Raw genomic sequence first — 57,671 nt, 5'->3', positions numbered from 1 at the left:
TCAGGTGTCCGCCGTCCGCCACGTACTCGCGCAGCCGCGTGATCGTCTCGTCGGACGCGCAGTACAACGCGGGCGTCACGATCACCGCATATGCGGCCAGTCGTTCGGCCGGCGCATCGGCCGGCAGGATATCGCATTCGACGTTGAGCTCGAACAGTGCGTCGTAGATGCGCCGCACCACGTCGTTGTAGTCCGCGCCGCCGCCCCAGCGTGTGCCGCTGCCGATACGGAATCCCTCGAGCGCGCTCAGCGCCTCGTTCGACACCATGAGTGCGACGCGATTGTGCTTGCGCAAGTGCAGCAAACGTTCGCCGATCTCAGGCCGTGCGATCTCGCGCCCGAACACGCCCGCCTCCTCGTAGGTCGGGTTCGGCTCGAGATCGTGGCTCAGCAATCCCTTCCAATACGTCTCGAACGAGTTGTGGATCGAATGCCAGTGCCAGTATTCGACCATGTCCGCGCCGGATGCAAGGTGTGAATACGCTTGCAGCCGCATCTGCCCGGGGAACGGCAGCCAGCCGTGGTTGCCCTGCGCCTCGGTTTCGAGCACGAGGTAGTTCGCGCCGTTCTTGAGCGAGCGGGTGAGGTCGCCGCCGAACGCGATCTCCTTGCCGGTCAGGTCGTCCTGCGTGGGGTGGTAGATGTCGCAGCCGGCGATGTCGAGCGTGCGGGCCGCCGTGAAGTGGTCGACGGCCAGCTGGATGCCGTAGGAGCCGCCTTTCCAGCCGAAGTCGAAGTTCTGCGTGACGAACTGGTCGTCGCGCGCGTATTCGCGCACGATCGACGCCTGCCAGTCGAGGAACTCGGTGACCTGCGCACGGCGGAAACGGTCGAATTCGCCGCGCAGCGACTGGTTGATCGTGTTGGTCACATCGGGGAAGTCCTCCCACGCGTTGATGCGGTTCGACCAGTAGTCAAGCCCGAAGTGCGCGTTGAGTTCGTCGAGGTCGTCGTGGAACTTGCCGCGAAGGTACTTGACGAACAGCGACTGCATGTCCTGGCTGACGCAGTCGTAGTACTTGGTTTCGTTGTCGACCTGATAGCCGATGACGGCCGGATGGTCGGCGACGTGCGCGATGAGCTTGCGGATGACGCGCTCGGCATAGTAGCGGTAGGAGCCGTTGACGATGTCCATGATCTGACGCGGGCCGTATTTGCCGGGACCGTTCGGGGTGACGGCGAGCACGTCGGGGTGCATGCGCACGAGCCAGGTCGGCACGGCGTAGGTGGGCGTGCCGATGATGACGTTGATGCCGTGGCGGCGCGCGCTATCTAACGCTCGGTCGACATGAGAGAAGTCGAAGACGCCCGGCTGCGGCTCGCAGGTGCTCCACGTCGATTCCGCGATGCGGATGACGTTGACGCCGATATGGTTCATCATCGCCATATCGGTGTCGATACGATCGAGGTCCTTCGGCATGTATTCGTCGTAATAGGCCGCTCCGAACAGGAAACGATCCACGGTCTGCTTGCCCACGTCTGCTCCTTTGCGCTGCGTTCGGCCGGCGTTCCTCCGCGCGTACCGAACGATGATGTCTTGTGTATTGGCAGTACATCAATTATGATATCTAATAGTTATTAGATAACTTCTAGTATACTGATAACGCAACCATACGCAACCGAAACACGCACGAATGCACTCAGCGATAACGATCCCAGAGCGGTGAAGGGAAGATCATGCGCTCGAACACCAGCCATTCGTCGTACAGGTCGATCGGCGGGCGACGCATGAACCGCAGCTGCACGCCGTCCATCGCCTCGATGCACTGGCGCACGACCGGGCGCATCGACTCGTGCCATTGACCCATCTGCGGCGGAATGCGCCACGAGTATTCGCTGTAGTACTCCCATGTCGAATCCGGTCGGCGTTCGAAATAGTCGTGCAGCGGATGACCGGGGCTGAACGCCTCGGTTTCGAGCACCATGTACAGGCGCATGAGCTCGACGCGCTGCGCGTTGTGGCGCACGAGATAACGCAGGTATGAAGGGAACAGCAGGTTGTCCGGGTCGCTGCCGGGCAGACCGGTTTTCATGAAGTCGTCGATCGTGCCGGTGGCGTCGTACGCGTCGGTGACGAGCATCGACAGCAACCCCTCCTTGGTGCCGACGTAATGCAGCAGACCGGGCTGGCTCATGCCCACCGCGTCCGCGATCTCGCGCAGCGACGTGCCGTAATACCCCTTCTCGCCGATCAGCCGCACCGCCGCATCGACGATCTCGCGCCGCCGCTCCCCCGGCGTCTTACGCACGCGCTTGGCCCCGCCCTGTTTCGTCACTGCCATACGCGACAGTCTAACGACCGGTAGATACTGGCCGCGCATACGACAAAGGCCGCCCGGCACTTGCGTGCCGAACGGCCCTGTCAATCACCGACGATCAATCAGTGACGGTTGTCGAGACGGTGGTACATCTCGGAAAGCTCCAGTTCCTTCTCGAACTGGCGGGCGTCGGTCTTGTCGTCGATGACGGCGAGCTCGACGCCGGCGATGCGGGCGAAGTCCTCCCACGCCTCACGACCGACGGAGGTGGTCATGCAGGTGTGGTGCGAACCGCCGGCGGTGATCCAGCACTGGACGGCGGTCTTCAGGCTCGGCTGCGGCTTCCAGACGGCGCGGGCGCACGGCAGCTCCTTGAGGGAGCCCTGCGGCTCGACGACGTCGACGACGTCCATGAGCAGGCGGAAGCGCTCGCGCACGTCGGACATGGAGACGACGACCGCGTCCTTCTTCGGCTTGCCGGAGAAGACCAGACGCACCGGGTCGGCCTTGCCGCCGATGCCGAGCGGGTGGATCTCCAGCTTCGGCTTGGCGATGGTGCCGATGGCCGGGGAAACCTCGAGCATGTGGGAGCCCATGTCGAGCTCGTCGCCCTCGGTGAAGTTGTAGGAGTAGTCCTCCATGAGGGAGGCGCCGCCCTCGAGGCCGTAGCCCATCACGGCGCCGATGCGCACGAGCACGGAGGTCTTCCAGTCGCCTTCGGCGGAGAAGCCCCAGCCATACTCGGACGGGAAGCGCTGCGGGCCGACGCCCGGCAGCTGCGGCAGGGCGCCGAGGTCCTCGAAGTTGTCGACGCCGGCGGTGCAGCCGTTCTCGCGCATCATGTTGACCATCGCGGCCTCTTCCTTGGCGGCGATGAACAGGGAGTCGTACTTGGCGTCGAGCAGGGCCGGGTCGATGTCGTACTTGGCCTTGTAGTCCTCGATAATGCCCTTGACCTGATCGTCCTTGACGGCCTCGTATGCGGCAACGAGCTCGTTGACGGCCCAGGTGTTGATGGAGGCGCCGAACACGCGCTCGGCCTCGGTCTTGTCGCCTTCGGTGACGGCGACGTTGCGCATGTTGTCGCCCCAGCGCATGACCTTCATGTTGTTGGAGGCGTCCCAGCCGGCGCAGGCGCGGGCCCAAGTGCCGACCTTCTCGGCGACCTCCGGGTCGGTGTAGTGGCCGACGACGATCTTGCGCTTGATGCCGAGGCGGGAGACGATGTAGCCGAACTCACGGTCGCCGTGGGCGGCCTGGTTCAGGTTCATGAAGTCCATGTCGATGGTCTCCCACGGGATCTCCTTGTGGTGCTGGGTGGCCAGCTGCAGCAGCGGCTTGGTCAGCACTTCGAGACCGCGAATCCACATCTTGGCCGGGGAGAAGGTGTGGCACCAGGTGATGACGCCGATGACGTTCGGGTTGGCGGACGCCTCGACCATGAACTGCTTGACGCCGTCGGAGGACTTCAGGGTCGGCTTCAAAACGATCTTGGCCGGGATCTTGCCGGTCTTGTTCAGGTAGTCGACCATTTCGTTGGCGTGGATGGCGACCTGGCGGAGCGCTTCCTCACCGTAGAGGTCCTGCGAACCGACGCCGAACCAGATTTCCTTGCCCTCGAAGGGGTTTTCGAATGCCATATCAGGCTCCTTTTGTACTTCTTTGTGGAACAGTTTGATATTTTTGGGCTCCCCTTATCGGGGAAGTTGTCGAGCGAAGCGAGGCTGAGGGATAGTCCACACCTGTCATCGCGTGGTTGGGTGTACGCTCCCTCAGTCAGCTTCGCTGACAGCTCCCTCAGCCGAGGGAGCCGGGGACGGCTTCGCCGTCACACGTCAGTGCTGGCCGTAGACGTTCTGGTAGCGGTCGTTCAGCTTGTCGATGTCGGCCTGCGGGATCTCGATGATGTCGCCGAGCTGCTTGGCGGCCCACATGGTGTGCGCGACTTCCTCGGTCATGGCGGCGGCCTTGACGGCGGCTTCCGCGTCCTTGCCGATGGTGAACGGACCGTGGTTCTGCATGAGGACGGCCGGGGACTTCGGGTACTTCTTGAGCGTCTCGACGACGCCTTCGCCGATGGCCTCGGATCCGATGAGGCGGAACGGGCCGACCGGCACCGGGCCGCCGAACTCGTCGCCCATCATGGTCAGGCCGCACGGGATGTTCTGGCCGGTGGCCGCCCAAGCGGTGGCGTAGGTGGAGTGGGTGTGCACGACGCCGTAGACGTTCGGCATGTGGCGGTAGATGTACGCGTGGGACGCGGTGTCGGAGGACGGGGCCTCGGTGCCGTCGACGACGTTGCCGTCGAGGTCGCACACGACCATGGAGCCCGGGGTCAGGTACTCGTAGCGCACGCCGGACGGCTTGATGACCATGAGGTCGGCGGTGTGCAGACGCTGGGAGACGTTGCCGGCGGTCCACACGACGAGGTTCCACTTGATGAGCTGCTCGTGCAGGGTGGCGACGACCTCGCGCACCCGCTTGACTTCGGCGCGGACTTCCGGACCGTAATCAGCCAGAGTTGCCATTTGGTTGTTCCTTTCGTTGCAAATGATTGACGTGTATGAAGTTTTGTGAGGCTGGCGGAGCCTCGGCTCCCTCGGCTGAGGGAGCTGTCAGCGAAGCTGACTGAGGGAGCGTCGCGGTCGCAGACCGCCGTCAACAAAGCATCGCGCGAAGCGCGGCGATACTCAGTCTTCCAGCGGGATCGCGGCGACCGCAGCGTGCTCGATCGGCAGGCCCTTGGTGAAGCGGCCGAAGAAGTCCTCGAAGCCGACGACGTCGCGCGCGTCCGGCACCTCGGTGACGGAGGACGCATCCTTGAACACGCGGCCGTCGAGGTAGTCCGCGAGGTTGGTGCGATCCTCGTTCGCATGCCACAGGTAGTCGGCGAGCACGGCCATGCCCCATGCGCCACCTTCCGACGCGGTGGCCATGACCTTGATCGGCGTGTTGAACGCGGCGGCGAGGATCTTCTGCGCGACCTTCGGGGTGGCGAAGATGCCGCCGTGGCCGACGAGCGAGTCGATCTGCACATGCTCGTCCTTAGTCATCACGTCCATGCCGATCTTGACCGGGCTGAACGCGCTGAACAGCTGGGCGCGCATGAAGTTCGCGAGGTTCATGTGGGCCTCGGGGCTACGGGCGAACAACGGGCGGCCCTCCTCGAGGCCAGCGAGGAACTCGCCGGAGCGGAACGGATAGTTGATGAGGCCGCCGCAGTTGCGGTCGGCGTCGTCGGAGATCGCGGTGCGGAACAGCGTGCCGTACAGCGTGCCCGCGTCGACCGGCGTGCCGAGCGCCTCGGCGAACTGGCCGAACAGGCCGACCCACGCGTTGAGGTCGGAGGTGAAGTTGTTGGCGTGGCTCATGCCCGCGAGGTCGCCGGCCGGGGTGGTGACGAGGTCGACTTCCGGGTGCAGGCGCTCGAGCTTGTGCTCGAGGACGACCATCGCGAAGATCGAGGTGCCGGCGGAGACGTTGCCGGTGCGCACGCGCACGGAGTTGGTGGCGACCATGCCGGTGCCCGCGTCGCCTTCCGGCGGGGCCAGCGTGATGCCGGGCTTGAGGGTGCCGCTCGGGTCGAGCAGCAGGGCGCCGGCCTCGGTGAGCTTGCCGGCCGGGGTGCCCGCGACGAGCGGGGTCGGCAGCAGGTTCTCGAGCTTCCACGGCTGCGCGGCGACTTCGGGCAGCGCGTCGAACTGCTCGATGAACGAGGTCTCGTAGGTGTGGGTGGTCGGGTCGATCGGGAACATGCCGGAGGCGTCGCCGACGCCGAGCACCTTTTCGCCGGTGAGCTTCCAGTGCACATAGCCGGCCAGCGTGGTGAAGTACGCGACCTTGGAGACGTGCTCCTCCTTGTTGAGGACGGCCTGATATAGGTGCGCGATGGACCAGCGTTCGGGGATGTTGTACTGGAACAGCTCGGAGAGCTTCTCGTGCGCCTCGTGCGTGTTGGTGTTCTGCCAGGTGCGGAACGGCACGAGCAGCTCGCCGTCCTTGTCGAAGGCGAGGTAGCCGTGCATCATGGCGGAGAAGCCGATGTGGCCGATCTTGGTGAGCTTTTCGCCGTAGGCGGTGTGCACGTCGTTGGCCATCGTGGCGTAGGCGGTCTGCACGCCCTTCCAGATCTCCTCGAGCGAGTAGCTCCACAGGCCGTTCTCCAGGTGGCTGGCCCAGCTGTAGTCGCCGGACGCGATGGTGGCGTACGTGTCGTCGATCAGCACGGCCTTGATGCGGGTGGAGCCGAATTCGATGCCGAGCGAGGTCTTGCCCGCGCGGATTTTCTCGGCGATGGTCGCGACCTGATCGCTGTCGTTGGTTGCCATACTTTCGATCTCCTTGTGCCTAGCGCCGGAATCCGCCTCTTCGGGGAATTGTTAGCGCTCACTGTTAACGTTCACGATTTTATCGTGACTCACGACAAAGCACAACCCCGCCGTGTCGTGATGTGTTGACTGATCTGAGCTTGATAGCCGACTATCGGACGGTCTTATACCGCAATCATCCAGAAGATTTCTCGACTCGGCTTCGCCTCGCTCGAAATGACGGAATCATCGGACGGCCTCAGCCGAACCGACGGCATAGCCACACCGACTCAATCCCGTCTATCGCCGCGCGGCCGGCCCGAGCGACGACCGGTTGATCACCTTCGCCGGCACCAGTCCCACGCCGTGCGACGACGACGCGAACGCGACCTCGTCGCCCGCGCCCAGCAGATGCAGCACCTCACGCATCGCCATCGAGCCGAGCTGTTCGAAGTCGGGACGCACGGTCGTCAGAGGCGGATACATGTTGTCCATCGCCGGCATGTCGTCGAATCCGACCAGACTCACGTCCTGCGGGATGCGCACGTCGTGCTCGTGCAGCGCACGCGCCACGCCGACCGCCTGGCTGTCGTTCGCGCACACGACCACCGACGGCAGCACGCCGCCCGACTGGCCGATCTGGTCGAGCACATGGTTCATCCGCGCGTATGCCTCGGACGAATCCCACGTCTCGCAGCGCACGGTGACCGAACTGATCGACTTCGCGCGGGTCAGCTTCACCCACGCGTCCAGTCGCGTCGCCGCGTCGCGCCATTCGCCGGGACCTGCGAAATACAGCGCGCGACGGTGTCCGTACTCCCCCAGCAGCCGCACGACCTCCTCCATCGCGCCCCACTGGTCGAGTCCCATCATCGACACCTTGCCGTGGTCGCGCGAACGGATCAGCCGCTGCCCTTCGCTGATGCTGAGCGAGCCGTGCGTCGAGGTGAGGAACACTCGCGGCTGGTTGACCTGCGTGCGGCATGCCGCCTCGAACATCACGTCGGTCGGGGTCAGGAAGATGAACGCGTCCACGTTCTGCTCGTTGAACGTGCCGCACAGCTCCTCGAACTCTCGCTGCGTGCACAGGGCCTCGTGCACCATCATCACCGACATGAACAGGCCGTGCTGCCGCGCGACGTTCTCGATCGAGGAGATGGCCGAAATCGGGCCGAAGAAGCGCATGCCGCCGGCGATCAGGCCGATCGTGCGCGAGCGGCGGGACGCGAGGGCGCGCGCGGAGTTGCTGGGATGATAGTCGAGCTGCTTGATCGCGGCCTGGACCTTGGCGCGAGTCGCGTCGGAGACGTCGGGCGAGTTGTTGATCACGCGTGAGACGGTCTGATGGCTCACCCCCGCCAGTTTGGCGACCTCGAACATTGACGGACGCTTGCTGCCCCGGCTGCTTCCCATACGTCAAAACCTCCCCGCATGTCACGCTGCTGTGCTGGATTTCAGCATACCGCGTTGCCGGACGCAACACGGTGAGAACGCTCACAATGTACACGCGACGCGTGAGATTCGCCGTCCGGTATCACCTTGCGAGACGCTGCATCGCGCCCGCTTCATCCCCACCTGTCATTTCGACCGAGCGCAGCGAGCGGAGAAATCCTCCCGACCGATCACGCGAGGTTCCAGCTGACGCGATGCAGATCGGACGGCCCATACTCCGCGATGGCGGCGCGGTGCGCGGCGGAACCGTACCCCTTGTTGTGATCCCACGCGTACGGCGCGTACTGCGGATCGCCGTGCGCGAGGTCGACCATGAGCCGGTCACGCGTGACTTTGGCGATGACCGCGGCGGTCGCGACGGTGGCGCAGTGACGGTCGCCCTTGACCTTGGTCGTGATCGTCGCGGGAACCGACACGGCGGGCGCATCGAACGTGCCGAGCGCCTTGGTGATGTAGTCGTATGGGCCGTCGAGGATGCCGGCGACCGTGACCGGCGGCTCGCCACTAGGCCGACTTGCGATGCCGAGCGTCTGTTCGAGATCGTCGATGGCCCGCAGCGCGGCGACGCCGAGCGCGTAGCCGATGCCCCACTCGTCGATCTCGCGGTTGCTGGCCTGCCCGATCGCGTACGCCGCGCACCACGACTTGAGCGAGTCGACGATCGTCTCGCGGCGGTGTTCGGTGAGCATTTTGGAATCGGCGACGCCATCCGGCACATCCAGCGTCGGCAGATCCTTCGCCCAGATCGCGGCCGCACCGACCATGACCGGACCTGCGAGCGCACCGCGGCCGACCTCGTCGAATCCGATGATCAGATCGGCTCCCTGCCTGGCCAGTTCGCGTTCCAAGTCAAGCGTCGGCACTTCGGTGATCGCCATCCTCATTCCTTTCCGTTCGTGTCGGCATCAGTCACATTATTCGCACCGCTCGCACCGTCCGCCGCAGCAGCAGCCGCGTCGGCTACGCCAGCGAAGACATCGTGGTGCGCGTCGAGCGTGCTGATGCGGGTGATCGGCCAGTAGCGGGCGAAGGCGACGCCGACGATGTCATTGATTGGCACGAGGCCGTGTTCGCCGTCGTCCTGATGGTAGCGGGAATCGGCGGAGTTGGCGCGGTTGTCTCCCATGACGAACGCGTGGCCGGCGGTGACTTCGACGCGGAACGGGAACGCGCTCGGATCGACGCCGGCGCGCAGGTACGCGCTTTCGTCGATCGGCGTGCCGTTGACGGTGATCGGCTGGCCTTTGCCGGCACATTCGACCACGTCGCCGGGCAGGCCGATGAGTCGTTTGATGAGATAGTCGCCGCCGAGTCCGCGGCTCTCCTCGTTCGGCAGCCAGTTCGCGGGGTCTTTGAACACGACGATGTCGCCGCGTTCGAGTTGGGAGTACCACGGCGCGGTTTTGACGGTGACCACTTTGTCGCCGGGCGCGATGGTGTTCAGCATCGAGCCGGAGGGGATGACGTAGCAGCCGATGAGGAAGATGCGTACGAACAGCACGACGACGATGGGGATGCCGCACCAGACGATGATGTCGCGCCAGAACGCGTTGCGGGCGGTTCGATCGGCGGCATTCGCGGCGTTTGCGGCACCGTTGCCACCGTTGCGTCGGCCGGGATCGGGCATAGGCGCGGGGTCGATGCCGTGGTCGGCCACCATCAGCGTGTGTTGGTCGTTCGACTGCATGCGGCGCTCCTCCTTGCCGGGTCGTTCGTCATCGTTCATGGCGTGTCTCGTGGGCTTATTGTAGGCGATGAATACGCGACAGCCCGGCACCGACGAACGGTACCGGGCTGCAGATGCTGTCTTATGCGATCAGACTCACTTGGCGGAGTTGTCGCGGCGCTCGACGATACGAGCGGCCTTGCCGCGCAGGGAGCGCAGGTAGTACAGCTTGGCGCGACGCACGCGACCACGACGAACCAGCTTGATGGAGTCGATGGACGGGGAGTGCACCGGGAAGCGGCGCTCCACACCGGTGCCGAAGCTGATCTTGCGGACGATGAAGGTCTCGTGCACACCAGCACCGTGACGGGCGATCACCACGCCGGTGAAGGTCTGGATACGGGAGTTGTTGCCTTCCTTGATCTTCACGTTCACGTCGACGGTGTCGCCGGGACGGAAGGCCGGGATCTCCTCGGCCGGCTTGAGGTGCTTGGCGTCGAAAGCGTCAATAGCGTTAGCCATGTTCATTCCTTAGTCGCTGCCGCATATCAGCCACAGTCAGGGTCTGCCTCGCATGTTGCGCGGTTGCGGGCGCGTGTTGCGCGCTCACCCGCCAGCGATCGGCGACCGAATCGTTTCTCCCTCGGGTTTGCCCTCGGGAAGCCTGTCAATCCGCCGGAAGACTGGCTCTTGCGCTTGGCGCGAGGCCGTCCGGCTGGACCCTCGGAGAGACCGGTTTATGCGGCGACCCGCCTCTCGACACAGCAACGCATAATCTTAAGCGATCACCACGACAGCAGCCGTGCCGCGAGCGTCCGGACGCCGCCGCCTTTCCGCATGCCGGTACCTCTGACGTGATATTCCCGCTAGCATCCGCAGACACTATCCAAAACATCACGCCAGTAATCTATTTCGCGTGGTATTTCCGCTAGCAGCCACCGGATAATAACCAAAACATCACGCAAACCCACCTGTTTGCGTGACAAAACTGCTATTAGTCACCCGATAGTAGCTCGAATATCACGCCAGCAGCTATATCTGCGTGATGTTCCCGCCAGCATCCCAGAGATACCATCCACAACATCACGCAAACTGGGGATGAGCCTTCAGATTGAAATTAGCGGCGCATGAGATGGGCGACGGCGGCGCGGATGGCGGGTTCGGCGACGGCCGGGTCGTCGATGGCGGCGACGGATTGCTCGATCGGGCACAGGCCGGTTTTGGCGCGGTTGAGGATGCGCGGCACGAGCGCGCCGTAGCTGGCGTCGATGCCGTTGGCTTGTAGCGCCGTCAGACCGGTCTCGCTCATGGTCTGTGCGTAGACGGCACGCGCACCGAGCCGCGCGTACAGCAGCGCCGCGCCTTTGCCGACCACGCGGTCGGCGGCGGCGAATCCGTCCAATCGCTGCCCAGCCGCCAGCCATTGCAGCAGTGGGCGCACGCCGCGACCGGTGCCGGTCAGTGTCGTCGTCCGTCCATCCTCGCCGGTGCGGCAGGCCGCGCAACCGAGCGAATCATCGGCCAACAGCATGGCCTTCGCGCGGCTGAGATCGTCGTCATCATCATGCACCGCAATCGAATCGACATCGGTCATACGAATCAATCATCCTTTCCTGCCGCACATCTGCACACGGCATAACCGTCAAGTCAGCACAGCACAACCGCGGCAATCGAACGGGTCGGCTCCCTTACCGAGAAGCCGACCCGTTCAGTCAAACAGTCAATCGCAGCACTCAGCGCGGCCACTCAGTCGCGGTGACGGTCCACTGCGGTCATGATCACGGGCACGAGCACCCATTGCAGCACGAGTCCCGGCAGTCCGGTCACCACCGCGGCGACCACGGACGCGACGGTCATCGTCGTATTGCCGAGCAGCGAGACGGCCACGACGATCGCGAGCGCGTCGACGATTCGCCCCGCGACCTGCGCGCCGACCAACTTGACGAGCCAGCCGAGCGGCGACGGCACGGCGGCCGGTAGCCGCATACCGCGCAGGAGTCCTGCGAACAGGCCGTATGCGGCGAGTTCGATCACCATGAACGGGACCATCGGGGCCATCGGCATGCCGGTGAGCAGGAAGCTCACGATCGGCGCTAGAACACCGGTCGCCAGTCCCGCGAACGGGCCGGCCAACAGGCCGACCAGCAGGACCGGCAGGTGCATCGGCAGCAGGGTCTGGCCGACCATCGTGCCGAGGCCGAGCGCCGCGCCGGCGACATGGAACACCTGCGGCAGGGCGACGGCAGTCACGACGGCGACGATCGCGGCGGCGGTCTGGAATCTCACCGACGGCAACGCGGCCGTAAACGAACGGTTATGGACCGATGCGGATTGGGTGGTTTCGGTTGGTTGCATCACAAAATCTCCTTAATCTCAAGTCATACATGTGTCATTCCGAGATGACCATAACTTGTCATTTCGAGCGAAGTCGAGAAATCTTATGAAGTGCCCGACTCCTGTAAGATTTCTCCACTCGCTACGCTCGGTCGAAATGACAAATATCAGCGGGCGTCGAGATCGATGAGCTGGTATTCGCGGCTGCCAAGTCCCATCTCGACCGCGTGTTCGATGGTGTGGATGCCGTGGCGTGATTCGATGCGTTCGATCATTGCGGAATTGTCCTCGCCGGACGTGTAGATCCGGTCGACGCACGCCTGATCGACGGCCACCGGGTCAAGCGACGCGAAGATGCCGATGTCGTGCATGCACGGCGCCGATGCGTTGCCGTCGCAGTCGCAGTCGACCGAGAGGTTGTTCATCACGTCGATGAACAGCATGTTGCCCTTGAGCGCGTTGAACACGGCGGTCGCGGCCTCGGCCATCGCCTCGAGGAAGGCGTCCTGGTCGCCGCTGAACGGGTTGGCGAGGATCTTGTCGCCGCCCGAATGCAGCCGACGCTTGCCGTTCGACGACGCCATGCCGATCGAGATGTTCTTGAGCGCGCCGCCGAAGCCGCCCATCGCATGCCCCTTGAAATGCGAGAGCACGGCATAGTAGTCGTAGTTCGGGAAGTGCGAGCCGACGATGTCGCCGGTGATGCGCTTGCCGCCTTCGACCGGGATCGTGATCTCGCCGTCCTCGTCCTGGATGTCGCACGGCGCGATGTCGGTGAAGCCGTGCTCGCGAATCGTCTTCCAGTGGTGTTCGCTGGTGTCGCGCGTGCCCGGGTACGCGGTGTTGCATTCGACGATCGTGCCGTCGAGTTCGTGTACGAGATCGGCGATGAGCGCCGGCTGCAGGTAGTGCTTGTTGCCGCCTTCGCCGGAGCTGAGCTTGACCGCGACCTTGCCCTGCGGGCGGGCGCCGAGCGCCTCGTAGGCCCGCATCAGTCCGGCCGGGCTGATGTCACGCGTGAAATAGACCTTGGCCGCCATCGGATAATCGGTCTGGTAGGTCGTTACCATGCTGCCTCCTTGCTTCATTGATTACTCCCACGTCCCAAGGATACTCAGCCCGCGTTACCTGCGTCCGTTCGGATGCCCGAGTTGTTTTTTCTCGTATTCGCTTTTGTTTGTTGCCCCCACTTCGTGATTCCTCTCGGTGGTTCTGTCCGACGATTCCTCTCAGCGATTCCGTCCCGCGATTCCACTCGATGGTGTCTCAGCGCAACTATTTTCGGAAATCAGCGGCTTCGTCCGAGAATAGTTGCGCCGCCAAGTGCTCAGCGCAACAAATTCAGGAAATCATCCCTATGTTCCGGGAATAGTTGCGCTGAGACACAGTCAGCGCAACTCTTCCCGGAACAACGAAAAGGCTCTTCCCCATGACGAATGGGGAAGAGCCTCAACTCGCTATCTCAACGCTCGTTCAGAGCGGCGAATCAGAACTCGTGACGAACGGTCCAGTGGACTGTTCGTAGCCGGACGCAACGTGTCCGCGCTGGACACTGCGTTCTGATTCCCCAGGAATCAGAACTCACGGTTCGCGCGGTAGAACTTGATGAGCGCCTGGGTGGACGCGTCCTGCGCGGCCAGGGCCTCGTCGTCCTTGGAGATCGCCGGGGTGATCTGCTTGGCAAGCTGCTTGCCGAGCTCGACGCCCCACTGATCGTAGGAGTCCAGGCCCCACACGGTGCCCTCGACGAAGGTGATGTGCTCGTACAGGGCGATGAGCTCGCCGAGCGAGAACGGGGTCAGCGCGACGCCGAAGATCGAGGTGGTCGGGCGGTTGCCGGTGAACACGCGGGCCGGGACGATCTCCTCCGGGGTGCCTTCGGCACGGACCTCGTCGGCGGTCTTGCCGAACGCGAGGGCCTTGGTCTGCGCGAGGTAGTTGCCGAGGAACAGCTCGTGCACGTCCTGGTCGCCGTCCTTGGTCGGGTTCGGGGTGTTGACGAACGCGATGAAGTCGGCCGGGATGAGCTGGGTGCCCTGGTGGATCAGCTGGTAGAAGGCGTGCTGGCCGTTGGTGCCCGGCTCGCCCCAGAAGATCTCGCCGGTCTCAGTGGTGACCGGGGTGCCGTCCCAACGCACGGACTTGCCGTTGGACTCCATGGTCAGCTGCTGCAGGTAGGCCGGGAAACGGTGCAGGTACTGGTCGTACGGCAGCACGGCGTGCGAGGCGGCCTTGAAGAAGTTGCGGTACCAGACGTTGAGCATGCCGAGCAGCACGACGACGTTCTTCTCGAACGGGGTGTTGGCGAAGTACTCGTCGATCTCGTGGAAGCCGTGCAGGAACTCCTCGAAGCGGGCCGGGCCGAAGACGACGGCGAGGGAGGTGCCGACGGCGGAGTCGACGGAGTAGCGGCCGCCGACCCAGTTCCAGAAGCCGAACGCGTTGTTCGGGTCGATGCCGAACTCGGCGACCTTCTCCAGGTTGGTGGAGACGGCGACGAAGTGCTTCTTGATGGCCTCGGCGCGCTGGGCGGCGTCGCCTTCGGCGATGGCGCCGTTGGCGACGAGCTGCTCGAGCAGCCAGGTGCGGGCCTCACGGGCGTTGGTCAGGGTCTCCAGCGTGGTGAAGGTCTTGGAGACGATGATGAACAGGGTGGTCTCCGGGTCGAGGCCCTTGGTCTTCTCGGCCAGATCGTTCGGGTCGATGTTGGAGATGTAGCGGGCGGAGATGCCGGCGTCGGCGTACGGCTTGAGCGCCTCGTACACCATGACGGGACCCAGGTCGGAACCGCCGATGCCGATGTTGACGACGGTCTCGATCTTGCGGCCGGTCACGCCGGTCCACTTGCCGGAACGCACGTCGTCGGCGAACTTGTAGATGCGGTCGAGCACCTCACGCACGTCCTTGACGGTGTCCTGACCGTCGACGATGTACTTGCCCTCGTCCTCGACCGGGCGACGCAGCGCGGTGTGCAGCACGGCGCGGTCCTCGGTGTTGTTGATGTGGACGCCGGAGTACATGGCCTTGATGCGGTCGCCCAGCTTGACCTCGTCGGCGAGGAAGGTGAACAGACGCAGGGTCTCCGGCTTGATCAGGTTCTTGGACAGGTCGAAGTGCAGGTCGCCGGCGTCGAAGCTCAGCTCCTTGACGCGGTCGGCGTCTTCCGCGAACCACTTCTTGAGGCTGATGCCCTCGGCCTGCAGCTCGTCGTAGTGCTTCTGCAGCGCGACCCACGCCGGGGTCTTCGTGGCGTCGATAGGAGGATTGATGGCCATAGGTATTGGTCCTTTCATCATCACTTAGCGAAGCGACGCGGCGCCGCCGTCGGCCGTCGGCCGGGCCGGAACCGTATCGTTTACTTCATAGAACAAGATACTCACAAAAGCAGACATAACTACACAAATTAACGTCACGACAACGTACCGGTGAACATCGGGAAACCGTAGGCGAACATTGCGAAGCAAACGTTAGCAATATCTTGACAACATCCTGACGATATCGTATCTACGACTGCGACGTCGTCGCCACGGCACACGACGACACGACTCGACATGGCTGCGGCCAGACGATCACATCAGCAGATACTCGCAATCCACCAACGATCCTACGAAAATCCACCACAATCCATCACACGATCGATCAACCAGCCCGACGGCAACGCCCCTCACCGTCACCATCGCACCGCGCGCAGCTCCGCGACACGCCGGACGACGCAACCGATGCAGCCCTGATTTGCCATCGACCGCATCATCCGGTACACTAACCTACTTGTGCGCGGAAAGCGAATGCGATCCGGGCAACAAGCCACTTTAGCTCAGTCGGTAGAGCGGCTCACTCGTAATGAGCAGGTCGACAGTTCGATTCTGTCAAGTGGCTCCACCACCCCGAACCCCAACCGGTTCGGGGTTTTTGCTAGCATGGACGAGTTCCGATCGGGCGCAGTTCACGAAGCTGGCCCGGTGACGCGCGTGTGGCGGAATTGGTAGACGCGCAGGATTTAGGTTCCTGTGTCTTTGACGTGTGGGTTCGAGTCCCATCTCGCGCACCCCTTGCCATTCGACAGCGATCGGCAGAGGCAGCGCGGAACGGCTCGGGAGAAGAGAGGCCGAACCGTGTCAGCGATCCTCAAGCCCATCGCCTTCCTGCTGATCATCTTCGCCGCGTACGCCGTCAAACGCGCCGGTCTGTTCAAGCCGCGCGACTACCGCGTCATGCAGGTCGTCGTGTTCAACTTCACGTTGCCCGCGTCGGTCATCGTCTCGTTCGCCACGAATCCGCACCATATCAGCATGCTGCTGGTCTCCGCGTTCGGTTTCCTGTGCGCGATGCTGCCGCTGCCGCTCGTCTACCTCGCCACGCGCCGCAAGCCGGTCGCCGACCGCGCGTTCCTCATGCTCAACGCGTCCGGCTTCAACGTGGGCAACTTCTGCTTCCCCGTCCTGCAGGCGTTCATGGGACCGTCCGCGCTCATCACGGCGGCCATGTTCGACGTCGGCAATTCGATCATGGTGACGGCCGGCACGAACGTGATGACCACGTCGCTGCTGCATATCGACATGGACCGGCCGCTGACAGAACAGGACGCGGGCGACGCGCCGACCGTGCCGTACGTGCGGCCGACCGACCGCGACGCGCGGCGCATGGCCCGGCGTGCGAAGCTGCGCAAGATCGTCATGGGATTCGTCACGTCGATTCCGTTCGACATCTACATGCTCATGATCGTCATCATGCTGTTCGACGTGAAGATTCCGGGCGTGGTGCCGACGTTGCTGCAGCCGGTGGCCGACGCGAACTCGTTCTGCTCGGTGTTCATGGTGGGCATGCTCATGGACCTGCCGCACACGGCCAAGGACGTGAAGGACGTGGCGCGCGTACTCGGATGGCGACTGCCGATGGGACTGCTGTTCGCGTGCGCCGCATGGTTCCTGCTGCCGTTCGACGCCGAGGTGCGCAAGGCCGCGGTGATGCTCACGCTCGCGCCGACCGCCGTGTTCTCGACGCTGTTCACCGACAAGGTGCTCGGCAACGCGAAGCTCGCCGGGTTCACGCTCGCCACGTCGGCGATCATCGCGATCTGCCTGATGACCGGGGCGAACTTCCTGCTGCCGGCGTGACATCGCGCACGACAGCACACGACAGCACACCTCATCCGATATGGAAATGGCCGGAATCAGATTCGATTCCGGCCATTTCGGCATCATCATCGCGTCTTTGCGCGCGCCTACCGCCGCAACAGCTGGTGCGCGAGATGCTCGAGCCGGTAGCGCAGCGGGCGCACCGGCGCCTCGAAGCGGCCGAGCAGCTCCTCGACGTATCCGTTGAAGCCCTGCTTGAATTCGAGCACGCCGCGGCCCTCGTCGTTCGGGTCGTCGAACACGCCGTCGATGCCGTAGAAGTTGTACCGGGTCACGCCACGCTCGATGCACAGGTGCAGCATGGCGTAATGCTGGATGAGCGCGGACGCGTAAAACGGCTTGTATTCCTCGACGCTGCCCGAGAACAGGTAGATGGTTTCACGAGGATGTTCCACGAACAGCGAGGCTGCGGCCGGCAGCACGTCGCCGTCCTTCGCGAATTCGGCGGCCTCGGCCAGACGCTTGTCGGCGGCGGCCAGATTGCGGCTCTCCTCCCCCAGCTGACGTTCCGTCTTCGTGGTCGGATGCGCCTCGTATTTGGCCTGCAGATCGTCCACCTTGCGCTGCAGCGCGGCACGCTTGTTGCGCATGTCCGCAAGGTATTCGGCGATGTGGATCTCCGCGACCATGAAGTGCGCGGCCTTGCCGTAGGCGGCCTTGAACCGGTGGAAATACTCCTCGCCGCGGTATTCGAAGCTGCGGCGTTCGGCGGTCTGCTGTTCGATCGAGGCGAACACGCCGAGCTCGTCGTCGGCCAGCTCGCGCACGTGCACGCCCATCGACGCGGCGCGCTTGACGCTCCACTGCGTGCGCTTGTCGTACGACTTGAGCAACGCCTTCTCGTCGTCCAGACCGGTCAGATCCTTGAGATACCGCCAGCGCGGTACCGGCGTGTATTCACGCGTGAAGCCGTCGTGCGTAAAGCCGAGTTCCTTGAGCAGCGCGACTGCGTCATCGGCCGGCACCGCGTCCGACAGCGGTTCGCCGTCCGTGTCGCGCAGCAGATACGGCATCTCGGGCGTGATCTCGAGCGACGACGCGCCCTTCGCCTTGGCGTGCGCCTTGAGTTGCGTGATGAAGAACGTGGTCAGTTCGCGGTCGTGCAGATCGCACAGCGGACCGTCGTGGATGACGCCGAATGTGGACAGGCGCGACCGGCGCGTCTCGTACAGCGCCGCGGCGACGATGCGATCGTTCTCACGCACGGCCAGATATTCGACCCCGACGCCCTGTGCGGCACGCATACGGCCGGCCGCCGAGGTCTGCTGGAAGTTGCCCTGCGGATGGGACGCGGAGAACTCGTCGAATTCGTCCGGAGTAAGCGTGGCGAGTGCGAAGGATCGCATGACCACATCCTTTCTTGGTATCGCTTGGTACAACGGCCGCATGGCATGCGCGATGATCGGCATGTTCGATCATATCGCCGTCCGGCTTCCGGCAAGGCCGATTCGTGACATTGCCGCCGATCCGCCCCGCAAACAGGCCTCTCGGCGGGGCGAATCACGGAAATGTTCGCCGCATCGCCCCGCTAGGAGCACCTCAGCGGGGCGCTTCCCGTATAACACGGCTGATTGGCCCCGCACAGCGCGTTCTTAGCGGGGCCGATCGGCGGCGGTTTCCGCGTTCCGCCCCGCGTGGCGGCTGTTGCCGTGGCAGCCGCTGCTGCTGTGGGGCGGCCGGTTCAAGCCGGTTCAGTGCAGCAGACGTTCGATGGCCGGCACGAGCGCGCGCAGAGCCTTGCCGCGGTGCGAGATCGCGTTCTTTTCTGCCGAAGTCAGTTCGGCGCTGGTCAGACGGCCGTCCGCGCCGTCGGCCACGGCGCGTTCGGGCTGGTCGTCCGGCTCGAACAGCGGATCGTAGCCGAATCCGTTGGTGCCGCGCGGCTCGTGGATGATGCGGCCGGTCATGTCGCCGAGTTCGACGACCTGTTCGGCGATCGGATAGCGGTTGGCGAGCGCGGCTTCGGACTGCGGCGAGTCGGATGCGATGATGACCGGGACTTCGTCGGTGTCGCGTTCCGTGGTGTCCGGCACGACGAGCGCGGCGGCGCAGCGGAACCGTGCGGTGCGCTTGGCGTCCGGGATGTCAGCGATCTGGGCGAGCAGCAGCGCGTTGTTCGCCGCGTCGTCACCGTGGCGGCCAGCCCAGCGGGCTGACAGGATGCCTGGCGCGTTGCCCATCACGTCGACGATGAGTCCAGAGTCGTCGGCGATGGCCGGGCAGCCGGTGCGTTCGGCCACGTCACGCGCCTTGAGCAGCGCGTTCTCCTCGAACGTGACGCCGGTTTCGACCGGGTCGGGCAGGTGCAGGCTGCCGGCGGAGACGAGTTCGATCCGGGCCGCGTCCGGACCGAGCCCGGCCTCGAGGATGCGGCGGATTTCGACGAGTTTGCCTTCGTTGTGCGTGGCGACGATGAGTTTCATGATGTCTCCATTTCTTGGATTCCTTTGCCTAGGGCTTACACGAGGAGTGCAACGATCAACGCGCATATCCTTCGACGCTCCCCCAGTCAGCTACGCTGACAGTCCCCTCAACCGAGGGGGCCAAGGAATAGGGGTCAGTCCTGCGCGAGGGCGGCCTGTTGGGCGGCCTGCAGCTCGCGGTTGCCCTTTTCCGCCAGGTCGAGCAGCGTGTTCAGCTCGGCGCGGTTGAACGGGCGGTGTTCGGCGGTGCCCTGGATCTCGATGAACGTGCCGGAGCCGGTCATCGCGACGTTCATGTCGGTCATCGCGCGGCTGTCCTCCGGGTACGGCAGGTCGAGCATCGGTGTGCCGTCGATCACACCGACCGACACGGCCGACACCACGTCTTTCAGCACACGGTCCGCGGACTTGATGTGCTTGTTCTGCTCGGCCCAATGCATCGCGTCGACGAGTGCCACGTACGCGCCGGTGATCGACGCGGTGCGCGTGCCGCCGTCGGCCTGCAGCACGTCGCAGTCGATCTGCACCATGTTCTCGCCGAGCGCCTTCATGTCGACCACGCCGCGCAGGCAGCGTCCGATCAACCGGCTGATCTCGTGCGTGCGGCCGCCGATCTTGCCCTTGACGGACTCGCGGTCGGTGCGTTCCGTGGTCGCGCGCGGCAGCATCGAATATTCTGCTGTCACCCAGCCGAGTCCGGAATCCTTGCGCCAGCGCGGCACGCCGGGCGTGAACGTCGCGGTGCACATCACGCGCGTATTGCCGCATTCGATGAGCACCGAACCTTCCGGCACGTCGGTGAAGTGACGGGTGATGCGGACTGGGCGAAGCTGGTCGACCGCGCGTCCGTCGGCGCGCAGCACGGTATCGTTTCCAAGCAAATCCTTGATCTGAGCCATATCGCCCAACCTAGCACCAGCCGAGCACCGGCCGGCGTACCGATCGCGGGCGGCTCAGCCGAGCAGCGGTTTGGCCGGCTCGATCTTGTCGATGATGAACAGGATCAGTCCGAGGATGAAGAACGCGGCCGCCAGTTCCGCGCAGTTGATGCCGAACTGCATCCAGCCGAGCGCGTTCGCGTCGATGAACGTGTACGGGTATGGGTTGCCGCCGGCGGCCGGCCCGGCGTGTGGCCAGATGAGCGCACGGATGACGATGAACGCGAGCCAGATCGGCAGGTAGGCCAGCCAGCTGAATGGATAATGCCACTTGAACCGGCGGTGCGGATCGAACAGGATGAAGTCAAGCACCGCCATGATCGGCGCGATCCGGTGCAGCATCGTGTTGGTCATGACGCCAAGTATCTGGGGCACGTAGTTCGGGTCGTCGGGCGGCATGAGCAGGAACGCGACGATCGCGGCGATAAGGGCGTACAGCGTGACCACGCCCTTGAGCCATGCGGGCGGCTGCACGCCTTTGACCAGGCTCGCCGCCGCGGCCCACAGCATCGTGAACCCGAGCACGAAGCCGGTCTGGAACGTGAAATACACCCACAGTTCCGGCCGCTGCCACGCCTCGTACGTCCCCACAAAGCACAGCCCGGCGACCGCCAGCCGCCACAGTCCCGCAATGAATCGCATACCGGCCAGTCTACGCGCAGGGGGTGCTTCCGGCGCCCGATATGTTCCGCACATGATTGGCCCGTAAGCGCGCGGCGCGGTAGGCTGGTACGCAAACGAAACAAGGGAGATTCCATGGACTATTCACCGGCTTTGATGACCGACATGTACGAGTACACGATGCTGGACGCGACGCTGCGCGACGGCACGGCGAACCGCAAGTGCGTGTTCGAGGTGTACACGCGGCATCTGCCCGAGGGCCGCCGCTACGGCGTGACGGCCGGCACCGGACGCATCCTCGACGCGCTCGAACGCTTCCACTTGGACGACGAGGACCTGAAGTTTCTCTCCGACCGCAAGGTCGTGAGCCCCGAGACGATCAAGTGGCTGGAAAACTACCGCTTCTCCGGCTCGATCAAGGGCTACCGCGAAGGCGAGATGTTCTTCCCGAACTCGCCGATCCTGCAGGTCGAGGGCACGTTCGGCGAGTGCACGCTGCTCGAGACGCTCGTGCTGTCGATTCTGAACTATGATTCGGCGGTCGCCTCGGCGGCCTCGCGCATGGTGTCGGCCGCGAAGGACCGCCCGTGCATGGACATGGGCGGACGGCGCACGAACGAGTGGGCCGCGGTGGCGGCAGCGCGCGCCGCGGTGATCGGCGGATTCAAGGGCACGGCGAACCTGCTGGCCGCGCAGATGTACGGACTGAAGGCGATCGGCACGGCCGCGCACTGCTTCACGCTCGTGCATGATTCGGAGCGCGACGCGTTCGCCTCGCAGATCGCGGCGCTCGGGAAGAACACGACGCTGCTGGTGGACACGTACAACATCGAGGAGGCCGTGAAGACCGCGGTCGAGGTGGCCGGGCCTGAATTGGGCGGCATCCGCATCGACTCGGGCGATCTGGCCTCGCTCGCGCAGCGCGTGCGCAACCAGCTGGACGCGCTGGGCGCGACGAACACGAAGATCACGGTGACGAACGATCTGGACGAGTACGCACTGGCCGCGCTGCAGACCGCGCCGGTCGATTCGTACGGTGTGGGCACGATGCTCGTGACCGGTTCGGGCGCGCCGACCTGTGCGATGGTGTACAAGCTGACCGAACGGGAGGGCGCGGACGGCGTGATGCAGCCGGTGGCCAAGAAGTCGAAGGACAAGGCGTCGATTCCGGGACGCAAGCTCGCCTACCGTTCGTACGAGTACAATCTGGCGGATTGCGAGCATGTGATCTCCGGTTCGGAGGACGCGCTGGCCGCCTACGAGCCGAAGGACGGTTGGAAGGATCTGCTGGTCGACTACGTCGATCATGGCCAGATCGACTCGCGCTATCAGGGCCACGATGCGATCATGGCCGCGCACGAGTACCGCGCGCGGGCGTTGGCCGAACTGCCGATCACCGCACAGTCCCTCATGAAGGGCGAGCCGGTGATTCCTACTGAGACCACCGTCCTGTGACGGCGGTCTCAGTAGGAATCCTTCGCGACTCGCTATCGCGGCCGCTCACTTCGCCTACGGACAGTCCACCGGACTGTCCGTTTCACGGCTCAGCTACCGAGACCACGGTCCTGTGACCATGAATCGTCCGGCCCTGCCCACTTTCCATGTATAAGTGGGCGGGAACGGACGAGAAAATCGGAAAGTGGGTGTTTGCCTACCACGAAAACCATCAAATCAGGGTTTTCGTGGTAGGCAAACACCCACTTTCATATTCATGGTATGGATTCGCCCACTTACAGAGACCGCTCATGGTAGGTGAACGCCCACTTACTGCTCCCGTGTCCGGGAACACCCACTTACGGCTGGTCTTTATGGTAGGCGAACACCCACTTACCGAACTCGCGTCCGGAAACACCCACTTACGGACAGCCTTCGTGGTAGGCAAACACCCACCTGCAAGATCCCCGTCCGGAACCACCCACTGATGAAGGTCGTTCGTGTGGTAGGCGACGCCCACTTAATACATCAGCGTCCGCAACCGCCCACTTACCGCGAGCGCGTCAGACCCCGATCAGTTCATCATCTCCTCGTAGATGCGCTTGCAGTCGGGGCAGACCGGGTACTTGGACGGATCGTGCTTGGGCACCCACACCTTGCCGCACAACGCCACGACCGGCCGTCCGGTCAGGCGCGACTCGGCGATGCGCTCCTTGGATACGTAATGCGCGTAGCGGTCCGCATCGCCGCCATCGTCCTTGAGCGGCTGCTCCTTGATCTGCGGGCGTTCCAGCACCGCCGTGTCGGAGCCGGTGTCCGGCGTGGACAGGGGCGATACCGGATCGGCCAGATCGCGCACGTTCGCATCGTCAGTCATCATCATCGACATCACAACCTCCCACTCATGTCCAATGTCATTCTCAATCATACGGCCAGAATCACCGCCGACTTCGCCGCGACGCGGTAGTCTGTACCGTATGACTATCGCAGTGTGTCCAGGATCGTATGACCCCGTAACCGCCGGGCATTTGGACGTGATCGAACGGTGTGCGCACTTCTTCGACGAAGTGCATGTGGTGGTGGCCGTCAATGCCGCGAAAACGCCGATGTTTTCGGAGGCCACGCGCGTCGACGTGATTCGCCGCGCCATCGCCAAGGACGGGTACGACAACATCAAGGTCGCCTCTACCGAGGGGCTTATCACCGACTACTGCAAGCAGGTCGGCGCGACGGTGATCGTCAAGGGACTGCGGCAGAACGGCGACTACGAGGCCGAACTCGGAATGGCGCTCGTCAACCGCAAGCTCGCGGGCATCGAGACGCTGTTCCTGCCGGCCGATCCGATCCTCGAGCATATTTCCAGCTCGATCGTCAAGGACGTGGCGCGCCACGGCGGCGACGTGACCGGTATGGTGCCCGACTGCGTGGTGCCGATGCTGGTGGAGGCGCTGCAGTCGGAGAACGAACGGAACGATCGGTAGGACGCGGGTTTCGCAAGGAAGGGACTGATATGACTGACGGATTCGATCAGACGGACGACGATACCGGCGAGAGCGAGGTGCAGGCCACGCATGCCGGGATGACGGCCGTGCCGGGAGCCGATGGCAGTGCCGCGGTGGTTGACGGCGGTGTTGCGGCAGCTGGTGACGGCACGGCTTCCGCTGCGAACGGAGGGGCATACGTTACCACCGGAGTCGTTCCCGCTACCGCCGGTCCGACTCCGGTGGCGGGCGCCGTGGATGCACCGGGAGCAGTGGCCGGCATGACCTCGCCGGCGCAGCAGACGCCGGCCGCCGGCTACGATCCCGCCGCCACGCAGGCGTCGCCGATCGTGCCGTCCGCGACACAGCCGTCCGCGCAACCCACGTCCCCATCGTCGACGCAGCCCGCGTCACAGGCCCCGGCGCAATCCGCACCGCGCAACCCGTATCCGATGGACGCGCTGCCCGACCTGCGCGAAACGGCCAACGGCAACGGCTACGACGACGTCGACAAGTCGCGCGACGAATTCACGACCGTCTACGACATCATCGACCAGCTGGAACTCACGCTGGACGACGCGAAGGGCAGCATCTTCACACCCGGCATGGTGAGGGTGGACCGCGACGATTTCGCCGCCCAGCTCGACGAGCTCAAGAAGATGCTCCCCGTGCAGCTCGAACGTGCGTCGGCCCTGATGCGCGAGGCCGAGCGGCGGCTCGAATCGGCGCAGACGCAGGCGAACGCGATCGTCGCCTCGGCGCAGAGCCGCGCGGCCGATATGATCAAGGACGCGAACGATCAGGCGCAGTTCCTCGCCGGCCAGGAGAACGTGACCGAGATCGCCCGGCAGAAGGCGCGCGCGATCCTCGATCAGGCGCAGGCCAAGGCCGATCGGCTCACGCAGGGCGCGGACAAGTACTGCACCACGGTGATGGAGGGCCTGCAGGCGCAGCTCGGCAAGCTCGACCGTGACGTGCAGGCCGGCCTTAATGTACTGTATGAACGCCAGCGCACCGCCGGCGAGCAACTCCCCCATCTCAACAACAACGACTATCCGGAAAGCTGAAACCATGCCCCGTCCTGAAGATTCCCAGTGGGCCGTGTCCGTGGCGCAGGTCGCGTCGCGCGCCGGCCAGAGCAAGCCGATCGATGCCGTGTTCCCCGCGCCGAGCGGCATCGGCGATCAGGTGATCGGCGTCGACGAGGGCGCGGACGTGCGCGTCGTCGGCTCGTTCGATTCGATCGTCGACGGACTGATCCTGACCGCGCGCATCAACGCTCCGGTGCACGCCGAATGCACGCGCTGCCTCAAGCCGATCAAGCGAGACTGGAGCGTGGACGTGACCGCGTTCTTCCCATACGATTCCGCCGAATCCAACGGTTCCGGCAAGGGCGGCAAGCACGACGACAAGGGCGAGGTCGAGATCATCGCCGGCGAGGACGAGTCCGAGGACACGTATCCGCTGCTGAACAACGGATCGTTCGCCGATCTGGAGGCGCTGATCCGCGACACGCTGGTCGAGGCGCTGCCGCTGCAGCCGCTGTGCAAGCCGGACTGCCGCGGCCTGTGCTCGCAGTGCGGCGCGGATCTCAACGAGGACCCGGACCACCATCACGACGTGGTCGACAACCGGTTCGCCGCGCTGGCCGCGCTCAAGGCCCAGCTCGAGGCACAGGAGTAAGGCCGTTGCGGCCGCCGGCCGTGCCCGACTGGACTTTGTACGCCCGTTGCGTTAAACTACCGAACGCTTAAGCTCAATCGTTCGAACGAAACAGAGGAATACAAATGGCACTGCCTAAGTACAAGACCTCGCGCGCCAACACTCACTCGCGTCGCGCGAACTGGAAGGCGTCTGCTGTGCAGACCGTCACCTGCCCGAACTGCGGCGCTCCTCAGCTGCCGCACATGGCCTGCCCGAGCTGCGGCAACTTCCGCGGCCGCACCTACCGCGAGGCCATCCGCTCCGCTCACACCAAGTGATCCGGCTGCGTTAAGCATCGAAAGCCCTGCCATCGACGGGTGGCGGGGCTTTTTCGTACCTGCCCGCCCGATTACGACCGATCCGCCCGCTTTCCATCCATCTACCCCACGCCCATCGCATCCAGCCAAATCACGCTACTTTTCACCTTATCCGCACTCCCCCGCGTGATATTTCTGCTAGCAAGCTGCCCTACTATCCAAAACATCACGCAAACAAGCCAATACGCGTGACATTTGGGCTAGTAGACCCGAGCTACTCACCCAAATGTCACGGAGCGAACATGAGCACTCCGGCGCGATGCATAGCGACTGTCCCGACACCGCGATAGAGAAGGAACCATGACTTCGACGAATACGACCAACACCGCAGACGTTCCCGCGCCCACCAGCCCCACCAACCCGCTGCTGGAGGCGCTCGGCACCACGATCAGCCCCGAGCTGCTCGTGCAGGCGCTCACCCACCGCTCGTTCTCGCACGAGCATCCCGGCGCAATCAACTACGAGCGCCTCGAATTCCTCGGCGACGCGGTGCTCGAGCTGGTCGCCACCGAAACGCTGTTCGCCGACCACCCCGACATGACCGAGGGCCAGCTCGCGAAGATCCGCGCGAAGGCCGTCTCCGAGGGCGCGCTGAGCGCGATCGCCCGCGAGAAGCTGCACGTGAGCCCGTACATCCTGCTTGGCCACGGCGAGGCGAAGGAGGGCGGCGCGGATAAGGATTCGATCCTGTGCGACATCGTGGAGTCGCTGATCGGCGCGACGTTCCTCGAGCACGGCATCGACGGCGCGCGCGAGGTGGTGCATCGCCTTGCGGACGATACGTTCCGCGAGATGGCCACCGAGGGCCCGGCGCTCGACTGGAAGACCTCGCTGGAAGTCAAGTCGCACCAGCAGGGCAAGGGCGATCCGCATTACCGCATGTCGGTCGCTGGTCCGGAATACGAGCCGGTGTTCACCGCGCAGGTGCTGCTCGGCGACGACGAGACGAAGGTCTGGGGCACCGGCACCGGTTCCAGCAAGCGCAAGGCGCAATTGGCGGCGGCCGAGGTCGCATGGAAGGCGCTGGGCTGACCCGAACGGCCGCCAGTCGCTCCCGCCACCATGCGGGCAACGAATCGCCGTATCTCACCGCCCCGCACTAGGATGGGATGAATCAGGACTTGACAAGTAGCGCCCCGTGTGCAATGCCACAAGCGTCGTACACGGCCGCCATCGGACGCAAACGTTCGCATGATCACCGCGACCGTCCGCGCACCGGGGGCACGGACGCGACCACCAGCAAGCCGGCACACCTTAAGTTGAGAGGAATCATGGCGACACCTACGCCTCTTCAGGCATTCAGCGGCGTTCCGAAGAACGCGGACAACGATAAGCAGACCATTGTCGACGGCGAGAAGATGACCGGCGCACAGGCGCTGGTTCGTGCGCTGGAGGACCTGGGCGTCCAGGACGTGTTCGGTCTGCCCGGCGGCGCGATCCTGCCGGTCTACCATGCGATCAACGAGAACACGAAGTTTCGTTTCACGCTCGTGCGTCACGAGCAGGCCGCCGGACATGCGGCCGAGGGCTACGCGGTGGCGACCGGACGCGTGGGCGTGTGCATCGTCACGTCCGGTCCGGGCGCGACGAACATGATCACGCCGATCGCCGACGCGAACATGGATTCCGTGCCGCTCGTGGTCATCACCGGCCAGGTCGGCGTGAACGCGATCGGCACCGACGCGTTCCAGGAGGCCGACATCGTGGGCGCGACCTATCCGGTCGTCAAGCATTCGTATCTGGTCACGCGCGCGCAGGACATCCCGCGCGTGCTCACCGAAGCGCATTACATCGCGCGTTCCGGCCGTCCCGGCCCGGTCGTGGTCGATCTGACCAAGACCGCGCAGGTCGGCGAGATGTACTATTCGTGGCCGCAGCGCATGATCTTGCCCGGCTACAACCCGACGACCAAGGCGCACGGCCGCGTGCTGTCGGACGCGGCGAAGCTGTTCGCGCAGTCGTACCGCCCGCTGCTGTACGTCGGCGGCGGCGCGTCGCGTTCCAACGCGTCGAAGGAGGTCGCCGAACTTGCCGAAGTGACCGGTGCACCGATCGTGACGACCCTGCCGGCCCGCGGCATCGTGCCGGACTCCAATCCGAAGAACCTCGGCATGCTCGGCATGCACGGCACCATCGCCGCGACGGCCGCCGCGCAGCGCTGCGATCTGCTCGTCGCGATCGGCGCGCGTTTCGACGACCGCGTGACCGGCAAGCTCGACGCGTTCGCGCCGGGTGCCCGTGTGATCCACATCGACATCGATCCGGCCGAGATCGGCAAGAACCGTGCGCCGGACGTGCCGATCGTGGGCGACGTGGCGACCGTGCTGCACGATCTGATCCCCGAGATCAAGCGTTCGCAGGCGATCGGCGGCAAGCCGAACGTCAAGCCGTGGTGGGACGAGCTCAACAAGCTGCGCGAAGAGTACACGATTCACTACGACGAGCCGGAGGACCAGCCGACCGACGGCACGCTGCAGCCGCAGTGGGTGGTCGAGCAGCTGTCGGCCAAGGCCGATCCGTCGACGATCTGGGTGTCGGGCGTGGGCCAGCACCAGATGTGGGCCGCGCAGCTCATCGACTTCAAGAAGCCACATTCGTGGATCTCCTCGGGCGGCTTGGGCACGATGGGCTTCGGCCTGCCCGCCGCGATCGGCGCGGCGGTCGGTTCGGCGCGCGACTTCGCCGGCAAGAAGCCGGTGTGGCTGATCGACGGCGACGGCTCGTTCCAGATGACCAGCGAGGAGCTGGCGACTGCGTTCCTCGACCACGCGCCGGTCAAGATCGCGATTCTGAACAACTCCGTGTACGGTATGGTCCGCCAGTGGCAGACGCTGTTCTACGATCAGCACTACTCGCAGACGAACCTGCTCGACGGCGAGGCACACAACGAAGCCGAGGAGGGCACGCCCGAGTTCTTCGACGTGCCGGACTTCGTGAAGCTGGCCGAGGCGTACGGCTGCGTCGGCCTGCGCGCGTTCACCGAAGAGGAGGCGCTGGCGGCGATCGACAAGGCGAACGCGATCAACGACCGTCCGGTGCTCATCGACTTCCGCGTGTGGAAGGACGCGATGGTGTGGCCGATGGTCGCGGCCGGTGCATCGAACGACGACGTGACGTACCGCCCGGGCACGCAGCCGCTGCGCCCGCATGGCGAGACCGGGCCGGTCGAGCTCGGCGAGGCCGGTTTCTAAGGTTCGTGAAGGGTTAAGGAGAATTTTTCATGGCTAATTATCCCGCTTCCCAGCCTGGCTCCAAGCGCCACACGCTGTCCGTGCTCGTGGAGAACCGTCCGGGCGTGCTGGCCCGTATCGCCGGCCTGTTCGCGCGCCGCGCGTTCAACATCGACTCGCTGTCCGTCTCCCCCACCGAACGCCCGGACATCTCGCGCGTGACGGTGACCGCCGAGGTGGAAGACCTGCCGCTCGAGCAGATCATCAAGCAGCTCAACAAGCTGCTGCATGTGTTGAAGATCGTCGATCTCGACCCGGATACGACCGTGGAACGCGAGCTGGTGCTCATCAAGGTCGCGGCCGACGAGTCGAACCGTTCCGACGTGCTCGAGATCGTGCGCCTGTTCCGCGTGCGCGTGGTCGACGTGAACCCTGAGTCGCTCACCATCGAGGCGACTGGCGCGGAGGGCAAGATCGACGCGCTGCTCGGGCTTTTGGAGCACTACGGCATCATCGAACTCGTGCGTTCCGGCGCGGTCGCCGTGACCCGCGGCCCGCGCGCGCTGAGCGAAAAGGTCATCGGCTCCGAGATCACCGGCCGCTGACGGATTCGACGGCATCCGCTGTCCTAATTGATGCACAGGCTTCCCGTCCACGCGGGAAGCCTGTTTCGTTTTGCACCGAGATATGGGACTCGGCACGTCTCGCTCCTCCGCCCTCGCCCCGTCACGCCCCTCCCTCCGTCACGTCTCGTCCCGTCATGCCCCTTCCTCCGTCACGTCCGCCACTTCCATGACGCGGAGCGTGACCGGGATCGGGTCACGCGACACGACCAAGTCCCCGAAACGTTGAACAATAAGGGATTCGTAAGATCGACAGGTTCGTTGCTCACGCTCCCGGTCACGCTCCGCGTCACGGAGGCCACCTCATGCCGGAAAGGAGTCGGCATTGTCGATTTATACAAGATTTGTTGTACAATAGTTATTGTGAAATGGATCGGATGATCCTCGTCAAGGAAAAAGGGAGATTTCCATGACCAATGACAAGTACAGCGCCGATCTTGCGCAGCTGCGCGCCGTATCGCATCCGACGCGCATACGCATCATGAACATCATGGCCGCACCCGGCGGCGCACTCACCGTGGGCGACATCGCCGAACGCACCGGCGAATCGGCCGGCACCATCAGCTATCACCTCAGGCAACTCGCCAAGGCCGGACTCGTCGAGCAGATACCATCCCCCGACGGCGACGCCCGCAAAAGCTGCTGGCGGGCCACCACACCCAAACTCGTCGTTCATTCCGACCAGCACATCGACCCGGCGTCCGCCGACGCGCTCGCACGATCCGTATCCGCCACCGTCAACGAGGCGCGCATACGCTACCGCCAAGCCGAATCATCGCTGCCCGAGCAGTGGCGGCACTCGCTCGACGGCATGGCGATCACCCGGCTGACCGCCGAGGAGGCCGAGCGGATGCAGCAGGAACTGATGGCCGTCGCCAACAAGTGGGTCAACACGGTCGGCGACCGGCATACCGAAGGCGACGGGTCCGAACAGGTCATGGTCGCGCTGTCCGCCTTCCGTTATCTGGACTGATCGGAGCGATTCATGAACGACATCACCGACAGCAATACCACTGACAACAGCACCGCAGACGGCCGCAACATACGGTCTGCAACCGTAGTCGCAACGAACACGACGACGCCGACCTCCCCCGCACGCGCCACGCACGCCTCGCTGTGGAGCCGGCCACAGTACCGCGCCTGGTTCACCGCGGACACCGCGTCCGCCGTGGGCCTGGCGATGAAAAGCTTCGCGATCTCGCTGGTCGCGTTCTGGCTCACCCATTCGCTGCCGACCGCCGGATGGCTGGCCACCGCCAGTGTGATCGCCGCGCAGACCGCCAGCGTGTTCGGCGGCACGCTGGCCGACCGGCACAGCCGCAAACGGCTCATCATGCTCAACGCCGCATGCGGCACCGTCCTGTGGGGTGCGGTGTTCGTTCTGCTGGCAACCGGTCTGCTCACCTTCCCGGTGTTCGCCGTCGTCATCGTCACGGCGTCCACTGTCAACGGCCTACTGGGCAGCGCGACGAACGCGATGCTGCGCTCGATCATCCCGACCGCCGACTATCCGAAGGCGCAGAGTCTCAATCAGGGGCGCGATTCGGTGATCAGTCTCGCCGGTTCGCCGCTCGGCGGCGTGCTGTACGCGTTCGGCGCGTGGGTGCCGTTCGCCGCCGCGTCGCTGATGTATGCGATCGCCGGCATCAGCGCCGGCATGTTGCGTGTCGACGAGCATGTGCGCGACATGATCGACCGCAACGGCGAGCGCGACGCAGCGAGCGATGCATCCGCGGTCGCGCATGGTTCGTTCATCGACGATTTCGTCGCAGGCTGGCGCTGGACGTTGCGTCGGCGCACGCTGATGGCGATATGCACGATCGCCGCGCTGTTGAATTTCGGCATCAACGGCATATTCGCCGCGGTGCAGCTGCAGTTGGTCGGCTCCGGCGTGGATTCGGTGCGCATCGGATTCGTGGAGACGGCGGTCGGCGCGGGACTGCTGGTCGGCGCGGTGATCGCGGCCCGCGTGTGCGACCGGATGGCGGTCGGCACCGGCTTGGTGGTCATGTCGCTGGTCGCGTTGGCGACGATGGCCCCGATGCTCGTCAGTCACGCGTATCCGGTGATTCTCGTGTCGTCGCTGCTGTGCGGCCTGCCGATTCCGACGCTCAACTCGCTGGTTCTGGGATTCGTGTTCGCCAAGGTGCCGACCGACATGCAGGGGCGCGTCGACTCGTTCACCAATCTGCTGGGCATGCTGCCGACGATGTTCTGTTCGGCGATAGCTGGATCGCTGCTGCCGACGATCGGCTTCCGCATGACCGTCGCACTGTTCCTGCTCGCGCTGGCCGCCAACGTGGCGATCGTGCTGACCGTGCCATCCGTACGCACGATCCCCGCCGCCGCCCACTGGGACGAAGCCGAACTGTAGCAAATAACGATAGCAAATACGAGTGTGCGCCGCGCTCCCGAATCCGGAAGGCGGCGCACACTCAAGAAAGTACTCCTATTAGTCCTGCTGAGATTCGGCCTCGGTCACAGCCTGTTCCGGGCTGACACCAGCCAGATTCACCTTGAGGAATCCCTCACCATACCGTTCCCACATCAGGTAGCACACATAGATCACACGATCCAGCACTTCCCGGGACGGCAGACTGTTTTCATCAGTCAGCAAAGCGCTCCAATAACGGATCTCTCCGTCTCGGAAATCAAGCTGGAAGCCACCCTGCACCAAGCCATAGTTAGCCCGGCACACATATTCAGCGAGCGCGTGCATATTTTCGGAATCGCTTGGATCCCCTCCAAACGACGGGGTGGTGACGACGCTGATTTTGTTGGTATCAACGATGATCACCACATTGATGCTACGAATCTTCGACTTGATGCTGATGCCGTACTTGAAGACGCCATCCTCCAGGTTTTCGTCGTAATGCAATTGCTCGGAATCGAGATAGTCCTTCACCCGAGCGTACAGTGATGCAGAATATTCAGCCATAACGGCCTCCCTTCTTGGTTTTTCCTGACACTTGTAATAACCGGACAACTTTGTCGCTCGGCGTGTCGTTTCATATTCTACCGTTCTTGCAATGCATACAGCACCGATGTCTCGCAACAACGTTCAAATGAGATATTTGCCACATCCCCTTTACGCAGCAATAACGAGACAATCACGATCTCGACCACCTGCTAGCATAATGACAGCAGTGGTTGACAGCATTTTGCTAGCAAGGAGGCGAATATGGGGACGCTCACCATCCGCAGGATCGACGACGACGTGCTGGCGAAATTCAAGGAGATCGCCAAACGCAATAATCGCTCGGCAGAGGCCGAAGCGAGATCGCTGCTGGAGGAGATCACGGCGGAGTATGCGGCGCGGAAGATCATGACATCGGCTGATCTCATATCGGAGATGCATCAATTACTTGAAGGCGACGGCTGTGACGATGACGAGGATTTCGTGCCGCCGCGCAATACCTACGATCGCGAGCCGCGACCAGTGGATCTGGGAGACGATGATGATCATTCTTGATACCAATGTGATCAGCGAGATCATCAGCAAACGATCGCCTGCCCGCAATGTGGAGCATTGGGTGATCGCAACATCCTTGCACGAGATGCATTTGACCAGTATCACCGTCGCCGAATTGTTGTACGGACTTGCACTGTTGCCGGAATCACGAAGAAAATATCATCTGGAGCGAACGGTTCGCGCGTGCTTGGATACGTTCGAGGAACGAACGCTGCCGTTCGACAGTCAAGCCGCGCCATATTACGGTTCCATCGTCGCGATACGACGTAAACTCGGCCGTCCGATCGGGGTACAGGATGCGATGATCGCGGCGATCGCGCGGTCGCGCGGCGCGGCGCTGGCCACACGCAACGTCAAGGATTTCGAAGGCACTGGCGTCGACCTCGTCAACCCGTGGGAGATTGCGGCCTAGGGCTCTGCCGGAGGCGGTGTGACGCGCTCCGTCTGCCTCTTGTCTGTCAGTTCCCAAGATAAGCGGAAACTGACAGACAAGAGGCCGTGCAACCCCAGCACAGTATGTAACGCCGCGCCACAGGCCGTCTACTCGAGCTGTTCGGACAGTTCCATCCATTCGGCGGTCAGCTCGTCGGATTCGTCGGCGACTGCCTTGAGCTGCTCGTTGAGCTTGTTGAGGCCCTCGTAGTCGCTCGGATCATACGCGGCCATCTGCGATTCGAGATCGCTTTTAAGTTCCTCGAGTTTGGCAAGCTTGCGGTCGATGGCGGCGACGCGCTTGCTCGCATCGTGGAACGCCTTGCCGGTCAGTTTGGGCGAGGCCGACTCCTCGCCGGAATCGCCGGCGGCATCCTGAGCGGACGCAATGTCAGCGGCATCGGATGCAGCAGCGGAAGTCACGGCGACGCCCTTGCCCTTCTTCTTGCCGTACGCCGGTTCGAGCGACGGCAGCGGCTTGCCGTTCTTGATATCCTCGACCATGTCGAGATAATCCTGCACGCCGCCAGGCAGATGCCGCACCTTGCCGCCGATCAGCGCGAACTGCTCGTCGGTGACGCGTTCGAGCAGGTACCGGTCGTGCGAAACGACGATGAGCGTGCCGGGCCAAGTGTCGAGCAGGTCCTCCATCACGGCGAGCATGTCGGTGTCGAGATCGTTGCCGGGCTCGTCCATGATCAGCACGTTCGGCTCGTTGAGGAGGATGAGCAGCAGCTGCATGCGACGCTTCTGGCCGCCCGACAGGTCGCGGATCGGCGTCATGAGCTGCGCGGACTCGAAGCCGAGCCGTTCCATGAGCTGGCCGGGAGTGACTTCCTTGCCGTCGACGATGTAGCTCGGCTTGTAGCGGCTGAGCACTTCCTTGATCTTGTATTTGCCGAGCTTCTCGAGTTCGTCGAGGCGCTGCGAGAGCACCGCGAATTTGACGGTTTTGCCGATGTTCACGTGGCCGGCGGTCGGGGTGAGCGTGCCGTCGAGCAGACGCAGCAGCGTCGACTTGCCGGCGCCGTTCGCGCCGACGATGCCGAACCGGTCGCCGGGGCCGATCAGCCATGTCACGTCGTCGAGGATCTTGCGTCCGGTGACGGTGATCTTACGCGCGGCCGACGTGGCGTCCGCATCGGCCGCACCAGTCACCGCGGTCGTATCGACGCCGATCGTCTCGCCGCCGGTCAGCCGGCGCCGCGTCTCGCGTTCCTCGTCGGTCATCGCCTCTTCGGCCGCACGGGCCGCCGCGGCCGCTTCGACGGCTTCGGGCACGCCGGCATCCACCAGTCGCGGATCATTCATATCGGTCACGGCCACTTCGAGCGAACCATGCACCTGCGGCTCGGCGTACATCGGCCGCACTACGTCCACGCGCGATGCGGAATCGGCCATCGCCGCCACATCCGGATCAACGGCCGCCGCGATTGAACTGTCCGCCGCACTTCCTTGTACATGTTCGAAGATCTGCGTTACATCGATCAGATCGACGACCTGCTTGCCCAAGCGCGAAGTCGCCATCTGCTTCAATTCGAGCGTGTTGCGCACCGGCGGCACGTCGGCGATCAGTTCGCGCGCGGCCTTGACGTGGAACTTCTGCTTAGTCGAGCGGGCGCGGGCGCCGCGGGTCAGCCATGCCAGCTCCTTGCGGGCGAGGTTGCGGCGCTTCGTTTCGCGCACGTCGGCCTGACGGTCACGTTCGACGCGCTGAAGCATGTACGCGGAATAGCCGCCTTCGAACGGCTCGATCAGGCCGTCGTGGACCTCCCACATCGACTCGCATACCTCGTCGAGGAACCAGCGGTCATGGGTGACGAGCAGCAGCGCGCCTTCGCCACGCGACCAGCGGTTCTTCAGATGTTCGGCGAGCCAGTGGATCGTCACCACGTCCAAGTGGTTGGTCGGTTCGTCGAGCGCGAGGATGTCCCAGTCGTGCAGCAGCAGTCGGGCGAGGTCGGCGCGGCGGCGCTGGCCGCCCGACAGCGATCCGATCTTCGCGTCCAGGCTCATGCCGCCAAGCAGCGCCTCGACGATCTCGCGCGAACGCGTCTCGGCTGCCCACTCGTAGTCCGCGCGCCCCTCCAGCGCGGCTTCGCGGATCGTGGCATTGTCGTCGAGCGGATCGCGCTGGTCGAGCATGCCAAAGGTGAGTCCGTTGCGCTTGGTGACGCGGCCCGAATCCGGTTCCTGCGTGCCGCGGAACAGATGCAGCAGGGTGGATTTGCCGTCGCCGTTGCGGCCGACGATGCCGATACGGTCGCCTTCGAACACACCCTGCGTCACATCGGTGAAGATGGTTTTGGTGGCGAAGGCGAGCGAAACGTGTTCCAATCCAATATCGTAAGTCGGCATAACCCACTAATTTAGCGACACCACCGGGCATCGCCGTCAATTTTTCGCCGCAAAACCGTCAATATCCTGAATTTGCGCCCGCAAGCGGCAACATTTTGCAGTTGTAGGGCATGTTCTTCGGACACAGGCCGGTTCGGTGCCACATCGTTATTGGAAAACCGCCATTTATAGCCTATCGACAATGCGATTCGACAGGCTCCAACGGACCGCAGGCCCTACAACTGCAAGATACGCCTCCTGCATAGCGCCATGCCATGCCACACAAACGGCGCAAGGTCTCCGCCGGCTCGGTCAGCCCAGCGACTGCGCGTACGTGTTGCAGCGTGCGGCGAACCCGGAGAACACCTGCTCGGCGAGCGGCAGGATCTGCGGGTCGTATTGCGCGAAATCCTCACGCAGCTGCGACTTGGAGCCGCCCGCGGCCTTGAGATCCTTGACCATCGACGGCTCGTCCAGCCATTCCTCCAAGAGCGGCGCGCTGACCTCGAGGTGGAACTGCAGGCCCAGTGCGGAGGCGAAGCGGAACGCCTGCACCTTGGTGGTGGCCGACCGTGCGAGCAGCTGGCCGTCGGCCGGCAGACCGACCACGTCGTTATGCCAGTGCAGCACGTTGATCTGCTTGTCCCACATGGAGAAATAGTCGTTCTTGTCCACACGCTTGAGCGGTCCGAAGCCGATCTCGGGGGCCTCGCCGCGGCTCAGCTTCGCACCGAGCGCGGTGGCGATGATCTGGTGGCCGAGACATACGCCGAGCACCGGCTTGCCCACGCTCACCGCGGCCTTGGCGAGTTTCGCCTCGACCTTGAGCCCCGGGTATTCGTCGTAGTCCTGCGCGCCCATCGGCCCGCCCATGATCACCACGCCGGCGATCTGGTCGAAATCGGGCAGGTCGGGCTTCTTTTTCTTCGCGATGTTCAGCGTCACACTGCCCATCCCCAGCTCTTCGAGGTACGTCAGAATACGCCCCGGCTTCTCCCACGGGACGTGCTGCAGAATCAACACTTGCGGTTGCGTCATACTTTCTATTGTGACATTACCCACGTAAACAAACGTTCACGTTTTGCACACAACCGTCAGCGATGCGGCAAAAACACTTGCGCGATGTCGGCCAACACGAATACGCTCGGCAGTATGACAGAAGCTCAAGAACCGCATGATTCCAACATTTCCGGAACCTCGGCCGTCGCCAAGGCCGCTGCCGGACTCAAGTTGTACGACACCGCGACGCATGCCGTGTCACATTTCGAACCGATCAAGCCCGGTCAAGTGGGCATCTATGTGTGCGGCGCGACCGTGCAGTCGTCCCCGCATATCGGCCATATCCGCGCGGCCGTCGCGTTCGACGTGATCCGCCGCTGGTTCCTCAAGCTCGGCTATCAGGTCACGTTCGTACGCAACGTGACCGACATCGACGACAAGATCCTCGACAAGGCCGCGGCGGCCGGCCAGCAGTGGTGGGCGCGCGCGTACCACTACGAGCGCGAGTTCACGCAGGCGTACGATACGCTCGGCGTGCTGCCGCCGACCTACGAGCCGCGCGCGACCGGCCACATGCTCGACATGATCGATCTGATCGAAAAGATCATTGACAACGGACACGCGTACGTGGTGCGCGACGAGGACGGCAAGCCGACCGGCAACGTGTACTTCGACGTGGCGAGCTGGCCGCATTATGGCGAGCTGACCCATCAGAAGCAGGGCGCGGCGGAGGCCGACGAGGCGGCCGCGGTGGCCGACCGCATGGGTCCGAGCGTGGATGCAGCGGGCAACGACAAGTACAATCCGGTCGACCCGGCCGACATGTCTCCCGACAAGCATGATCCGCGCGATTTCGCGCTGTGGAAGGCCCCCAAGGACACTGACCCGATGGATGCGCGCTGGAACACGCCGTTCGGCACGGGCCGCCCGGGCTGGCATATCGAGTGCTCGGCCATGAGCCACCGCTACCTCGACGGCATGTTCGACATCCACGGCGGCGGCCTTGACCTGCGTTTCCCCCACCACGAGAACGAGATGGCGCAGACCCGCGCGGCCGGCTACGATTCGGCGGCGCACTGGATGCACTCGGCATGGGTGACCGCCAAGGGCGAGAAGATGTCGAAGTCGCTGGGCACGGGCCTGTCGGTACCGAGCGTACTGGCCGAGCATTCCGCGTGGGTGGTGCGGTACGCGCTCGGTTCGGTGCAGTACCGTTCGATGCTCGAGTGGTCGGATCAGGCGCTGGTCGAGGCGCAGGCCGCGTACGAACGCGTGTCGAACTTCATCGAGCGCGCGGGCGTGGCGCTGGGCGAGCAGCCGGGCCGTGAGGAGATCGTTGCGGTGAGCGCGGATGCGCTGCCGGTCGACTTCGTGTCCGCGCTGAACGAGGATTTCAACGTGTCGGGCGCGACGGCGGCGATCTTCACCGCGATCCGCAACGGCAACACGCTGTTGAGCCAGCTTGCGGACCGCGCGGATTCCGAGGCGGCACGAGCCGAGGTGCGTGAGGCGCTGGTGGCCGTGCGCGCGATGCTGGACACGCTGGGTCTGGACCCGCTGGCCGAGCCGTGGATCGGCGGCGGCACTGCGGCGGGCGCGGCCGGCGAGGGCGAGAACCGCGAGCATGAAGTGCTGGACGCGCTGATCGCCGAGCAGCTCGACGCCCGCGCCGAAGCCCGCAAGGCGCGCGACTTCGCCAAGGCCGATGCGATCCGCGACGCGCTGAACGCGGCAGGCATCGCCATCGAGGATGGCCCGCAGGGCAGCACCTGGAGCCTCAAGTAAGCAACCTCTCTCTCGATCCCCCTTGTCAGGGGAGTTGTCATGCACGGCATGACTAAGGGGCAGCCAAAAGCCTCGGACTGTTCCGTTGCTTCCACGCTCCCCCAGTCAGCTTCGCTGACAGCCCCCTCAAACGAGGGGGCCAAGGATAGGTTTGTCAGTCGAACACGAAATCGACGTCGACGATATGCAGCCGCCGGGTCAGCTCCTTCTCAAGCGAGCGCTTGCATTCGACCAGATCGGCCACGTCGATCGTCTCGCCGGTGCCGGAAAGATACACGTCGACAGTGTAGTTCATGCCGGTCTTGAAGATCAGCGTCTGCTCGTATTCGGTGTTGGCCGGCAGGTGGCGCTGCGCGGTGGCCTCCACGAACGCGTTCGTCTCGTCGTCGTCATGCACGCCGCCGACCAGCTCGATGAACGCGTCGCGCAGCACGCCGAACGGCTCCTTGATCGTGCAGGCCACGAGCGCGACGGTGATGAAAAAGTCGCCGGTGAAGTGCAGGAAGTCGAACGGGCCGCTGGTCGGCAGGAACATGAGCACGACGGCGACCACGCCGATGCCGAACGACATCGCGCCGTCGACCAGCGTGCTTTTGCATTCGGCGGTGAGCATGGTGCTCGAGTTGCGGATGGCGCGGTTTTCGCGCCGGTAGTAGACGTACAGGCCGAAGCAGACGAGCACGGTGACGATCTCGTAGATGACGACCGGGCCGGTTTCGATGCGTTCGCCCTGGCCGAGCACGAAGTAGTCGTAGGCGACGCGCGAGACGTCGACGAGCGAGAACAGCAGCAGCGAGAGCGTGAAGATGGCCTTGCAGATCGCGTAGATCGGCTCGAGCGCGAACAGGCCGTTGGGGAACCGTTCGGTGGTGCGCACGGTGCGCGAGGACAGGTAGACCGCGACGAGGCCGGAGAGCACGGAGATCGCGGTGAAGGAGAAATCGAGGAACATGGCCTTGAGGCCGGTCATGAAGAACACGGCCATGCCGGCCGCGACTTGCAGCACGTTGACGACGATGCCAACGATCAGGGCTTTGCGTTCTATTCTTTTTTGGGGCATAGGGCGGGCCTTCCATATTGCACGGCATGTCTGCGTTGACCCGTTACTTCACTGGCCGGTTCGGAACGTCGCGGTTCCGGGACGGCTCGATTCGCGAGGGCGCACGGCAGTCTGCGTATAGGTGGTGTCCGTCGGCATTTCAAAACAGCATGAGCATTCCAAAAAACCACGGATTGATTGCCCTTCTAGGATACTGGAAGGCCGCGATTGCGGGTTGCGTTCTGGGCTGAATATGAGACGGAACTTGAGTGGTGGACAGTCAAGATTCGCCGCCGGTATATTCGCCGGCACGATGCCGTTGCAGCCGTTCGGCGCGGGCGATGTCCCGGCGGTCGCGCGACGGCCCGTCGGGATGCCGACCGCACGATCGTCCGATCGAACCGCCCCGTTTTCCCCCGCCACGGCTAGACTGGTGCGCATTATGGCAGCATTTAGTTCTTTGACAGACCGTCTCTCGAATGCGTTCAAGCATTTGAAGAGCAAGGGCAAGCTTTCCGAGGCCGATATCGACGGCACGATCCGCGAGATCCGCCGCGCACTGCTCGACGCCGACGTGGCGCTCGACGTGGTGCGTTCCTTCACCGCGCGCGTGCGCGAGCGTGCGCTGGGCACCGAAGTCTCCGACGCGCTCAATCCGGCGCAGCAGGTGGTCAAGATCGTCAATGACGAGCTGACCGACATCCTCGGCGCGGGCGTCGACCGTCCGCTCAACTTCGCGAAGAACCCGCCGACGATCATCATGCTCGCCGGTCTGCAGGGCGCCGGCAAGACCACGCTGGCCGGCAAGCTCGGCTACTGGCTCAAGGACGCCGGCCACACGCCGCTGCTGGTCGCGGCCGATCTGCAGCGTCCGAACGCGGTGACGCAGCTGCAGGTGGTGGGCGAGCGCGCCGGCGTGCCGGTGTACGCGCCGGAGAAGGGCGTGCAGTCCGACGGCGGCGACGCGGTGTCGGCCCCGGGCCTGACGAGCGGCGACCCGGTGAAGGTGGCGCGCGATTCGATCGAGTTCGCCAAGCAGAAGCTGTACGACACGGTGATCATCGATACCGCCGGCCGTCTCGGCGTGGACGAGGAGCTGATGAAGCAGGCGCGCGACATCCGCGACGCCGTGCAGCCGAATGAGATCCTGTTCGTGATCGACGCGATGATCGGCCAGGATGCGGTCAAGACCGCGAAGGCGTTCGACGAGGGCGTGGACTTCACCGGCGTGGTGCTCTCCAAGCTCGACGGCGACGCGCGTGGCGGCGCCGCGCTGTCGGTGGCGTCCGTGACCGGCAAGCCGATCCTGTTCGCCTCGAACGGCGAGGGACTCAAGGACTTCGAGGTCTTCCACCCGGATCGTATGGCGTCGCGCATCCTCGACATGGGCGACATCCTCACGCTGATCGAGCAGGCGCAGAAGCAGTTCGACGAGGACAAGGCGCGCGAGGCCGCGGCCAAGATGGCCGAGGGCGAGTTCGGCCTGGACGATTTCCTCGAGCAGCTGCAGCAGGTGCGCAAGCTCGGTTCGATGAAGTCGCTGCTCGGCATGATCCCGGGCATGGCCGCGCATCGCAAGGAGCTGGAGCAGTTCGACGAGCGTGAGATCGACCGCACGGAGGCGATCATCCGTTCGATGACGCCGGCCGAACGTCGCAACCCGAAGATCATCGACGGCTCGCGCCGCGCCCGCATCGCCTACGGCTCGGGCAACACCGTCTCCGCGGTGAACGCCTTGCTGCAGCGCTTCGAACAGGCCGCGAAGATGATGAAGCGCATGTCGAGCAAGGCCGGCATGGGCGGCATTCCGGGCTTCGGCGGCCCCGCGATGGGCGGCGGCAAGAAGAACGCGAAGAAGGGCAAGAAGAAGTTCAAGTCCGGCAATCCGATGAAGCGCGAGGCCGAGGAGAAGGCGTTGCGCGACAAGCTCGCCGGCAAGTCGTCCGGCGGCTCGTCGTCCGGTTCCGCGTTCGCCAAGAAGCCGCAGAACCCGGCGCTTCCGGCCGGCTTGCAGGATGCGCTGAACGGCAACGGCGAACTTCCGCCGAACTTCGGCGGCGGCCTGTCCGGCCTGCTCGGCTGAGCTATCGCGCGGCGGCCTGTCCGGCCTGCTCGGCTGAGCTATCGCGCGGCGGCCCGCCGGTCGCCGCCCTGCCCGTCATGGACTGAGCCCTCGCTTCGCATCGAGCGGGGGCTCATTGATATGTAGTATGAAGGAGATCCCGTCATGTTCTGGTTCCTGTGGATCGTGGTGCTGATCTGCGCGGTATGGGTCGCCCTGTCCGCATTGCCGGCCGGCATGGACGCCCACATGCCGTTGCCGTATCTGATCGCCCTGGTGCCCCTGCTGTGGGTGCCGACGCTTCTGGTGGCCGTCGCGGCCGACGCCATGCGCGAATGGGGGCTGCTGTGCGGCGCGGTCGCGGTCGGCCTCGCCTCGCAGCTGTACCAGACCGGATACTGGGCGAACTACTCGGCGAGGATGCTCGACGCCCCCGCCCGTCTGGCGGCCTCCCCCGCCCCGACCAGGAAGCCCGCCCATCGTCAGCCGACCACCGACGAGCTGCTCGCCGAGATCCGCAAGGCGCACCAGGAGACGGAAATCAACGCGAGCGAGACCGCCGACGACGTGCTCGCCCAGCAGACCTCCGCCGCCGCGACCATCAACGTCATGACGCTCAACTGCCGGTACGGCCGCGCCGACGCGAAGTCCATCGTCGCGATGGTCCTCAGCCGCAACATCACCGTGCTCGCGCTGCAGGAACTCACCGACGATCTCGTGCGCGACCTCAACGCCAACGGCCTCGACCTGCTGCTGCCCTACCATCAGCTCGGCGAGAGCAAGGAGACCGACAACGGCGGCTTCAACGGCGTGTGGATTCGCGTCGATCCGAAGGACGCGCAATGCTCCGCGATTGTGATTCCCGCGGCCGACGTGCCGTCGATCACGATTCCGGTCGATTCGATGCGCGACATCACGTTCGTCTCCGCGCATCCGAAGTCGCCGATGCGCGGCTGCCGCGAATGGTCGGCCGGCATCATCGGACTTGGCAAGCTCGCACGCAACGACGGCGCCGCCCATCCCGACCGCGACATCGCCGTCATCCTCGGCGACCTCAACTCAGGCACGCAGCATCCGAGCTTCCGCGCGCTGCTCAGGTCCGGCTTCACCGACGCGAACCTCGCCGTCGCGCAGGGACCGCAGTACACGTTCCCGCGCTGGACTGCCTGGCCGCGGCTCATCCTCGACCATGTGCTCGCCTCGAAGGGCGCGTCGTTCACCGACGTGCAGTCCACGGTCATCGAAGGCACCGACCATCTCGCGCTGACGGCCACGCTCACCATCAAGTAGCGAACCAGATCGCCCGCCCGCCCCAGCGTGTCGCGCTATCCACCCCCATGCGCTATAATGGCCCGGTTATTCGCGACCGGCGGTGCCCTCTATCCCGCTTGCCGTGAGGAACATGTGGGCTCGGCGAGCTGCGCCCCACAATGCAAACCGAAACCACGCCCCTAGTTTACAAGGAGAGCCATTTTGGCAACCAAGATTCGTCTGAAGCGCATGGGTAAGAAGTTCTACGCGTTCTACCGCGTGGTCATCATGGATTCGCGCACCAAGCGCGACGGCCGTGCCATCGAGGAGATCGGTACCTACAACCCGAACACCCAGCCTTCGACCATCGAGATCAATTCCGAGCGCGCCCAGTACTGGCTCGGCGTCGGCGCCCAGCCGACCGAGCAGGTGCTGAACCTCCTCAAGATCACCGGTGACTGGCAGAAGTTCAAGGGCCTTGACGGTGCCGAAGGCACCCTGAAGACCGTTGCCGCCGGCCCGGATGCCGCCGCCCGCGTCGAGGCCGTCGAGAACGAGGCCCAGAAGCTCAAGGCCGCCAAGTCCGAAGCCGACGCGAAGGCCAAGGCTGAGGCCGAAGCCGCCGCTGCCGCCGAGGAAGCCTCGGCCGAGGAAGCCCCGGCCGAGGAAGCGCAGGCTGAGTGATCATGCTCGCGCAGGCTGTGGAACACCTCATCAAGAACATCGTTGATTTTCCGGACGATGTTTCGGTCAAGTCCCACGAGAATCCGCGCGGCGAACTGCTTCGCGTACGCGTGAATCCCGAGGACATCGGCCGCGTGATCGGCCGTAACGGCCGCACGGCGAACGCGATCCGCACCGTGATCCAGGCTCTGTCCGATCACAAGGTGCGCGTCGACATCATGGACGTGCGCAGGTGAACCCCAACGTGGTGCGAGAATCATTCTCAGACGACCCTCAGCAGCTCGAACTGCTGAGGGTCTGTCGTATCGGCCGCGCTCAGGGGCTCAAAGGCGAAGTCAACGTCTACAGCTTCACGGACGAACCGGAATACCGGTTCGCTGCAGGTTCCGTGCTGTACTCGCGCGACGGCGAGACAGAGTACATCGTGGAACGTTCCCGCTCGTTCAAAAACCGTTGGATCTTGAAGCTCGAGGGCGTCGAATCGCGTGAGGACGCGGAGGCGCTCAACGGCACCGAGCTGTTCGGCGAGGCCGACGACCCGGACGACATGCTGGAGGAGGACGCCTGGTATCCGAAGGACCTGATCGGACTTGAGGTCCGGCTGGCCGAAGGCAACGGGCTCGGACTGCCGGCGGGGCAGGTGGTCGGCAAGGTCGTGGACGTGCTCGACGGCTTCCAGTCACTGCTCAAGGTGCGGCTGGCGAATCCGGTGCGCGATCCCGAAACCGGCGAGGTGACCGAGAACTCGGCGCTCGTGCCGTTCGTGGACGAGCTGGTGCCCGACATCGATCTGGACGAGCAGTATCTGACGATCGATCCTCCCGGCGGGCTGATTCCCGGTCTGGAATCCTGACCGCACGGTCTCGCCGGCACGACTACTATCGTCTTCCATAACGGGAGGCGACGGTGAGACTGATATTCCATTATGTCCGGCGGCGTTGGGCCTTGGCGCTCACCGCCGCCGGATTTTTGCTGGTCGAGACAATCGGCGACCTGTTGCAGCCGACGCTGATGTCGATGATCGTCGATCAGGGCGTGGTGCGGCGCGATATCGATACGGTGTGGCGTTGGGGCGCGGTCATGCTCGCCGTCGCCGTGGTCGGCGCGGGTGCGGCTGCGATGCGCAACGTCTTTGCGTCTCGCGCCTCGCAGCTCATCGGCCGCGATATCCGGTCCGACACGTACCGCAAGGTGATGTCGCTCGGATTCGACACGGTTGACCGGTTGCAGCCCGGCGCGATCATCACGCGCATCACCAACGACGTGGTGCAGATCCAGAATTTCGCGCAAGGGCTGATGCGCATCATGCTCAAGGCTCCGATCACCTGCGTGGGCGCGATCGCGCTGATCGTCGTGCAGATTCCCTCGCAGACGCCGACCGTGGCGGTGATCCTCATCGTCGCGGCGCTGCTGATCTGGGCGAACATGCATCTGAGTTTCCCGCGGTTCCTGCGCGTGCAGCAGGCGCTCGACCGGCTGGGTGTGGTCAGCCGCGAGTTCCTGCGTTCGATCCGCGTGGTCAAGGCGTTCGTGATGGAGCATGAGGAGCGCGCCCGGTTCGCCGGCACTGCGCGGCAGTTCGCGGACGCGAACGTCGCCGCGACGCGGGTGAACGCGACGTTCGGCCCGATGATCAACCTGAGCGTGAACGTCGGCATCGTGATGATGCTGTGGCTGTCGCGCACGCAGGACGCGGCGCATATCGGCACGCTGATGGCCTCGATGAACTACATGACGCAGATTTTGTTCGCGTTGAACCGCGTGTCGATGATCGTCAATTCGGCGACCCGCGCGAGCGCCTCGGCGTCACGCATCCAGGAGATCTTCGACTGCCCCGACGAGTTCGGGCAGTCGCCGGTCGCCGGTTCCAGCCCGGACCATAGCCCCGCTCCCGGTCTGGACCCCGACTTCGCCTCCGCTCCCGGTCCCGATCGCAATCCGCTCCCCGATCCGGTTTCCGTCACCAACACATCCCCCGCGTCGCCGGCGCATCAACCGGCAACGACGTCGCGCGAATCGTCCGACTCCCCCGCCGTCGAATTGCACGACGTCACCTTCACATACGCGCAGTCCGCAGCCCCCGCGCTGCGCGACGTGTCATTCGTCATGTCGCACGGCTCCACGCTCGGTATCATCGGGCCGACCGGCTCCGGCAAGTCCACGCTCGTCTCGCTCATCGCACGCCTGTACGACCCGCAGTCCGGCACGCTCGCCGTCGACGGCCTCGACCTGCGCGCATGGGATGTGGACGAGCTACGTGCGCGCATCGCGCTCGTCTCGCAGCAGCCGACCCTGTTCACCGGCACGATCCGCTCGAATCTGCGCTGGGGAGACCCTCAGGCGAGCGACGAACAGTTGCGCCGGGCCGCGCGGCTGGCATGCGCCGACGAGTTCATCGACCGGCTGCCCGACGGCTACGACGCACGCGTCGGGCAGGGCGGCGTGAACCTGTCCGGCGGGCAGAAGCAGCGGCTCAACCTCGCCCGCGCGTTGGTGCGCGAGCCGAAACTGCTCATGCTGGACGACTGCACGAGCGCGTTGGATGCGGTCACCGAACATCAGGTGCTGGCGAACCTGCGTACGTTGTCTGCCGCCGCTTCGACTGTCCGTGACGATGCGCGCCTCCGGACCGGCGTCATCATCATTTCGCAGCGTATCGCCACCGTACGCACCGCCGACCGCATCGTCGTCATGGACGGCGGCCGCGTCGCTGGCGTCGGCACGCACGACGACCTGCTGCGAACGTGCGCACTGTATCAGGCCATCGCCGCGTCGCAACTCGGAGGCGACCTCTCATGAGTCATGCAGGCAACGCAACCCCATCCTCGCCATCCCCGACGTTCGACCGCCGCGCGACCGGACCGCAGTTCGGCGGCGGCATGGCCCGTCGCGGTGCGCCGGTCGTCAAACCGCACGACATGCGCGGCACGCTGCGTCGTCTGCTCGACGTGACGCGCGGCCATCGGCGCGGTCTCGGCCGCGTGTTCGCTCTGTCCGGACTGGGCGCCACATCCGGCGTGCTTTCGCCGCTGCTCATCGGCATGGTCATCGACCGTATCTCGGCCCGCGCGTCGGTCATGCTCGCGCTCACGCTGCTGGCCGGACTGTACGTGGCCGACTGGCTCATCGACTTCAGCAAGCAATGGATGATGGCCGCGGTCGGCCAGCGGATCGTGCTGCATCTGCGGCTCTCACTGTTCGAATCGATGGAACGACTTCCCTTGCGCTTCTTCGACCGGCACCAGCACGGCGAGCTGATGAGCCGTCTGACGAACGACGTGGACAACATCAGTTCCACGATCTCCGATTCGCTCGCCCAGCTCATGGTGTATGCGTTCACGATCGTGGGCACGCTGGCGTGCATGCTGTGGCTGAGCCCGCCGCTGACCGCGGTCTCGCTCGTCTCGGTGGCGCTCGTGCTGCTGCTCGCGCGCACCGTGACGCGCCGCACGCGCCCGCTGTTCGCGAAGCAGCAGCGTGTGCTCGGCGAGCTCGACGGGCATGTCGAGGAGACGGTCTCGGGCATGGCGACCGTGAAGACGTACGGTCAGGAACAGGCGATGATCGACGATTTCGAACGGTTCAACGACCGACTGTGCGAGACGGCGACGCGCGCGCAGACCTGGTCGGGATTCATGATGCCGCTGTCGAACGCGATCAACAATTTCGGGTTCCTGCTGGTCGCGGTCACGAGCGGCGTGATGGCGGTCCGCGGCATGATCGGCATCGGCGTGGTGTCGAGCTTCCTGCTGTACGTGCGCCAGTTCTCGCGCCCGTTCGTGGACATCGCGAACATCTACAACACGTTCCAGACGGCGGTGGCCGGCGCGGAACGCATGTTTCAGATCATGGACGAGGAGCCGGAGCCGGCCGACGCGCCGGACGCGGTGGACGCCGGCAGTCCTCGCGGCGACATCGTGTTCGATCATGTCTCGTTCGGCTACGATCCGGCGCATCCGGTGATCCATGACGTGACGCTGGCGATTCCGGCCGGCGCGCGCGTCGCGTTCGTCGGGCAGACCGGCTCGGGCAAGACGACGATGGTGAGCCTGCTGACGCGTTGCTACGACCCGGATGCGGGGCGCGTGCTGCTTGACGGACGTGACCTGCGCGGCTACCGGATGGCGAGCCTGCGGCATGCATTCGGCAGTGTGCTGCAGGAACCGTCGCTGTTCGAGGATACGGTGGCGGCGAACATCGCGTTCGGGCGTCCCGACGCGACGCGCGATCAGATTCGCGATGCGGCACGCGCGGCCGGCGCGGACGGGTTCATCGAACGGCTGGAGCACGGGTACGACACGGTGCTGACGGGCGGCGGCAGCGCGTTGAGCCAAGGGGAACGGCAGCTGCTGACGATCGCGCGGGCGCTGCTGGCCGACGCGCCGATCGTAATCCTCGACGAGGCGACGAGCGCGGTCGACACGGTGACCGAGCAGTCGATCCGTCGCGCGATGATCCGCATGACCGCGGGCCGCACGAGCATCGTGATCGCGCATCGGCTGTCCACGATCCGCGATTCCGATCTGATCGTGGTGTTCGAGCATGGCAGGATCGTCGAGCGGGGCACGCACGAGTCGCTGATGGCGGCGGGCGGCGTCTACGCGCGCATGGTGGCCGATCAGACGGCGGGGTGAGGCCGTTCTCGGGTGATCTTCTGTCGTTGCCGGTCGTGTTCGGGGTATGAACGTGCCGGTCGCATGTCACACTATGCGAAATATCGGCCATTGCGGGACGGTGTGACAGCATTGTTGTCACACCAGTAACGGACAACGCTTTCCGAGCGGGGTATGACAATCGTCCATATACGAAAAACGTTGCAATTCCAAGGAAATCAGCACAACGCGCGGAAACGGCCCAGCCGGCGTTCTGTCACACTGTTCCGGATCGGTCGATTCAGGCCGAAGCGTGACAACCGATCTTCGACGAATTTCGGATGATCATAACCGAACCAGCTCGCACCGCCCGCACCCGACGCTACCCATACGCCAATTCGGGCGATCAGGGCCGAACCAGCCCACACGCTAGGCTAGGGGTCCATGAAGATCGATATCGTTTCCGTGTTCCCGGAGTATTTTGACGTGCTGAACCTGTCGCTGTTCGGCAAGGCGCAGGCCAAGGGACTGGTCGAGGTGAAGGCGCACAACCTGCGCGACTGGACGCACGACGTGCATCATTCGGTGGACGACACGCCGGTCGGCGGCGGCGCCGGCATGGTGATGAAGCCCGCGGTGTGGGCCGAATGCCTGGACGATCTGCTGGGTCTTGCGCCGGCGGTCGTGGCGCCGTCCGATATGCTCCCGGCCTCCGACTCACCGGACGGCACGGCCCCGGCAACCATCCCGGCAGAGTCGCAAGTCAGCGCGCAGCTCTCCTTGGCATCCCCACAGTCCGACGTGCACTCATCATCCCCGTCATCCCAGACGGATACGCAGCCTTCCCCCTTGTCATCTCGAGCACAGGCGCAGCCGGAGTCGAGAGATCTTCCGTCCTCCCCCGTCCTGATCTTCCCCAATCCATCCGCGCCGCTGTTCACGCAGCGCGACGCGACCGAGCTGAGCCACGCCGGTCATCTGCTGTTCGGCTGCGGCCGTTATGAGGGCTACGATGCCCGCATCCCGCAGTATTACCGCGCGCAGGGCGTGGACGTGCGCGAATATTCGATCGGCGATTACGTGCTGAACGGCGGCGAAGTGGCCGTGTCGGTGATGCTGGAGGCGATCACGCGTCTGCTGCCCGGGTTCATGGGCAACGCCGACTCCATCGTCGAGGAATCCTATACGGGCGAGAACGCCTTGCTTGAGCACCGTCAGTACACCAAGCCGGCCGAATGGCGCGGGCTGAAAGTGCCGGACATTCTGCTATCCGGCGATCACGGCAAGGTCGACCGGTTCCGCCGCGACGAGGCGATCGCGCGCACGAACGAGATCCGCCCGGATCTGATCGAGCAGCTGGACTGCAAGGCGCTTGACAAGGCCGATCGCAAGACGCTGATGGCGCTCGGCTGGGAAGTCTCGGGCGCGCATCCGCGGCGCAAGTAAGCAGCGATACGCAAAACGTCTGTATGTTCGCGCGAACGCAATGTCGTCGCGAACATACAGACGTTTCAGACGTTTCCATCCTCTGTATGTTCGCGACGATGTCGTCATTGCGCGAACATACAGAGGATCAGCACGGTTTTACAGGCCGAAGACCTTGACGCGGGCGTCGGCCGGCTGCTTGTCGACCGGGCCGGCCGGCTGGGCGACGGTGCCGAACGGCATCTGGGCCTGCAGCTTCCAGCTCGCCGGCAGGCCGAACTCGGCGGCGACGGCCTCGTCGATCAGCGGGTTGTAGTGCTGCAGGGACGCGCCGAGGCCCTTCTCGGCCAGCGCGGTCCACACGGCGAGCTGCAGCATGCCGGCGGCGTCGCGCGCGAAGCCCGGGAAGTTGGCGGCGTAGGCCGGGAAGTTCTCCTGCAGCTGCTTGGTCACGTCCTCGTCGTCGAAGAACAGGACGGTGCCGTGGCCGGCCGCGAAGGAGTTGATCTTCGCTTCGGTGGACTTGAACGCCTCTTCGTCGTTCACGACCTTGCGCAGGGTCTCCTTGACAATGTCCCACAGCTTCTGGTTGGCGTCGCCGAACAGCACGACGGCGCGCTGCGGCTGGGAGTTGAAGGCGCTCGGCACGGCGACGGTGACGTCCTCGATCAGCTTGACGATGTCCTGATCGGCGATCGGAGAGGCGTTGGTCAGCGCGTACTGCGAACGACGGGCCTGGAGCTCCTCGACAAAGTTCGACATGATGGTTCCTTTCGGTCACAATATTCAGATCATCGATATATCTCGATTCGATATCTCGATTCGAGATATATCATCCGCATACCACGATACGAGATATCACCGGACCGCCACGCCGGTTTCGCCGAGGGAGAAATTGTGCTGGTTCCCGGGATTTCGCTCCGACAATCCCGGGAACCGGAAAACTCACATTATGCAACACAACTCACAACCAAGATCGGCCATATTCCGCGGAAACGATGTTCAAAACCGAACATCGTCGGTTCCCGGGATTATTCGCCGTCAATCGCGGGAACCGCAGCCTCCAGATAGAACACCGCCGTCTCGCCATAGTCGCGCCGCTCGCTGATCTCCCAACCGCCCGGCATGGTCGGCTCCTCGGACCGAGCGGACCGCTCCAGCACGATCACGGTGCCATCCCCCGCCATACCCGAGGCCACCAGATCGGCCAGCAACCGCTCGCACGTCTGGGTCTCAAACGCATACGGCGGGTCAATGAAGATCACATCAAACGCCTGGGCGGCCGTAGCCCCGGAAGCCGTCGGCGCGGCGAACTTCTCGGCCTTCGCCTTGATGACGCGGGCCACCATGTCCTTATCCCATGAACGGTGATGCTTCAGCGCGGTCAGCGTTTTCGCGATCAGTGCGGCGGCAGGCCCGTTCGCCTCGACCGCAACCAATTCCCGCGCACCACGACTCAGCGCCTCGATGCCGAGCGCGCCGGTGCCCGCGAACAGATCGAGCACCCGGGCGTCGTCAAGCACGCCCCACGAGTCGAGCCGGGAGAAGATCGCCTCTTTGGTGCGGTCGGTAGTGGGTCGGGTGCCGGTTTTCGGCGTGGTCAGCGCCACGCCCTTGAATCGTCCAGAAATCACGCGCATACGTACCACTCTAGCGGTCGGCCTATGCACCAGTCATGTAGCCTTTCAATCAAAACGACTATCCGCGTCATGTCTATGTCATTGTGGTCAAACGCAGATCGGCCACCCATGTCATTCCGACCGAGCACAGATTCTGCCCCGTCATTTCGACCGAGCACAGCGAGCGGAGAAATCTTATGCCGTCGCCGCCGCAAGATTTCTCCGCTCGCTGCGCTCGGTCGAAATGACAATATCCAACCATGCTCAGTCGAAATGACAACATCCGACTGCACCCGATCAAAATGACATGCCGGCCCGGCACGTCTCTTGCATCACGATGACGTCAGGAACGCCTCGTTGCCGCGCGTGAAGTCAAGCACCGCGCCCGCGAGCTGTACTTCGCCGCTCAGATCGGGGTCATCGGCCAGCAGCCGCCCGGCACGCTCGCGCGCGTCGGCGATCATGCCGGCGTCCTTGACCACCCGCAGCAGCTTCAGGCTCGACTTGCCGCCCGACTGCGCGTCGCCAAGCACGTCGCCGGCTCCGCGGAATTCCAGATCGGCCTGCGCGATCTCGGCGCCGTCCAGCGATCCCTGAATCACCTGCAACCGCTGTCCGGCCGGCGAACCGGGCTCCGCACGCGAAATCAGGAACGCCCACGAATTCGTGCCGCCACGCCCCACGCGCCCACGCAGCTGGTGCAGCTGCGACAGGCCGTACCGGTCCGCGTCGAAAATCACGATGCAGCTGGCCTGCGGCACGTCCACGCCGACCTCGATCACCGTCGTGGCCACCAGAATCGGCGTCCTGCCGCTCGCGAAATCGGCCATCACGCGGGCCTTCGTCTCGTCGTCGTCGCGTCCGGTCAACGTCGCGAACGCGATCCCGGCGAACTGCGGCAGACTCGCCAGCCGGTCGGCGATCTCCGTCACCGAATGCAGCGGCGGACGCTGCGGCTGCTCGTCATCTCCCGCGCCGGCATCGGATCGATCGTAGACGCCCACTTCGGAGCCGCCGGTCACCGCCGCGTCCGTATCGTCGGCCTCGGAATCCACGTCGATGCGCGGGCAGACCACGTACGCCCGCTCCCCCGCGTCGATGCGCTGCCGAATGTGCGCGAACATGCTGCCCATCGTGCGGCCGTCCGCTTCCGGCACGATGAACGTGCGGATCGGCTTGCGGCCGCCCGGCAGTTCCGTCAGCCACGAGATGTCGAGGTCGCCGAACCATGTCATCGCGGCCGTGCGCGGGATCGGCGTGGCGGTCATGACCAGCAGATGCGGGGCCTTGTCGGCCTTGCCTCGCAACGATTCGCGCTGTTCGACGCCGAACCGGTGCTGTTCGTCGATGACCGCGAGCGCGAGGTTCGGCGCCTGGAAGGTCTTGGAGAACGCGGCGTGCGTGGCGACGATGATGCATGGCCGGCCGCTGGCGGCGACGGCGAGCGCGCGGCGGCGAGCGGCGAGTTTCATGCCGCCGGTCAGGAGGATCACGGGGATGCCGTCGGCGTTTGACGACGGATCGTCGAACAGACCATCGGATGTGGCGGCAGAGGCCTTGCCTCGGTGAGCGCCGCCGGCAGTCGTGCCGTCACGATGGCTGCCGTCAGTCGCACCATCACCGTCCGTCGCGCGCAGTCCGGCGACCATCTTGCCGATCGTGGCGACGTGCTGTTCGGCAAGCACCTGCGTGGGCGCGACGAGCACGGCCTGATGGCCGGAGCCGACCGCCTGCAGCATCGCGGCGAGCGCGACGACGGTTTTGCCGGAGCCGACCTCGCCTTGCAGCAGCCGTTGCATCGGCGTGTCGCGGTCCATGTCGGCGGCGATGTCGTCGACGACCTCGCGCTGGCCGCGCGTCAGGTCGAACGGCAGGGATGCGATGAACCGGTCGCGCAATGCGGTGTTCGGGCAGGGTTCGGCCGCCGCGTGATGCGCGTGCTGACGCGCCTGCAAGAGCGAGGTCTGGCAGATGAACGCCTCCTCGTATCGCAGCGTGCCGATGGCGCGCGTGAAGTCGGCGGTGGAGTCCGGGTTGTGTATCGCGGCGAATGCTGCGGCGCGGTGCATGAGCTGCTTGGCGGCCCGCACCGGTTCGGGCAGGATGTCGGGGATGGCCTGTGCGAGTCGCGCGATCTGCGCGGAGTCGGTGCGACTGGCGGCAGGATCGGCGACGCTGTCGGAGGTCGTGCCGCTGCGCGTATCGTCGTGCGCGTTCTGATCGATATCCGCAATATCCGCGGCATCGTCACGTCCCAGCATCCACATAAACGAGAGGATCGATTCGTGGATGTGTTCGCTGGAGATGCGCGAGGTCGCGTGGTACACCGGTCGCGGCCGGCAGACGCGACGCAGTCCGGCCTCGACGGTGTCCGCATCGTACTTGAGCGACGATGATGCGGGAACGAACATCGCATCGCCGCCACCGAATTCGTCATCCGTCGTCGGTTCGGGAGCGACCGTCACGATTTCCGGATGCGTGAACTGCAGCTGACCGCCGTATTCGCTGGGCACCCCCGAAATCACGACGGTCGATCCTGTGCGCAGCCGCATGCCCAGCCAGTCGACGTACTGCTTTTTGTACGAGAAGAACGTCAGTCGCGTGATCGCGCCGGCCACGCCGCGCGAACGGGCGAAGTCGGAGTCGTCGGCGAGCGCTTCGAGCCGGTAGCCGCGTCGCACGTTCATCGGCACCACACGCAGGTCACGGATGATCGCGGCGAACGCCATCGACTCGCCGAGACGGGCCTCGCGCAGCGCGCGCAACGGCACCGGATCGGTCACGCGGAACGGATAGTAGGTCAATGCGTCGCCGATCGACACGATGCCAAGCGATTTGAGCGCACCGACACGCCGTTTGTTCGTCATCAACGACGAGACCGGGGTGTTCAAGGTAATGCTCATAACGCTCCATTGTGTCGGGCCAAGCGGACTTTTGCCCCATTCGAGGATGGCATCCCCACCCCCGGCACCATCAGCGTCGCCATCACCCGATACTGGCCCAAACATCACGCCAGCAGCCTCCCTGCGTGACATCCGTGCGGTTACCGAGCGAATCCTATCCCAAACATCACGCTAATAGGCCCATTTGCGTGACATTCCTGCTAGCAATCAGACGGACCTATCCCTAACATCACGCAAAGAACCCGATTCGCGTGACATTGGGGATAGCCGGCGACAACTGGCAGCCAAAATGCCACGGAAGTGGTTCCAGACCCAAGCGACCGATGACCGCTCCGAACCCCGGCGACCGATGGCGATCCCGAGACCAAGCAGCCAAGAGCGATCCCGGGAAATTGCCTACGGCTGAAAACCGGAGGACGCGTAACCACAAGTAGCGATTCATCACCGCGCCACGTAATTCCTCGTATCGAAGACCGCGTAACCAGGGGCATTACAGGCAGCAAAAGCCATGCAGAAAGCCAGAGAACCACCCACCTCAGCCACATCACGAATGGTATTTGCGCGCCGCACGCCATTTGCTTGCGTTGCTCCAACCAAGTCGCCGCGCACCGCTCGATTCGGATCGAGATGCCGCTTTCGGACGTCTGATGAGTTCCAGTCCGTCGCAATCCTCAGGCACCCAGTCGGCATGATGCACCCGAAAGGCGAAATGCTGCTCGTTGCGCGCCGAGTACACCATGATCGCTCGTCCGTCGCGGATAAGGTCGACGATACGCTCCCACAGACGATCACGCACCTTCGCACTCACATGGCCGACAAAGACGCCCGCGGATATCTCCAGCAACCATCTGGTAAGATCGCCGCGCAATCCTACAGGACATGCGGCCAGCACGATCACGACCATCGTCGCACCCTCCTTGCATCGTCACCACTCATCGCCACCGAACTCGTTAGCATCAGAGGCATCAGGCACGTCATCGGTCCCGTACGAAACACCGGCCGCAACCTCGCCGTCTTTCCCGTCCCATAGCCCCACGTGGTCGCTTTCCGGCCCATCTTCGCCGAGATCCTCGCTTCCGCCCAGCAATCCGCGGATATCCCGTACCATGCGTTTCATGATCGACAGATCGTAGACGGCGTCCCGCATACGCCGCCGAGTGGCCGAGCCGATGTCATCCGGCTGATCGCCGCAGTTTCAAACGCGACGGGAATCGACAGCTCCGCCTTGTACAGGTCGGCGATATCGTAGACGAACGAACGCTCGTGACCGATATGCACGAAGCCGAGTCCCGGCGAACAGCCAAGCGCGACGATCACCGCATAAGCCAACCCGTACAGGTAGGTATGAGCCGCGGACAGTGCCTTGTTGATGTCGCTGCTCGCCTCGAAGTCGGCATGGTCATAGGTTCGCTTGTCCCATGCCACGCCGGTGCGCGCCGAGCATTCCCGGTATACCCGTCGCACGCGCGCCCCTTCGCGACCGCGCAACTGCTGCATGGTCAGTTGGCTGACGTCCTCGTCCAGGAACCGCATCTGGTACATCGCACGGGCCACCGCCAGCCGGGTCCGCGTGTTCGACACCAGCCGAGCCTGCCGTTGCAACAGCGCGGAGGAATGTGTCAGCGGCTTGCCGAACGCGTACATGCGCACGCCGCGCTCCCCCACCCAGATCACGGTGGCCCCGTTCTCCCCGATCACCGCCATCGCCTGATGCGTGACCGACGATCCCGGACCAAGCATCAGCACACTCAACATAGCCGCAGGAACGTGTCTCGTCCCGGTTTCGTCGGTGACGGTGATGGCGTTGTCGGCCCGGTTGATCACGCAGTGTTCGAAGTAGGCGAACGACAGTCGATCCTCGGCACGGACCAGTTCGCCGAGGTCCGGCGGCGGCGTGCCGGGGACCGTACGGCCGGTGTTCATGACCGCGGTTCCCGAATCGGAGTGACAGTCATCAGGCCGCAGCCAAATCCCTTCGCCCGACCGACGCCATGGCAGAGCGCATTGCGGAACAGATCGGCATCGGTTACGGTCAGTCGGCCGTCGAACACCGCCGTGGCGAGCGTGACCGTTTGGCCGTCGCGTTTGAACCGTTCACGATGACGCTGACTGACAATCACCGACGGATCGCCGGCATCGTCGAGCAGGATTTCGAAACCGTTCGCGCCGGAACGTGCGATCAGCCAGTCACGTTGCTGTTCGGCGGTGATATGACCTTGGATGGTGCCGACGATGCCTTCCCCGTTCGGCTTCGGGCGCAAGCCCTTGTCTACACGGGCCTTGCGCACCGGATTGGCCCGCAGCTTGAACTGCCACTGCTGCCCGGACATGATGCGGGACAGCAATGGAGTGTAGTCCTTGCTTTCCCACTGCGCCTGCGTCGGCCAGCCGGCCTGTTCGATGATATGTGTGAAATCGGGAGTTTGCGGGCTGACGACATACAGCCAGACGCTGTGATCGGCAAGGTGTCCAGCCGCCACAGGATGCGCCCCTCCTCGCCGTCACGCACGCTACCGGGCGGGAATGCGCTTTCCACTGCGGCGTGGGCACGATACGGCGATGTGATCAGTTGCCGTGCACTCCTCGTACCAGCGGGGCAGCAACGAGAGCCGCAACGGCCGCATCCACCGCTACCGGCCCAAGAAAACAAGCTTCGACGACCTGACGGACGCAGACATGCAGGCCATCGTGGACGAGATCAACGACACCCCCCATGAAGGTTCTGCATTGGGAAACGCCCAACGAGGTTTGGTACCGCGAACTCGGCAAAGTAATGTCAAGGACACGACACCCAACGACGGACATTGCACTTACAAAGTAATTCAGACGGGCATATATTTTGACTATGCGACACGCCGAAGTTTGCTTTGTTGGCGATCGCGTGTATATTGGTCACTCGTTGCACGGAAGCGTGTGGCACTGAGCTTGCCCCTGTAGCTCAGTTGGTTAGAGCAGCTGACTCTTAATCAGCGTGTCCAGGGTTCGAATCCCTGCGGGGGCACGGCTAAGGTCGGAATCGAAAGATTCCGGCCTTTTTCGTTTTTCCGGCTCGTTCGTCGTCGGGGTAGACGGCGTGAGGGTTATAGGCCAAATTGTGGGGTTAAGTAAAGAAAAGTGTGTCTTATTCTGGCGTGTCATTGGCGTGTTGGTGGGTTATTTTGAGCGTCCGGCCCAGCCGGTCCTGATACCGAACCCGCTTTCATAGGCG

48 protein-coding genes, 3 tRNA genes and 4 pseudogenes (1 of these 55 running past the window's edge) are annotated in these 57,671 nt (G+C 64.2%); 26 read left to right on the top strand and 29 right to left on the bottom strand.

The window, feature by feature from the left end:
• The 13 genes from AC1A0G_RS04790 to pgi all read right to left on the bottom strand — a co-directional run.
• Positions 1 to 1,477 carry the 5' portion of a beta-galactosidase gene (locus AC1A0G_RS04790; RefSeq protein ID WP_476527943.1) on the bottom strand. The gene continues 875 nt to the left of window position 1, outside the view, so only the first 1,477 of its 2,352 coding nucleotides appear in the window; the start codon lies at positions 1,475 to 1,477; its stop codon lies off the left edge, out of view.
• A 163-nt stretch (positions 1,478 to 1,640) separates the two neighbouring features.
• Positions 1,641 to 2,282, bottom strand: coding sequence for a TetR/AcrR family transcriptional regulator (locus AC1A0G_RS04785; RefSeq protein WP_476527942.1), 642 nt, complete (start codon positions 2,280 to 2,282; stop codon positions 1,641 to 1,643).
• Positions 2,283 to 2,380: 98 nt separating this feature from the next.
• Positions 2,381 to 3,898 carry an L-arabinose isomerase gene (gene araA, locus AC1A0G_RS04780; protein ID WP_214372298.1) on the bottom strand — a complete coding sequence of 506 codons (1,518 nt, stop codon included), beginning with the start codon at positions 3,896 to 3,898 and terminating at the stop codon, positions 2,381 to 2,383.
• A gap of 195 nt (positions 3,899 to 4,093) precedes the next feature.
• A complete protein-coding gene (locus tag AC1A0G_RS04775) occupies positions 4,094 to 4,786 on the bottom strand; it encodes an L-ribulose-5-phosphate 4-epimerase (RefSeq protein ID WP_476527940.1) in 693 nt (230 codons plus the stop codon).
• Between the two features lie 162 nt (positions 4,787 to 4,948).
• A complete protein-coding gene (locus AC1A0G_RS04770; RefSeq protein WP_476527938.1) occupies positions 4,949 to 6,586 on the bottom strand; it encodes a xylulokinase in 1,638 nt (545 codons plus the stop codon).
• Between the two features lie 279 nt (positions 6,587 to 6,865).
• Positions 6,866 to 7,945: a LacI family DNA-binding transcriptional regulator gene (locus AC1A0G_RS04765; RefSeq protein WP_476528030.1), complete on the bottom strand. Its 1,080-nt coding sequence runs from the start codon at positions 7,943 to 7,945 to the stop codon at positions 6,866 to 6,868.
• Positions 7,946 to 8,187: 242 nt separating this feature from the next.
• Positions 8,188 to 8,895, bottom strand: a complete 708-nt coding sequence (locus tag AC1A0G_RS04760) for a ribonuclease HII (protein ID WP_476527937.1) — start codon at positions 8,893 to 8,895, stop codon at positions 8,188 to 8,190.
• A gap of 2 nt (positions 8,896 to 8,897) precedes the next feature.
• Entirely contained in the window at positions 8,898 to 9,743 is an 846-nt protein-coding gene (lepB, locus tag AC1A0G_RS04755; protein ID WP_476527935.1) for a signal peptidase I, read from the bottom strand.
• A 96-nt stretch (positions 9,744 to 9,839) separates the two neighbouring features.
• On the bottom strand, positions 9,840 to 10,205 hold the full coding sequence (rplS, locus tag AC1A0G_RS04750) for a 50S ribosomal protein L19 (protein WP_219058286.1): 366 nt from the start codon (positions 10,203 to 10,205) through the stop codon (positions 9,840 to 9,842).
• A gap of 595 nt (positions 10,206 to 10,800) precedes the next feature.
• Positions 10,801 to 11,277: a DUF1893 domain-containing protein gene (locus tag AC1A0G_RS04745; RefSeq protein WP_476527934.1), complete on the bottom strand. Its 477-nt coding sequence runs from the start codon at positions 11,275 to 11,277 to the stop codon at positions 10,801 to 10,803.
• Positions 11,278 to 11,429: 152 nt separating this feature from the next.
• Positions 11,430 to 12,038: an ECF transporter S component gene (locus tag AC1A0G_RS04740; protein ID WP_476527933.1), complete on the bottom strand. Its 609-nt coding sequence runs from the start codon at positions 12,036 to 12,038 to the stop codon at positions 11,430 to 11,432.
• A 146-nt stretch (positions 12,039 to 12,184) separates the two neighbouring features.
• Positions 12,185 to 13,087, bottom strand: a complete 903-nt coding sequence (locus AC1A0G_RS04735; protein ID WP_476527932.1) for a DUF362 domain-containing protein — start codon at positions 13,085 to 13,087, stop codon at positions 12,185 to 12,187.
• A gap of 504 nt (positions 13,088 to 13,591) precedes the next feature.
• Positions 13,592 to 15,292 carry a glucose-6-phosphate isomerase gene (pgi, locus tag AC1A0G_RS04730; protein ID WP_476527931.1) on the bottom strand — a complete coding sequence of 567 codons (1,701 nt, stop codon included), beginning with the start codon at positions 15,290 to 15,292 and terminating at the stop codon, positions 13,592 to 13,594.
• 528 nt (positions 15,293 to 15,820) lie between these two features.
• On the opposite strand from pgi, the gene AC1A0G_RS04725 reads away from it, so the two are divergent.
• The 3 genes from AC1A0G_RS04725 (at position 15,821) to AC1A0G_RS04715 (ending at position 17,131) form a co-directional block, all read left to right on the top strand.
• A tRNA-Thr gene (locus tag AC1A0G_RS04725) sits at positions 15,821 to 15,896 on the top strand.
• Between the two features lie 85 nt (positions 15,897 to 15,981).
• Positions 15,982 to 16,062, top strand: a tRNA-Leu gene (locus tag AC1A0G_RS04720).
• A 67-nt stretch (positions 16,063 to 16,129) separates the two neighbouring features.
• Positions 16,130 to 17,131, top strand: a complete 1,002-nt coding sequence (locus AC1A0G_RS04715; RefSeq protein WP_476527929.1) for an AEC family transporter — start codon at positions 16,130 to 16,132, stop codon at positions 17,129 to 17,131.
• A 107-nt stretch (positions 17,132 to 17,238) separates the two neighbouring features.
• Here AC1A0G_RS04715 and AC1A0G_RS04710 read toward each other — a convergent pair whose 3' ends face one another.
• From AC1A0G_RS04710 to AC1A0G_RS04695, 4 genes are all read right to left on the bottom strand, one after another.
• The gene (locus AC1A0G_RS04710; RefSeq protein WP_476527927.1) at positions 17,239 to 18,498 is read right to left on the bottom strand and encodes an aminoacyltransferase; all 1,260 of its coding nucleotides are present in this window, start codon (positions 18,496 to 18,498) and stop codon (positions 17,239 to 17,241) included.
• 345 nt (positions 18,499 to 18,843) lie between these two features.
• Positions 18,844 to 19,575, bottom strand: coding sequence for a non-canonical purine NTP pyrophosphatase (locus AC1A0G_RS04705; protein ID WP_476527926.1), 732 nt, complete (start codon positions 19,573 to 19,575; stop codon positions 18,844 to 18,846).
• Positions 19,576 to 19,709: 134 nt separating this feature from the next.
• Entirely contained in the window at positions 19,710 to 20,474 is a 765-nt protein-coding gene (gene rph, locus AC1A0G_RS04700; RefSeq protein WP_476527924.1) for a ribonuclease PH, read from the bottom strand.
• Between the two features lie 54 nt (positions 20,475 to 20,528).
• Positions 20,529 to 21,155: a Pr6Pr family membrane protein gene (locus tag AC1A0G_RS04695; RefSeq protein WP_476527922.1), complete on the bottom strand. Its 627-nt coding sequence runs from the start codon at positions 21,153 to 21,155 to the stop codon at positions 20,529 to 20,531.
• Between the two features lie 114 nt (positions 21,156 to 21,269).
• On the opposite strand from AC1A0G_RS04695, the gene AC1A0G_RS04690 reads away from it, so the two are divergent.
• Positions 21,270 to 22,589: a nicotinate phosphoribosyltransferase gene (locus AC1A0G_RS04690; RefSeq protein ID WP_476527920.1), complete on the top strand. Its 1,320-nt coding sequence runs from the start codon at positions 21,270 to 21,272 to the stop codon at positions 22,587 to 22,589.
• A gap of 553 nt (positions 22,590 to 23,142) precedes the next feature.
• On the opposite strand, the gene AC1A0G_RS04685 is transcribed toward AC1A0G_RS04690, so the two are convergent.
• Positions 23,143 to 23,451: a DUF3039 domain-containing protein gene (locus AC1A0G_RS04685; protein ID WP_476528028.1), complete on the bottom strand. Its 309-nt coding sequence runs from the start codon at positions 23,449 to 23,451 to the stop codon at positions 23,143 to 23,145.
• Positions 23,452 to 23,545: 94 nt separating this feature from the next.
• Between AC1A0G_RS04685 and coaD the strand changes: the two genes are divergently transcribed.
• The 9 genes from coaD to AC1A0G_RS04640 all read left to right on the top strand — a co-directional run bounded on the left by coaD (position 23,546) and on the right by AC1A0G_RS04640 (position 32,237).
• Positions 23,546 to 24,049: a pantetheine-phosphate adenylyltransferase gene (gene coaD / locus AC1A0G_RS04680; protein ID WP_476527919.1), complete on the top strand. Its 504-nt coding sequence runs from the start codon at positions 23,546 to 23,548 to the stop codon at positions 24,047 to 24,049.
• Between the two features lie 281 nt (positions 24,050 to 24,330).
• On the top strand, positions 24,331 to 25,116 hold the full coding sequence (locus AC1A0G_RS04675) for an ATP synthase F0 subunit B (protein ID WP_476528026.1): 786 nt from the start codon (positions 24,331 to 24,333) through the stop codon (positions 25,114 to 25,116).
• Positions 25,117 to 25,120: 4 nt separating this feature from the next.
• The gene (locus AC1A0G_RS04670) at positions 25,121 to 25,732 is read left to right on the top strand and encodes a YceD family protein (protein WP_476527918.1); all 612 of its coding nucleotides are present in this window, start codon (positions 25,121 to 25,123) and stop codon (positions 25,730 to 25,732) included.
• A gap of 104 nt (positions 25,733 to 25,836) precedes the next feature.
• On the top strand, positions 25,837 to 26,031 hold the full coding sequence (gene rpmF, locus AC1A0G_RS04665) for a 50S ribosomal protein L32 (RefSeq protein ID WP_152357822.1): 195 nt from the start codon (positions 25,837 to 25,839) through the stop codon (positions 26,029 to 26,031).
• Positions 26,032 to 26,370: 339 nt separating this feature from the next.
• Positions 26,371 to 27,102, top strand: a complete 732-nt coding sequence (gene rnc, locus AC1A0G_RS04660; protein WP_476527917.1) for a ribonuclease III — start codon at positions 26,371 to 26,373, stop codon at positions 27,100 to 27,102.
• A gap of 239 nt (positions 27,103 to 27,341) precedes the next feature.
• Positions 27,342 to 29,261 (top strand): acetolactate synthase large subunit, encoded by a 1,920-nt coding sequence (locus AC1A0G_RS04655; RefSeq protein ID WP_476527915.1) that lies wholly within the window; start codon positions 27,342 to 27,344, stop codon positions 29,259 to 29,261.
• A gap of 29 nt (positions 29,262 to 29,290) precedes the next feature.
• Positions 29,291 to 29,845 carry an acetolactate synthase small subunit gene (gene ilvN / locus AC1A0G_RS04650; protein WP_214372324.1) on the top strand — a complete coding sequence of 185 codons (555 nt, stop codon included), beginning with the start codon at positions 29,291 to 29,293 and terminating at the stop codon, positions 29,843 to 29,845.
• Between the two features lie 427 nt (positions 29,846 to 30,272).
• Entirely contained in the window at positions 30,273 to 30,836 is a 564-nt protein-coding gene (locus tag AC1A0G_RS04645) for an ArsR/SmtB family transcription factor (RefSeq protein ID WP_476527913.1), read from the top strand.
• A gap of 12 nt (positions 30,837 to 30,848) precedes the next feature.
• On the top strand, positions 30,849 to 32,237 hold the full coding sequence (locus AC1A0G_RS04640) for an MFS transporter (RefSeq protein ID WP_476527912.1): 1,389 nt from the start codon (positions 30,849 to 30,851) through the stop codon (positions 32,235 to 32,237).
• Positions 32,238 to 32,315: 78 nt separating this feature from the next.
• On the opposite strand, the gene AC1A0G_RS04635 is transcribed toward AC1A0G_RS04640, so the two are convergent.
• Positions 32,316 to 32,801 (bottom strand): type III secretion system chaperone family protein, encoded by a 486-nt coding sequence (locus AC1A0G_RS04635; RefSeq protein WP_476527910.1) that lies wholly within the window; start codon positions 32,799 to 32,801, stop codon positions 32,316 to 32,318.
• Positions 32,802 to 33,044: 243 nt separating this feature from the next.
• Between AC1A0G_RS04635 and AC1A0G_RS04630 the strand changes: the two genes are divergently transcribed.
• A complete protein-coding gene (locus tag AC1A0G_RS04630) occupies positions 33,045 to 33,335 on the top strand; it encodes a FitA-like ribbon-helix-helix domain-containing protein (RefSeq protein ID WP_476527909.1) in 291 nt (96 codons plus the stop codon).
• Positions 33,322 to 33,747, top strand: coding sequence for a PIN domain-containing protein (locus tag AC1A0G_RS04625; RefSeq protein ID WP_476527908.1), 426 nt, complete (start codon positions 33,322 to 33,324; stop codon positions 33,745 to 33,747). Before AC1A0G_RS04630 ends, AC1A0G_RS04625 begins: the two co-directional genes overlap by 14 nt.
• Before the next feature lie 128 nt (positions 33,748 to 33,875).
• Here AC1A0G_RS04625 and AC1A0G_RS04620 read toward each other — a convergent pair.
• The 3 genes and pseudogenes from AC1A0G_RS04620 to AC1A0G_RS04610 all read right to left on the bottom strand — a co-directional run.
• Positions 33,876 to 34,109 (bottom strand): annotated as a pseudogene (locus tag AC1A0G_RS04620) (ABC transporter C-terminal domain-containing protein); the annotation flags it as partial.
• A gap of 65 nt (positions 34,110 to 34,174) precedes the next feature.
• Positions 34,175 to 36,125 (bottom strand): annotated as a pseudogene (locus tag AC1A0G_RS04615) (ABC-F family ATP-binding cassette domain-containing protein); the annotation flags it as partial.
• A gap of 291 nt (positions 36,126 to 36,416) precedes the next feature.
• Positions 36,417 to 37,142: a type 1 glutamine amidotransferase gene (locus AC1A0G_RS04610; protein WP_476527906.1), complete on the bottom strand. Its 726-nt coding sequence runs from the start codon at positions 37,140 to 37,142 to the stop codon at positions 36,417 to 36,419.
• Positions 37,143 to 37,256: 114 nt separating this feature from the next.
• On the opposite strand from AC1A0G_RS04610, the gene cysS reads away from it, so the two are divergent.
• Positions 37,257 to 38,888 carry a cysteine--tRNA ligase gene (gene cysS / locus AC1A0G_RS04605; RefSeq protein WP_476527904.1) on the top strand — a complete coding sequence of 544 codons (1,632 nt, stop codon included), beginning with the start codon at positions 37,257 to 37,259 and terminating at the stop codon, positions 38,886 to 38,888.
• A gap of 154 nt (positions 38,889 to 39,042) precedes the next feature.
• Here the strand turns inward: cysS and AC1A0G_RS04600 are convergent, their stop codons facing one another.
• Entirely contained in the window at positions 39,043 to 39,948 is a 906-nt protein-coding gene (locus tag AC1A0G_RS04600; protein WP_476527902.1) for a cation efflux transmembrane domain-containing protein, read from the bottom strand.
• A 421-nt stretch (positions 39,949 to 40,369) separates the two neighbouring features.
• On the opposite strand from AC1A0G_RS04600, the gene ffh reads away from it, so the two are divergent.
• The 8 genes from ffh (at position 40,370) to AC1A0G_RS04560 (ending at position 49,962) form a co-directional block, all read left to right on the top strand.
• Complete coding sequence (gene ffh / locus AC1A0G_RS04595; RefSeq protein WP_476527901.1) at positions 40,370 to 42,010, top strand: signal recognition particle protein; 1,641 nt, start codon at positions 40,370 to 40,372, stop codon at positions 42,008 to 42,010.
• A gap of 144 nt (positions 42,011 to 42,154) precedes the next feature.
• The gene (locus AC1A0G_RS04590; protein WP_476527899.1) at positions 42,155 to 43,279 is read left to right on the top strand and encodes an endonuclease/exonuclease/phosphatase family protein; all 1,125 of its coding nucleotides are present in this window, start codon (positions 42,155 to 42,157) and stop codon (positions 43,277 to 43,279) included.
• Positions 43,280 to 43,462: 183 nt separating this feature from the next.
• Positions 43,463 to 43,924 carry a 30S ribosomal protein S16 gene (gene rpsP, locus AC1A0G_RS04585; protein WP_476527898.1) on the top strand — a complete coding sequence of 154 codons (462 nt, stop codon included), beginning with the start codon at positions 43,463 to 43,465 and terminating at the stop codon, positions 43,922 to 43,924.
• Positions 43,925 to 43,926: 2 nt separating this feature from the next.
• Positions 43,927 to 44,160: an RNA-binding protein gene (locus AC1A0G_RS04580; protein ID WP_094729693.1), complete on the top strand. Its 234-nt coding sequence runs from the start codon at positions 43,927 to 43,929 to the stop codon at positions 44,158 to 44,160.
• Between the two features lie 8 nt (positions 44,161 to 44,168).
• Entirely contained in the window at positions 44,169 to 44,777 is a 609-nt protein-coding gene (gene rimM / locus AC1A0G_RS04575) for a ribosome maturation factor RimM (RefSeq protein WP_476527897.1), read from the top strand.
• 53 nt (positions 44,778 to 44,830) lie between these two features.
• Entirely contained in the window at positions 44,831 to 46,723 is a 1,893-nt protein-coding gene (locus tag AC1A0G_RS04570) for an ABC transporter ATP-binding protein (protein ID WP_476527895.1), read from the top strand.
• Positions 46,720 to 48,558 carry an ABC transporter ATP-binding protein gene (locus AC1A0G_RS04565; RefSeq protein ID WP_476527894.1) on the top strand — a complete coding sequence of 613 codons (1,839 nt, stop codon included), beginning with the start codon at positions 46,720 to 46,722 and terminating at the stop codon, positions 48,556 to 48,558. The genes AC1A0G_RS04570 and AC1A0G_RS04565 overlap by 4 nt, the downstream gene beginning before the upstream one ends.
• 402 nt (positions 48,559 to 48,960) lie before the next feature.
• Positions 48,961 to 49,962, top strand: a complete 1,002-nt coding sequence (locus tag AC1A0G_RS04560; RefSeq protein WP_476527893.1) for a tRNA (guanine(37)-N(1))-methyltransferase — start codon at positions 48,961 to 48,963, stop codon at positions 49,960 to 49,962.
• Positions 49,963 to 50,100: 138 nt separating this feature from the next.
• On the opposite strand, the gene AC1A0G_RS04555 is transcribed toward AC1A0G_RS04560, so the two are convergent.
• The 6 genes and pseudogenes from AC1A0G_RS04555 to cas6e all read right to left on the bottom strand — a co-directional run bounded on the left by AC1A0G_RS04555 (position 50,101) and on the right by cas6e (position 56,943).
• Positions 50,101 to 50,703: a nitroreductase family protein gene (locus AC1A0G_RS04555; RefSeq protein ID WP_476527892.1), complete on the bottom strand. Its 603-nt coding sequence runs from the start codon at positions 50,701 to 50,703 to the stop codon at positions 50,101 to 50,103.
• Positions 50,704 to 50,972: 269 nt separating this feature from the next.
• Entirely contained in the window at positions 50,973 to 51,611 is a 639-nt protein-coding gene (rsmD, locus tag AC1A0G_RS04550) for a 16S rRNA (guanine(966)-N(2))-methyltransferase RsmD (RefSeq protein WP_476527891.1), read from the bottom strand.
• A gap of 281 nt (positions 51,612 to 51,892) precedes the next feature.
• Positions 51,893 to 54,463: an ATP-dependent DNA helicase RecG gene (locus tag AC1A0G_RS04545; RefSeq protein WP_476527889.1), complete on the bottom strand. Its 2,571-nt coding sequence runs from the start codon at positions 54,461 to 54,463 to the stop codon at positions 51,893 to 51,895.
• A 544-nt stretch (positions 54,464 to 55,007) separates the two neighbouring features.
• The gene (cas2e, locus tag AC1A0G_RS04540; RefSeq protein ID WP_476527887.1) at positions 55,008 to 55,367 is read right to left on the bottom strand and encodes a type I-E CRISPR-associated endoribonuclease Cas2e; all 360 of its coding nucleotides are present in this window, start codon (positions 55,365 to 55,367) and stop codon (positions 55,008 to 55,010) included.
• A gap of 21 nt (positions 55,368 to 55,388) precedes the next feature.
• A pseudogene (gene cas1e, locus AC1A0G_RS04535) lies at positions 55,389 to 56,386 on the bottom strand (type I-E CRISPR-associated endonuclease Cas1e).
• The gene (cas6e, locus tag AC1A0G_RS04530) at positions 56,383 to 56,943 is read right to left on the bottom strand and encodes a type I-E CRISPR-associated protein Cas6/Cse3/CasE (RefSeq protein ID WP_476527885.1); all 561 of its coding nucleotides are present in this window, start codon (positions 56,941 to 56,943) and stop codon (positions 56,383 to 56,385) included. The pseudogene cas1e and the gene cas6e overlap by 4 nt, the downstream one beginning before the upstream one ends.
• 97 nt (positions 56,944 to 57,040) lie before the next feature.
• On the opposite strand from cas6e, the pseudogene AC1A0G_RS04525 reads away from it, so the two are divergent.
• Positions 57,041 to 57,284 (top strand): annotated as a pseudogene (locus AC1A0G_RS04525) (IS30 family transposase); the annotation flags it as partial.
• 106 nt (positions 57,285 to 57,390) lie between these two features.
• Positions 57,391 to 57,464, top strand: a tRNA-Lys gene (locus tag AC1A0G_RS04520).
• The last annotated feature ends 207 nt before the right edge of the window (positions 57,465 to 57,671 follow it).

The organism is Bifidobacterium sp. LH_230, assembly GCF_056357555.1.
The sequence above is the reverse complement of the archived record's forward strand: the minus strand, read 5'-3'. Positions and strand labels throughout refer to the sequence as shown.

Excerpts from the sequence above, each read along its gene's own strand:
- AC1A0G_RS04785 (WP_476527942.1), bottom strand. The coding sequence starts at position 2,282 with ATGGCAGTGACGAAACAGGGCGGGGCCAAGCGCGTGCGTAAGACGCCG.
- araA (WP_214372298.1), bottom strand. The coding sequence starts at position 3,898 with ATGGCATTCGAAAACCCCTTCGAGGGCAAGGAAATCTGGTTCGGCGTC.
- AC1A0G_RS04775 (WP_476527940.1), bottom strand. The coding sequence starts at position 4,786 with ATGGCAACTCTGGCTGATTACGGTCCGGAAGTCCGCGCCGAAGTCAAG.
- AC1A0G_RS04770 (WP_476527938.1), bottom strand. The coding sequence starts at position 6,586 with ATGGCAACCAACGACAGCGATCAGGTCGCGACCATCGCCGAGAAAATC.
- AC1A0G_RS04765 (WP_476528030.1), bottom strand. The coding sequence starts at position 7,945 with ATGTTCGAGGTCGCCAAACTGGCGGGGGTGAGCCATCAGACCGTCTCA.
- AC1A0G_RS04760 (WP_476527937.1), bottom strand. The coding sequence starts at position 8,895 with ATGGCGATCACCGAAGTGCCGACGCTTGACTTGGAACGCGAACTGGCC.
- lepB (WP_476527935.1), bottom strand. The coding sequence starts at position 9,743 with ATGAACGATGACGAACGACCCGGCAAGGAGGAGCGCCGCATGCAGTCG.
- rplS (WP_219058286.1), bottom strand. The coding sequence starts at position 10,205 with ATGGCTAACGCTATTGACGCTTTCGACGCCAAGCACCTCAAGCCGGCC.
- AC1A0G_RS04745 (WP_476527934.1), bottom strand. The coding sequence starts at position 11,277 with ATGACCGATGTCGATTCGATTGCGGTGCATGATGATGACGACGATCTC.
- AC1A0G_RS04740 (WP_476527933.1), bottom strand. The coding sequence starts at position 12,038 with ATGCAACCAACCGAAACCACCCAATCCGCATCGGTCCATAACCGTTCG.
- AC1A0G_RS04735 (WP_476527932.1), bottom strand. The coding sequence starts at position 13,087 with ATGGTAACGACCTACCAGACCGATTATCCGATGGCGGCCAAGGTCTAT.
- pgi (WP_476527931.1), bottom strand. The coding sequence starts at position 15,292 with ATGGCCATCAATCCTCCTATCGACGCCACGAAGACCCCGGCGTGGGTC.
- AC1A0G_RS04710 (WP_476527927.1), bottom strand. The coding sequence starts at position 18,498 with ATGCGATCCTTCGCACTCGCCACGCTTACTCCGGACGAATTCGACGAG.
- AC1A0G_RS04705 (WP_476527926.1), bottom strand. The coding sequence starts at position 19,575 with ATGAAACTCATCGTCGCCACGCACAACGAAGGCAAACTCGTCGAAATC.
- rph (WP_476527924.1), bottom strand. The coding sequence starts at position 20,474 with ATGGCTCAGATCAAGGATTTGCTTGGAAACGATACCGTGCTGCGCGCC.
- AC1A0G_RS04695 (WP_476527922.1), bottom strand. The coding sequence starts at position 21,155 with ATGCGATTCATTGCGGGACTGTGGCGGCTGGCGGTCGCCGGGCTGTGC.
- AC1A0G_RS04690 (WP_476527920.1), top strand. The coding sequence starts at position 21,270 with ATGGACTATTCACCGGCTTTGATGACCGACATGTACGAGTACACGATG.
- AC1A0G_RS04685 (WP_476528028.1), bottom strand. The coding sequence starts at position 23,451 with ATGATGATGACTGACGATGCGAACGTGCGCGATCTGGCCGATCCGGTA.
- coaD (WP_476527919.1), top strand. The coding sequence starts at position 23,546 with ATGACTATCGCAGTGTGTCCAGGATCGTATGACCCCGTAACCGCCGGG.
- AC1A0G_RS04675 (WP_476528026.1), top strand. The coding sequence starts at position 24,331 with ATGACCTCGCCGGCGCAGCAGACGCCGGCCGCCGGCTACGATCCCGCC.
- AC1A0G_RS04670 (WP_476527918.1), top strand. The coding sequence starts at position 25,121 with ATGCCCCGTCCTGAAGATTCCCAGTGGGCCGTGTCCGTGGCGCAGGTC.
- rpmF (WP_152357822.1), top strand. The coding sequence starts at position 25,837 with ATGGCACTGCCTAAGTACAAGACCTCGCGCGCCAACACTCACTCGCGT.
- rnc (WP_476527917.1), top strand. The coding sequence starts at position 26,371 with ATGACTTCGACGAATACGACCAACACCGCAGACGTTCCCGCGCCCACC.
- AC1A0G_RS04655 (WP_476527915.1), top strand. The coding sequence starts at position 27,342 with ATGGCGACACCTACGCCTCTTCAGGCATTCAGCGGCGTTCCGAAGAAC.
- ilvN (WP_214372324.1), top strand. The coding sequence starts at position 29,291 with ATGGCTAATTATCCCGCTTCCCAGCCTGGCTCCAAGCGCCACACGCTG.
- AC1A0G_RS04645 (WP_476527913.1), top strand. The coding sequence starts at position 30,273 with ATGACCAATGACAAGTACAGCGCCGATCTTGCGCAGCTGCGCGCCGTA.
- AC1A0G_RS04640 (WP_476527912.1), top strand. The coding sequence starts at position 30,849 with ATGAACGACATCACCGACAGCAATACCACTGACAACAGCACCGCAGAC.
- AC1A0G_RS04635 (WP_476527910.1), bottom strand. The coding sequence starts at position 32,801 with ATGGCTGAATATTCTGCATCACTGTACGCTCGGGTGAAGGACTATCTC.
- AC1A0G_RS04630 (WP_476527909.1), top strand. The coding sequence starts at position 33,045 with ATGGGGACGCTCACCATCCGCAGGATCGACGACGACGTGCTGGCGAAA.
- AC1A0G_RS04625 (WP_476527908.1), top strand. The coding sequence starts at position 33,322 with ATGATCATTCTTGATACCAATGTGATCAGCGAGATCATCAGCAAACGA.
- AC1A0G_RS04610 (WP_476527906.1), bottom strand. The coding sequence starts at position 37,142 with ATGACGCAACCGCAAGTGTTGATTCTGCAGCACGTCCCGTGGGAGAAG.
- cysS (WP_476527904.1), top strand. The coding sequence starts at position 37,257 with ATGACAGAAGCTCAAGAACCGCATGATTCCAACATTTCCGGAACCTCG.
- AC1A0G_RS04600 (WP_476527902.1), bottom strand. The coding sequence starts at position 39,948 with ATGCCCCAAAAAAGAATAGAACGCAAAGCCCTGATCGTTGGCATCGTC.
- ffh (WP_476527901.1), top strand. The coding sequence starts at position 40,370 with ATGGCAGCATTTAGTTCTTTGACAGACCGTCTCTCGAATGCGTTCAAG.
- AC1A0G_RS04590 (WP_476527899.1), top strand. The coding sequence starts at position 42,155 with ATGTTCTGGTTCCTGTGGATCGTGGTGCTGATCTGCGCGGTATGGGTC.
- AC1A0G_RS04580 (WP_094729693.1), top strand. The coding sequence starts at position 43,927 with ATGCTCGCGCAGGCTGTGGAACACCTCATCAAGAACATCGTTGATTTT.
- AC1A0G_RS04565 (WP_476527894.1), top strand. The coding sequence starts at position 46,720 with ATGAGTCATGCAGGCAACGCAACCCCATCCTCGCCATCCCCGACGTTC.
- AC1A0G_RS04560 (WP_476527893.1), top strand. The coding sequence starts at position 48,961 with ATGAAGATCGATATCGTTTCCGTGTTCCCGGAGTATTTTGACGTGCTG.
- AC1A0G_RS04555 (WP_476527892.1), bottom strand. The coding sequence starts at position 50,703 with ATGTCGAACTTTGTCGAGGAGCTCCAGGCCCGTCGTTCGCAGTACGCG.
- AC1A0G_RS04545 (WP_476527889.1), bottom strand. The coding sequence starts at position 54,463 with ATGAGCATTACCTTGAACACCCCGGTCTCGTCGTTGATGACGAACAAA.
- cas2e (WP_476527887.1), bottom strand. The coding sequence starts at position 55,367 with ATGGTCGTGATCGTGCTGGCCGCATGTCCTGTAGGATTGCGCGGCGAT.